Here is a 57,671-nt window from a genome sequence, read left to right as displayed (position 1 = left end):
TGTAACGGATTTCCTGCATCAGCGGTTCTTCTATCTCTTCCACTCTGACCCCGCAAATCACACCTTTAACTTCTTTTCTCGCCGGATTCATTGCCGGTGCCTGCTCAAAGAATTCTTCAAAGTTTACTTCTTTGTTAATTTGTTTTTTTAGCTCTTCCTCAGAATAACCAGTCAGCCAAAGAATAATTTCATCAACTTCTTCTTTCGTTCTCTCTTTACGTTCTGCCTTGGTAATATAGTGAGGATACACACTGCTGAAGCTCATTTTATAAATTTTATGTTCTGCCATAGTTCTCCACCTCTTTAAAATAGTAATTAACTGACATAGTTCATTGATTCATTTATAATAATATACGAACATACGTTTGTACAGGGTGTGATATATATGAAATTAGATGCTGTTGAAGTGCTTTTTTTACATTATGTGAATGGTAAAACTGAAGAGGAAGCTCTCCAGTATGAATTCTGGCTAAATGAATACAACCGCGAGCCACAGCACCTTTTAAATCAGCTGATTAATACAGGCGCTGTTTATCAATCATACGATTTATCCGTCACACTGACTAAGTTTACAGTTCCTATTATAAAGGACTTGCTTAAAAACTCAGGCATTAAAGTCTCGGGGACCAAAAAAGATTTAATCGCTCGTGTAAAAGAGCATCGGGAATTTATCGATATAACAGCGCTCGATATCAACGGCGTATACGTCGTCGATGATTCACTTTCCACGTTTTTGCACGACACTGTTTTTATCAATTATATTAGTCTGCATGGGCCAATCAGTATTCACGAAGCGTATTCTTACTACACTGATCACCCTGACCTGAATGTGTCTGAAATTATTATTGCACTGCATGAACGTAAAATTACTGATAGCATTAACAAACCAAATAAATACGAGGCAGTGAAATGTCATCATCTGCTGTCGGAATACTACAGTACTGAATTGAATGATATCCATAAAAGCCTGTACCACCTAAATCAATTCACCATGCTGATTATTCTGCAGTCTATCCGCAGATATATACAGGAAGAAGCAGCTGTGCAATATGATTTGTTCTTTAATATCGATAACTACACTGTCGAGAAATACCGCAATTTGTTACTCATGAAACAATTCACGATTAATGAGCTGTATGATCAGCTGCTCGAACATTCAAAAGATCTGCCTTACAGTGAGGAACATATTACTCTGGCAGCACAATTCATCATCCGGTATATTATCGGCAGCGAACATTCTTCAGTAAAATTGGTAAAGGCTCTGAATGACGGTTAGTTAAAATTGGAACCTTTTTACTGTCTTAACATGTGCGTTATATGTTTTTTAAATAGAAGAGAAAACAATTTAAGGACTGTTTTATTTATGGCAAAACGTTTTAAAGACAAAGTAATCCTTATGACAGGTGCCGCTTCCGGCCTCGGGTAAGATGCAGCAGTAAAAGTCGCCTCTGAAGGTGCTAAATTAGTGCTTGCAGATTTAAATGAAGAGGCTCTGAAAGAAACAGCAGAGTTAATTAAAACAGAAAACAGCAATGCTGAAGTTCTGTCGATTAAAGCAGGTATCGAAGGCAAATAGAATCTGACAGAAGATTACGGTTCAGATGAGTTCCAAAAAGCTGTGAACATTAACCTGAACGGTGTGTTCTTCGGTATGAAACACGTGCTTAAAGTGATGAAAGAACAAGGCTGCGGTTCAATCGTTAACACAACATCAGTCGGCGGCATCCGCAGTGTTGGCAACCAGTCCGGTTACTCGGCAACAAAACACGGTGTAGTTGGTCTGACACGCAACTCTGCTGTCGAATACGGTCAGTTCGGTGTAACGATTAACGCAATTGCACCTGGTGCGATTATGACGGCAATGGTTGAAGGTTCGTTGAAACAAATGGATCCGGACAACTGGGAAGAAGCGGGTAAACAATTCGTTTCAGTTAACCCGTTGAAACGTTTCGGTAAACCTGAAGAAGTATCGGGTCTTGTTGCATTCCTGTGATCAGAAGCAGGATTCATCAACGGTGCAGTAATTAACGTTGACGGCGGACAATCTTACAAATACTAAAGTTATATTTAGACATTTATTTAGACGAAAGCAGTTCTCTGCTTCCGTCTTTTTTTATGCATTTTATTCAATTTATAATAATTTTAGATTATTTTGACTTGTTAAATAATTAAGCATATAATTTGTCATTATCCAATATTTATATAAAACAAAGGGGATGGGAAAATGGATAGTTTATTTAAGACGTTAGACAGTTTGAATGAGGAAATTATATCGATCCGAAGACATTTACACAAGTATCCGGAATTATCGTTTGAAGAAGTAGAAACACCGGCATACATTGCTGAATTTCATGAGAAATTAGGACATACAGTTAAAACTGGAGTTGGCGGCAATGGTGTTCTTGCATATTTAAAAGGATCTCACGATGGACCGACTGTGGCACTTCGTGCAGACTTCGATGCTCTGCCGATACATGAAGAAACAGATTTGGAATTCCAGTCTGTAAATGATGGCGTCATGCACGCATGCGGACATGATGGACATACAGCAACACTGCTTGGTGTTGCCAAAGCTTTAAATAAACATAAAGAAGAACTTCATGGAAATGTTGTGTTTATACATCAACATGCTGAAGAATTGCCGCCGGGCGGAGCCAAACCGATGATTGAAGACGGCGCACTTGAAGGCGTCGATGTAATCTTCGGTACCCACCTGCAAGCCCAGATGCCTTTATACGAAATTAATTACAGAACCGATGAACTCCAAGCTTCTTCAGATTCTTTTGAAGTAACGATTCTTGGTAAAGGCGGGCATGGTGCGATGCCTCAAGATACAAAAGACAGTATTTTAATTGCATCACAGCTTGTCGATAACTTTCAGCAGATTGTCAGTAGACGTGTAAATCCGCTTCAATCAGCTGTTTTATCGGTATGTTCATTTGAGGCAATTGGTCCTTACAACGTTATTGCCAACACGGCAAAAATTAAAGGGACTGTAAGAACCCTGAATGAACAGACTAGAGAATTGATGGAAAAAGAAATGAAACGCGTCATTGAAGGTACATGTCATCTAAGCGGCGCTGATTTTGAATTTAAATATGAGCGCGGTTACCCTGTTCTCATTAATCATAAAGAAGAAACTGAATTTGTTATGAATGTTGCAGAAACTGTGCCGGAAGTTAAAGAAATTAAAGAAACTGAACCGATTATGGGTGGAGAAGATTATTCTTATTACCTGCAAGAAGTAAAAGGGACTTATTTCTTTACCGGAGCACAGCCTGAAGGCGTTGAAGATCCATATCCTCATCATCATCCAAAGTTTGATATTGATGAAAAGTCATTAGTTGTTGCATCTAAAATACTAGCAAAATCAACAATGGAATATATGTCAAAAAATAAGTAACCACAAGGGAGCAGCTTATGGACAATACTACGACACATTTATGGAAAGACTGGCGTTTGCATCTGGTAGTAGTCGGTATAGTTATCATTACAGAACTCATCGGTACTCATGAAATACCTGTTGGGCCAGGGGCGATACTGCTGTTGCCTATGCTCTATGCAGTTATTATCGGTCTTGCAACATTCTTTACACCTCTCATAAATAAAAAACAATCGAAGAAAGCTGAAAGCCTGGTATTTATGTCAGTGACATTGCTAATTGCAAAATTCGGCGTTCAGGCGGGACCAGCTCTGCCAGAATTAATTCAGGCAGGACCAGCATTAATATTGCAAGAATTTGGGAATCTGGCAACAATTTTAGTAGCACTCCCTCTTGCAGTCATGCTGGGCTTAAAGCGTGAAACTATAGGTATGACTCACTCTATCGGCAGAGAGGCGAATCTTGCATTAATCTCAGAGAAATACGGGATCTCTTCTCCTGAAGGACGCGGTGTTGTATCGATGTATATATTCGGTACAATATTCGGGGCGATATTTCTTGGCCTAACCTCCGGGTTATTTGCATCCATTCTGCCAATCAGCCCATTATCCTTCGCCATGGCAACAGGAATTGGCAGCGGAAGTATGACTGCCGCCTCTCTAGGTCCTCTGGTAGCAATGTACCCTGAACAAAGTGAATTAATTACGGCTTATTCAGGGGCTAGTAATCTTCTTACTTCGGTGACCGGATTGTATATGAGTATATTTATCGGTTTACCGCTGGCAGAAAAATATTACAGCTTAGTAACTAAATTAAAATCGAAGAGAAGAGGATGAGATAATGTTAGAGAAATTAACAGATTGGACCTTAACACTTTCCCTTGTGGCTGCAATGACACTGCTCGGCAACTTTATCGGCTATGAAGTGATGCCGCTGGCAGCTTTACCTGGTATTATCAGTTTAATGGTCATCGTTTTAATCGGCATGGTCATTCATGAAATTCTTCCTTTCAAGCTGCCCGCCATAGCGTATATCGGGATTCTCGCTTTTGTCCTAACTATTCCCGGAGTACCGGGTGCAGAAAAAATATCTGAATGGACATCCGAAGTTAACCTGCTGTCGCTGACCACACCAATTCTTGCATATGCTGGTATTTCAATAGGTAATTCCTGGGCCGACTTTGCAAAGATGGGCTGGAAAACTATTATTATCGGAATGCTGGTCTTATTAGGAACGTATCTGGGTTCAGCGGTTATTGCAGAAATAATTTTAAGAATGCAAGGGATTGTATAAATTCTACATAGAAAAACGGAAGCAAAGAACTGCTTCCGTCTTTTTTTATTCAAAACTGTCTTGTGAGAATTCTTTATACCCTGTAACTTTTTGCTTTTCGTAAAATTCTTCAAAACGTTTTACAGTATCTTCATAACTCAATCCGTCGAGGTGGTAAATCTTGCCGAAGTTTTCTGTCTCCATTGCCGGCAGTGCTTCGATAGTATAACCCTTTTCATCTTTAATACACTGCAGCGTGTCAACTTCCAACCCCCAGTTGTGGAACGACAGCGTCGCAAAACTGTCTTCCTCATCTATGATATCTTTTAGCGCACTTTCAACTTGTGACCATGTCGGATTTTGGTAGTCATCGAGACCGGTTGAAAGCTCGGAATAAGCCTCTTGCGTTTTCTGTTCTGCATCACCTTTATCGTCACTTTGTTTCAGAAAATCAAATATCCCCATATTATTACACTCCTCTGTATATTTCGGATAGTCTATTCGTCTTTCCAATATTTAAATAAAGGACCATCCGCACCAAATACCGGATCATTATCAGGTATAGGCACATTTCTTATATTTTTAAGTTTTTCTTCGCGTTCTTCTTTTTTACCATAGCAGAAGTCATATTCTTTGCCGTCAGGATATGCGCCGTACACTGCAAAGTCCGGACTGCTGTCAATATTCTTATGACCGAATCCTGCCGGGATAACCGCAACATCTCCTGCTTCGACTTTAACTTTTGTACCCTCTTCACCGCCGAGATGCAGCCTTGCTGTACCGCTGTCTACAACAATCACCTCATGCGTTATGCTGTGGTAGTGATGATAAGGCGCTACGCCGCCTTTCCATATACCGCGCCAATTGTTATCACTTAATATTTTTTCTGTATCATCGTTTTCTTCTATAACGTTTTTATAATGCAGCAAGGGATAAAATGGATGATTCGGTATCATCCCGTCATCAGGATGCTTCAGAGGTGTGATTTCAATTTCTGCTGCTTTTCTCAAAACTACGTCCTCCTAAAATTTCATATACATATATTTGCCCGTTTTCATCGAATTGTAATCATTAAAAAAAGGATGCCGGTGAGTCCGGCATCCTTTTTGAAGTTATTCTATTTATCTTCTTTCGTTTCCGCTTCAACTTCAGGCGGCTGTTCATCCGGAAGTGTTTCTTCAAACGCCTCGCGTTTTTCTTCCAGTTCTTTTTGTGTATCTTCTCTGTAACTTGATTCAAAAATCAGCTGCTGTTTCTCCAGCTGGATAATGCCATGCTCACTGCGCAATGCTTTGTATAGTGATATTGCCAGCATAATCACGATAAACGTGAATGGGAATGCCGCAATTAACATCGCCATCTGGAGAGCATTCAAACCACCGGAAGCAAGTAATACCATTGCTGTAGCAGCTAAGATACCGCCCCAGATTAATTTAACTTTAAGCGGCGGGTTCAATGAACCGCCAGTTGTCAGCATACTGAGAACGAACGTACCGCTGTCTGCTGAAGTGACGAAGAATGACGCAATCAGCAATATCGCAATACCCATAATGAGCGGTGCCGCCGGATAGTTTTCAAGGAATGCGAATAGTGCTACTTCGTTACCCTGCGTCTCTATCAGACTGTAAAGTCCGCCGCCAAGAATGTTATCTGTTTCAATACCTGCAACACCGAAAATTGCGAACCATAGTGCACTGAAGAGTACCGGAACACCCATTACACCAATGATGAATTCACGGATTGTTCTGCCTCGTGAAACACGTGCGATAAAGCTTCCGACGAATGCAGCCCAGCCAATCCACCAAGCCCAGTAGAATAATGTCCAGCTGTCGAGGAACCCTCTGTCACCAACAAATGAGTTCATGTTAAATGTCATACTCACTAAGTTCTGCAGATAGTTTCCGGTATTCGTCATAAATGATTCAATCATTAATACTGAGGAGCCAAATACAAATACGAAAATCATTAATGCAATTGCAATAACAACGTTACCCATACTTAAATAACGAATACCTTTGTTAAGCCCTGTCACTGCTGATGCGATAAAGGCAATTGTAATAATAATAACTACTATCATCTGTGTCAGCAGATTATTTTCTATCGCATCAAAGCTGTAGCTTAAGCCTGCTGTAATCTGAGTTGCCCCGAGACCAAGCGACGTTGCAATACCGAAAATTGTACCGAATACTGCTATAACGTCAACTGTTGTACCCATCCAGCCTTTTGATCTTTCACCAATTAAAGGTGACAGTGCTGAACTCATTAGCAGCGGTGCGTTGTGTCTGAAGTTGAAATATGCCAGTGCCAGTCCAACTACTGCATATACTGCCCATGGGTGAAGTCCCCAGTGAAATAATGTATATTGTAGTGCTTCCTGCTGAGCAAGTGCCGTGCCGCCTTCTGTAATCGGCGGGTTGTGGAAATGTGTCAGCGGTTCATTTACACCGTAAAATACAAGTCCGACACCCATACCTGCTGTGAACAGGAACGAGAACCATGTGAAATAGCTGTACTGAGGTTTTTCATCCTGTTTACCTAAACGAATCTTACCGTAAGGACTGATAACAAGATAAAGTGCAAAAATTACAAAGCCCGTCATTGCGAGCATATATACCCAGCCGAGTTCATTAGAAATAAAATTGTTAATATAACCTAAAATAGTTTCCAGATTCGCCGGGAAAAACGCGCCCCATAAAATAAATACAAATGCGACAGCAAGTGAAATATAGAATACAGGGGTTACTGTTGATTTTCTGTTTCTCATGAAATATCCTCCTTATTAAATTATGATGTCTCATATAAAGACATACTAAAAAAGAGAGGTCTCTATATAAGATAATCAGTGATTCTGTATCACTTTACTTTTTTTGAGAAAAAAGATGGAAAATGCATGTGCACTCCAGAAAAAATGAAATAAAAGCGGTGACGTTAAATAATGTCTGAGTAATACTTCAAGACAATAATGCATTGCGAATAGAATCGCACGACAAAGGGATGCATAGTTAAATATGCTCTAAACAACTAATAATGATAACATGGATAATGGTAAAATTAAACATCTCCAGGACATGAATGCGTTTTAACTCCTTCATTAGTGTATTTTTACATAAATAATTCCCTGTTTTTGTCTACTATAAACTTATATTGCCAACATGACTGAAATACAGCATTCAAATCCCGCGCTGATAAAAAATATTTCAGATAAAAATAATCAGGCTCAGACTTTTTTAAAAAGTCTGAGCCTGATTTCATTTTATATTGCAGCGCGGTGATATTTTATCCAGCCGCCATTTATCAAATAATAATTGTTCATAACGTCCGTAAACTGCTTCACCGTATAACTTTTCATCACCGTAAACGAAGAAAGGCGGAATTTGCTCAGGATTAAACTTAGACTTGTGCGCCTCAACAATCTCACTGAGTGCAGACAAATCCTTCCTGAATTCAATTGAGCGCTTCCCTCCACGCCGTTGATGCTCCTCATCCAGCTCTCTAAGCAAAGCATGTGCATCAAGTATATAAGGGTATCCTTCATTATAAATAGACTTCACAATCGGATGAGTAAGATAACGGGTATTCGTTTCAATAATTTTCATTTCTCCAAGACAGACCCGGATAATTTGATACATTTCCAGCACCTGTTTAGACAGCCGTCGATTATCTAAAAATTGCGCACTTATCTTATGATTTTCGTGCACTCTGAAGATTTGCATACTCCACCCCGTTTTCTACTTAAAATCCTCTAGTAAATGATGCTGGTGTTTCAGATTCAAAGCGCATGACTTTACCACTAGTCGGATGAGTAAATTTAATTACATTCGCATGAAGCCCAAGTCTGTTAATCGCATTAATCTCAGAACCGTATTTTTTATCGCCGACAATTGGATGTCCGAGCTCCTGCATGTGTACACGAATCTGATTTTTACGCCCTGTTTCCAAGTTCACTTTCAATAATGAGAATCTGCGATTCGTTTTCAGCACTTTATAATGTGTAATCGCTTTTTGACCATGATTTGGTTTCGGACTTGAGTGCATCATAAATGTCTTGTCCTCTGTAAGCCATGATGTAATTGTTCCATCTTTTTTTACGATACCTTCTACAAGTGCTACATATGAACGTTCCTGCACAGTTTCAGTCCATGCCTTTTGCAGGCGCTGCTGAACCATTTTACTGCGCGCAAATATCATTACACCGGAAGTGTCACGGTCCAGACGATGCACGATAAATACCCGGTTATTCGCGTGAATGCTCTGTACATATTCCATCAGCTGTTTGTAAGCAGTCATTTGACGCTCCTGCTTTGAGCCCATAGATAAAATGCCGCTTTCCTTATCAATGACAATCAAATCATCATCTTCGTGGAGTATACTCACACCTTTTAATTTCGCACTTGTTGAAGCCACACGTGCGCGTATTTGAACATGATCCCTCGGTTTTAATACTTGGTCGAACTGCGTTGTCGGTTTGTCATTGACTACGATCTGCCCGCGTTTCAAAATACCTTTAACAGCATTACGGCTTTTTGACGGCATTACTTTGAATAAAAATTCAAGTACCTCTGTATGTTCTTTTACTGTCCACTCTTCGTGACGCGGTGCATTTTGGTTAGCTTTTGGTTTTGCTTTTGCTTTGGCATTTGGTCTAGCTTTTGGTCTCTTTTTCATTCTGAAATCCCTCTACTCTTTCTTATTTCTAAGCTTTTCACGATACTAAGCGATTACTCTATTGTACTTTGTATATTCCTTAATTACAGTAAAATATTCATATAAAAAGCTGCCTGTCGAAATTCGACAGGCAGCTTGCACTTTTTAGAAATACATAAGATTAATTTTCTCTGGTTACTGCTTCTTCCAGTTTCTTCATTTCTTTGTTCATCACTGATTTAACGACAGGTTTTGCTGTCATTGCAAACACCCTGACGCCCATGCTGCTTTCTATCGTAGACTTCACAGTTAGTTCTGAGTAATCACCAGCCGGTTCAACATTAAATAACGTTGTTATAACGCCCTGTTTAAGCTTAGTTTTCATAACAATTCTGTTGTTTTCAACGTATTCAGTGATTTCATTTCTGAAACGGTATGTTTTATTTCTAACGCCCAGCGTTATTCTGAATTTCGTCCCTTTTGAACGTTTGCCTTTTGTATTATATTCTATATCTTTCAGAATACTAAAGATCTTTTTTAATTGTTCATCATCATTTATCACCGAAAAAATCTCTCTAGGTGATGCTGCCAGTTTGTCGTTATGATAGTTGTATATTTCCATATGTAATAACTCCCCTTTGTGTTTATACTACATTATAACTAGTTTGATGGAGGTAATTTCTCTCCTAAAATGGCCCAAGATTAATGAGCACTGCGACTGTTAAAAGAACAAACGCTATGCCTGTCCATATTAAAAACAGCGGGAAAAACCACTTAGCCCATTTAATCCATGACACACCTGCGACCGCAAGACTTGCCATCAACGGACCCGAAGTTGGAAACAGTACGTTAGAAAAACCGTCACCGAACTGAAATGCCAGTACGCTGACCTGTCTCGTAATACCAATCATATCCGCAAGCGGTGTCTGTATCGGCATCATAATTGCTGCCTGCCCGCTCCCTGAAGGTACAAAGAAATTAAATACAGAGTTCATTACAAACATACCGATTGCTGTTGCCACAGGCGGTAAAGCAGATAATGGCTGTGACAGCGCATTAACAAGTGTATCCAGAATCTGACCGTTTTCCATAATCACAAGCACCGCTCTCGCAAGTCCGATAATTAATGCACCGTATACGAGATTCTTACACCCTTCCAAGAATGTAATTGCGATTGTATTGTAGTTCATTCCTGCTATTAATCCCGCAACTAAACCAATAATAACAAAAAATGCTGCCATATGATCTGTGGTCCATTGAAATTTAACTACTGCAAAAACGAAGAATATTAATGCCGCTGCCGTCCACAGTAAAATAATTTTATGACGACTTGTAAATGTCTCATCAAAATTCAGTTTGTCTTCACCACCTGCTTCGATACCAATCAGGCTTCTTGAAGGGTCATTTAATATTTTTCTGCAGTAGCGCCATGTATACCAAATCGTCACTCCGACAAGCAGAACGAATGCAATCAGTCTGAACGTCATACCGGAAAATAACGGAAGTTCTGAGATGTTATGTGCAACTCCTACTGTGTATGGATTAAGAAACCCTGCAGAAAAACCGATAAATGCTGCATTGAACGTAATTGCCACTGCGACAATCGCATCGAGTTTTAAAGCTTTTACAAGGAGTACCCCTATTGCGACGAACGGAATTACTGAGTTCGCAAGTGCACCGACAGCTCCGCCGAGAGCAAACAGTATAATTATTGTTGCAATCAGCAGGAATTCTTTCCCTCTCATTCTATCAATTGCCGAATAAATCCCTGTATGTATCGCACCTGATTTATTAATAATCTCAAACATCCCGCCGGCAAATAATACTAAGAAGATTAATCCCGCACTTTCAACCATTCCCGTTTGAACTGACATAAATATATCCATAAAACCAGCTGGTGCAGATTCCACATTTTCATATGTACCTGAAACGATAGTTGTAATTCCATCGTTTTCGATTCTGTCAAAAGTTCCGGCAGGCACTATGTATGTTGCTGCTACTGCCAGCAGAAGCACCGCAAAAACGATGACATAAGTATCCGGGAATTCCCACTTTTTCTTTTTTAAATCTTTATTCATAAATCTACGCCCCCTTATTTTATCCGAATATTCTAAAATTAGAAAAAGATATTACTATACTATCATATATAAATGATTAAAATTATTTAAAATTTTATTAACCGAATTGTAGAAGGGTATTTATAATATGTATTTTATTTCAGGAGGGGATCTTTAATGTCTAGAAAGAAAGACGAGCTGAATCAGCGTGATACGATCGATAACACGAAAAATGCACCGCTTACGACGAATCAGGGACTGCCTGTCAGTGAAGACGAATTTTCATTAAAAGCTGGTGAACGCGGTCCAACTTTAATGGAAGACTTCCATTTCCGCGAAAAAATGACCCATTTTGACCATGAAAGAATTCCGGAACGTGTTGTTCACGCCCGCGGTTTTGGTGTTCATGGTGAATTCGAAGTTTACGAATCATTGGAAAAATATACAAAAGCTAAATTCCTAACAGAACCCGGTAAGAAAACTCCTGTTTTTACAAGATTTTCTACAGTTGCCGGAAGCCGCGGTTCAATGGATATTCCGCGTGATGTACGCGGTTTTGCGACTAAATTTTATACAGATGAAGGGAACTTTGACTTGGTAGGTAATAACATGCCGGTCTTCTTTATGCAGGATGCAATTAAATTCCCGGACTTTGTCCACGCAGTTAAACCAGAACCGCATAATGAAATGCCTCAGGCTGCTTCTGCACATAATACTTTCTGGGATTATGTCTCGATGAATACAGAAAGTGCGCATATGGTAATGTGGCTGATGAGTGACCGTGCGATTCCTAAGAGCCTCAGCATGATGGAAGGTTTCGGTGTGCATACATTCAGACTCGTTAATGCTGAAGGTAAAAGCCACTTTGTTAAATTCCACTGGAAACCAAAAGACGGCATGCATTCAGTGTTATGGGATGAAGCTCAGATGATTAATGGTAAAAACATTGATTTCAACCGTCAGACTTTATGGGAGAATATTGAAAAAGGAATTCCTGCAGAATTTGAGCTCGGCCTGCAGATCATCGATGAAGAAGATGAATTCAAAATGGACTTTGATATTCTGGATCCGACTAAATTATGTCCGGAAGAAGATGTGCCTGTACAAATCGTCGGCAAGATGTCGCTGAACCAGAACGTGGACAACTACTTTGCAGAAACTGAGCAGGTTGCATTTCACCCGGGCAGCGTTGTACCCGGCATTGATTTTTCAAATGACCCTCTCTTGCAGGGACGTCTATTCTCGTACACAGACACCCAGTTAATTCGCCTTGGCGGACCAAACTTCCACCAGCTGCCGATTAACCGTCCGATGTGTCCATTTGCTAATAATCAGCGTGACGGCTATGGACAGATGTCGATTCACAAAGGGCAGACTGCACATCATATTAACCATATGAATAATAATCAGCCTGAACCTTTAAGTCCTGAAGAAGGCGGCTATGAACATTACCAGGAAAAAGTGGAAGGACGTAAAGTTCAGGCAAGAAGCGACAGCTTTAAAGATCACTTCAGCCAGGCAAAAATGTTCTTAAACTCACTATCAAAACATGAGAAACAGCATTTATACGATGCAGTAAGTTTTGAACTTGGAAAATGTGATATGGAAATCAGAGAACTTGCCCTTACGAAGCTCTTTAACAATATCGACCGTGATTTAACGGAATACGTTGCAGATCAGGTTGGTGCTGCGGTACCTGCTGAAAATAATGAATCAACTTACGACAAAAGTTCACCTGCTTTAAGTATGATGAATACAAACTTCTCACTTAATACACGTACAGTTGGTGTAATTATTATGCCTGATGTTGCAGAGAAAACTCTGAAAGAAACGAAAGAGAAACTTGAAAAACAGGGGCTTCAGCCTATGTTTATTTCGGATAAAATATATCATATCGGAGATATGACATTAGATGCGACATTCGATACAGTACATGCCGTGCTGTTTGACTCACTAATTGTAATCAGCGGAGAACAACCGCTCCCTGCACCGGCAATTGAAAACCTTGAAATTGCTTATAAGCACAAAAAAGCAATTGGTTTCGGCACCGACTCAGTAAATATATTCGACTCGTTGTCATTCACTAAAGATGACGCAGGTGTTACTGATATCGAACAGGACTTCGATGGCTTCCTAAATGATGTTAAAGCCCACAGAGTGTGGGCAAGATAAATTATATTAAACTGCCCGCAGCTCATTGAGCTGCAGGCAGTTTTTTCGTTATTGAACAATTATCCTGTTAAAATTAAGTAACTAATAGGAATGAAAGAGGAAACTTTATGAGTGAACAGGTAAAAATCTTTACATCAGCAACATGTCCGGTATGCGGTATGGCAAAAGATTTGCTGGATTCTATGGATGTTTCATATAAAGAGGTTAACGTGGATATTAATCCGATTTCCATCGTTAAACTAATCGGCAGCACGAGAAAATTCACAGTGCCCCAGACAATTATTAATGGCCAGATTATTTCAGGTTTTAATCCTGATAAAGTTATCGCAGCAGTGCACGAGTAGCAAGCAGTTTTATCGTGCAATTCCTTCCTGCCTGTTAAAATTATAGACAGTTACAGTTCTACTTTACACGAAAGGAGTTTTAATTGTGAGTGTAAAAGAAAATGAAAATATTACTTCAAAAGAAGAACCTAAAGAAATTAAAGGGATTGAAACTTTAGATCTTGGTACTTCAGGTATGGTATGTGACTTCGAGACCGGTATTTGCGGTCCAATCAACGAAGAGAAAGAGGATAAAAAATAATGAAAATTACAATATGGTCAGATTTCGTCTGTCCGTTCTGCTTTATTGGACAGGCAAACTTAGACAACGCGCTTAAAACATTCGAACATAAAGACGAAGTTGAAATTGAGTACAAGAGTTTCCAGCTGATGCCGGATGCTGAATATACTCCAGGTGAAACGTATGCGGAAACTTTCGCTAAAATGAAAGGTATTCCAGAAGAACGTGCTAAAGGCATGTTTGGACAAGTAACAGAAACTGCTGAACAGGCAGGTGTGGAAATTAATTATGAGACTGCTAAATTAACAAACACACTGGACGCTCACCGCGTATTCCAGTATGCGAAAGAACAAGGTAAAGGCACAGAATTCTTTAAAGCACTATACGATGCACACTTTACAAACGGCGAAGTGCTGAACGATGAAGATACACTAGCACGTCTGTCAGAATCAGTTGGTTTAGACGGTGCTGCTGTACGTGAAATCGTAAATAGCGATCAGTACAACCAGGATGTTAATGTGGATATCTCACAAGCATCAAGCCTTGGTATTCAGGGAGTACCATTCTTCCTCGTTAATGATAAATATTCAATCTCAGGTGCACAGCCCGTTGAATTATTCCAGGAAGCATTGGAAAAGATTTACCACGAAGGACAGGAAACTGAATAATTTGAATCTATAGGGCTGGGATACACATGAAAGTCTTTCATACCAGTCCCGTGAGTTGTGGATACGCATGAAAACATCTCTTACCAATCCCACGAGTTGTGGATACACATGAAAGCATTTCATACCAGTCCCATCATTTTTTAACTAAATAACGGCCGGAAAATCCATCATTAGGATTCTCCGGCCGTTTTCATTTAAAATTACGAACTAATATTCAGCACCCGCATTATCTGTTCAACAGTTTTTTCAATATTCTTTTGTGTCCGTTCACTTTCCATCGCCTGTTCAACAGACACTGGTTCATTCTGAATTGAAAATACCGCATTTATTCCATGATGATTAAGATTGTAAGCATCTTCAGTCAGGCTCCCGCCGACAGCAATAACAGGAATGTTAAACTTTCCAGCCATATTCGCCATGCCTGCAGGTACTTTCCCCATCGATGTCTGTGCATCAATTCTGCCTTCACCCGTAATGACCAAATCTGCGACTTCCATTTCTGATTCAACACCAAGAACATCCATAAACTCGTAGCCCATCGCCTGCAGCATACCGACACCGCCGTCATTCGTTGAACTGCCGCCTAGACCGATGATGAATTTTCTCGCACCATTCTTAAAAGCATGATTAATTAATTCACCGACACCGTAAGTTGTGGTTATAAGCGGATTCAGCTGATCTTTAGACAACAATGTTAACCCGCATGCTGATGCAACTTCTATAATTGCAAGATTTTCCTCTTTAATTAAACCGTATGAAGCTTGAACCGGTGTGCCGAGCGGACCTGTTACTGTTATCTCAACCGTACTGCCGTTCATACCGTCAACGAGTGTTTGGGCGGTACCTTCACCACCGTCAGCCATGGTAAATGATTTTACCAGCGCATCCGAAAACACCTGTTTTATACCATTTTCAACTGCCATATTTGCATCAGCAGAAGACAGGCTCCCTTTAAATGAATCCATACCCACGATCATTTTCATGTAAATCTCCCCTTAATTAACCTCAAATATTAAAGAAACTGTAAAAGCAGACAGCAGTCACCTTTACAGTTTCTTATATTACATCATCCAGGGTCTTGGGTTTCTGTTTTGCTGTTTCATATTACTTTGGGGCAGATTATTTTTAGTTACTACTTTAGGTGTCATACCTTGTTCAATATGACTTTTCAGCTTAGCATCCATTTTGCTTACCTGAAATCCATTGTACACACGTTTTGTTTCTTTGCTACAATCCGGACAGACATCATTAGTAACATCAGAGGACATTGATTTCCATGCATCATGCTCTCCGCATGCTTCACATAAAAAAGTATATCTCGGCATTTATTTCTCCAGCTCCGGAATGATATTTTCGTCAAAAATTTCTTTAGGAAGTGATAATGTACAGCATGCATTAGGTATATCCACTATCCCTGCAATATTCCCCTGTACAGGTGCTGATCCTAACAGCATATATGCCTGCTCTCCGGTGAAGCCGCGCGTTTTTAAGTATTCGATAGCGTTTAGACATGCGTTTCTGTATGCAGTATTTGCATCCAGATAAGTCTGATCACCCGAAAACTCATTAACTGAAATACCTTGGAAAACCAGATATTCATTGTAGTGAGGCATTACAGGTCCCGGCTGGAAAGCAGGATTATGTTCAATCTTATGCTTCTTCATACCGCCTTTAATTACATCTACTTTAAGCTCAATCCATCCCGGCATTTCTATTCCGCCGCAGAATGTAATTTCTCCGTCACCTTGCGAAAAGTGAAGGTCACCAGCAGATAATTTAGCACCTTCAACAAATACAGGGAAATAGATTCTCGATCCTTTGGATAAATTTTTAATATCACAGTTACCACCGTTTTCTCTAGGAGGAACAGTTCTTGCTCCTTCGCGTGCAACACGGTCAAAAGCTTCTCCTTTTAATGTTCCTAAGACAACAGAATCTTCATCTGGCAGTTCTGCTAATGCCGGTACACGCGCGGGATTAGTATCAACTAAAGCTTTCTCTCTTTTATTCCATTTATCCAGTAACTCCTGAGACGGTGCAACACCGATTAAACCAGGATGGATAATACCTGCAAATTTAACGTTAGGGACATGTCTGCTCGTTGCGTAAATCCCTTCAAAATCCCAAATTGATTTTGCAGCATTGGGATAATGATCTACCAGGAAACTACCGCCATTCTCTTTAGCAAAAATGCCATTAAAACCCCACTCATGTGCACTGAATGTGCCAATATCTAAAATATCAACAACGAGTAAGTCACCAGGTTCTACACCATTAATATGGACAGGCCCGCTCAATACGTGAACGCGTTTTAAGTTTACATCTGCAATATCTGAAGGATCGTCATTATTTGAAATCTGACCGTCTGTCCAGTCGAGGCACTCAAGTTTAAATGATTCGCCTGGATTTACGGAGAAGGCTGCGGGGATGTCAGGATGCCAGCGATTGTGACCGGGGTGCTTTTGCTCATGCATTTTCTTGGTTAAATCAATCTCAAAAATTTGTTTTGACATGTAATTCCTCCTAGAGAATAATGAATACAACTTGAGTATATTATTATTATCTGAATATTACAAGCAATTATATGAAAGCGGATACAAATAAAGTGTGATAAATAAGAAAGTACTCATAATCTTTATTTAACGATTATCTCCTCCTGCCCCAGGGAAGATATAAACAATAATAATTTTAGGAGGCTCATAATGAATTCTTTCAAAGCTTTAGTTGCTGATAAGACAGACGAAGGCACAGAGATGAGTATTAAAAATTTAAATGTAGATGATTTATCCGAAGGTGATGTGCTGATTGACGTTCACTATTCCAGTGTGAATTATAAAGATGGCATGGTCGCGGCGGAAGGTCAGATTGCTGAAGACTTCCCGATTATTCCGGGGATTGATCTTGCTGGAGTAGTAATTGAATCCACTGATGACAAGTTTAAAAAGGGTGATTCAGTCATCGCGACGAGTTATAAAATTGGGACAGGTATTTCAGGCGGCTTTTCTGAAGTCGCACGTATTCCTGCTGAATATGTCGTTTTGTTACCTGACGGACTGACATTAAAAGAGTCGATGGAACTTGGGACAGCCGGTTTTACTGCAGGTATTTCTATTTCAAAACTTGAACGGGCAGGCGTTACACCGGATAACGGTGAAGTGCTCGTTGCCGGTGCTTCTGGCGGTGCCGGGAGTTTATCGATTAGCATGCTCGCTGCTTTAGGTTACGACGTCGTTGCAAGTACAGGCAGCATGGATGAAGAAGATTATTTAACATCACTTGGTGCGAAGAAAATCATTCACCGTGATGATGTAGTTAATGATGATAAAAAGCCCGTTCATAAACCTCAGTATCAAGCGGCAATTGATCCAGTCGGCGGGAAAACGACAGAGTATATTATTAAAACGCTTAAACCCGAAGGTGCACTTGCTACATTCGGACTGGTTGGAGGTATTCAAGTCCATACGACTGTATTGCCGTTTATCGGACGCGGTATTCACTGGCTCGGTGTTGATTCTGTATTCTATCCCATGGAACAGCGTATAAAAGTTTGGGATAGACTGGCGAAGGATTTAAAACCTGAAATTCTCGACAAAGATGTCGTTAATGAAGTCACTCTCGAAGAGCTTCCGCAAGTTCTTCATGATATAATCGACGGCAAGGTCAGAGGCCGTACGATTGTTAATTTAAAAAATGAATAATTAAGCAATTTAAAAACTCCTTCAGCTATTTTGCTGAGGGAGTTTTTGTTTTCGGATACGGGTCATCCGGCAGTCTCAGTATATCGAAATCATTCGTCACCGCCTGGTAAAGCTGAACCAACTCAGCTGCGATGCCTGAAGATCCGTCAAGATAACCGATTTTCGCAGTCACATGTTCAGGATTCGTTCTGTCGAACGCATGATACCAGCATGCTCCAGTATTTTCTTCATAGACGCTTTCGCTCAGCAGCTGCTTGCCAACGCGTTTCGCATAATTTAAATACTTATCTTCACCGGTCTCTGCCCACAGACCAAGAAACACGCTGCTCATGCCTGCAGAACCGCAGCACTGTGATGCGACGTTCCAGTAGCCGTCTGAATGAAGTTCCGGTGCGCCTGTATTTAAAATTCCATTGACGATATTTTCTGTACACTCTTTATATTCCGTTTCACCAGTCACTTTATACAGTTTGTAAAACAAGCGGATAGTTCCTGCTGCACCGTGACACAGCCCAAGATAATGCACATCTTTTAAATAGGGAAAGCTGTGCGGAAATAAAATATTGTCTCCTTCAACAGTCGCAATCGCTTGAATATATTTTACACCTTTTTCAGCTGCTGCAAGATATCTTTCATCTTTATTTTCTTCATATAAAGATGCCATCGCATATGCAACGCCTGCTGTACCGTAAAAATAGTTCGGCATTACACTGTCTTCAGGAATTCCGAAATAAGCCGGATTGATTGTCGGCCATGTCATCTGACCTTCTTTTTCCTGTCCCTCATTCAGAATTTTCCCGCCTGCTTTTAAAGCAAGTTCATGCCAGTCTGTTCTCTTATATTTTTCTGCTGCTTTAATTAAAAATAATATAATACCGGAGTCAAAGAAAATCGCAGGTTCACCTGTCCAGACAATTCCTTTATCTGTCTGACGTGCCGCATCAGCCGTTTCTTCAATCAGCTGAATTGCAAATTCATCAAATTCAGCCATCCCTGAAACTTCTGCCAGCTCACCAAATACATACGCAATCCCTGTCACACCGTTCAGCACACCCCACTCTGAATGCTCGATATTACCGCCGTACTGCTGCATTCTCACTTCACAGTCCCAGTTGCTGATAATATACTTCCCAGCTTTAACAGCATCGTCTAAATAACTGTTATCATCAGCCGCTCGTGCCAGCTGAGTCAGAAAATAAATCACACCCGGTGAACCGCTGTATAAAGAAAACTGTCCCATAAATGTGTTTTCATGAGGTTCAGCCGGAGAAAATGGTTCTTCTTCCCAGTACATACCTTCCGGTGTTTCAATTGCAGTATTTTTAAGCATTTTTGCCGCTTCTTTTGCAGCATTTAAATAGTCTTCAGTTTCTGGTTCATGAAATAAAGGTCTTAATTGATTCGACATTCAAACACTCCTCATTAAAACAGCATTTTTGTTATATCAGTGTAATTTTTCCTTCTATCTTAATTTCTGCATCTGCTCTTTTAAGCAGATTGCCGATATGACAACCCATATCTGCAGTATTAAATGCACGTTCCACAAATTTAATCTCTTCTTCAGTTGCACTCTCAGGAAGACTGACTTCAGGATAGTGAACGATTTTTAATCCTTTATCTTTCGAATTCACTGCATCTGTTGTCATCGCGAGACCTATTACCGGCAATTTTCTCGCAGCGGTCAGTGCAATCAGTGTCATCGCATAACAGGATGCTGCCGATGCTGCGAGCAGATCTGTAGGGTTCGCACCGTCGCCGCTGCCTCCGGAAACGGTCGGAATCGCAATCTGAGTATCCATTTTATCTGCTGTAATTGTACCTGTTCCTTTCGTACTTCCGTTCCAAACTGTTTTTAAATGAGCCATAATTATCCCTGCCCTATAGTAAGATTTCAATCCATATTTTAATTGCTGTTGCTAAAATTAAAACCGCAAGCATCCACTGCAATATTTTTGTATTCATCTTCTGGCCAAGTTGTGCACCGAGAGGCGCTGCTATCAGACTAGCAATAATCATAATCAGCGCAGGACCGTACAGTACCTGATCTGTTAAAATTTTACCTGCCGTTGTCCCAATTGAAGATATAAATGTCACAGCAAGGCTCGTCGCAATTGTTACCCGTGTAGGTATTTTAAGAACGACTAGCATAATCGGCACTAAGATAAATGCACCCGCTGCACCAACAATACCGGAAGCTGTACCTGTAATAAAGGCCAGCCCCGCTGCAAGATATTTATTATAGTCCAGTGAATCTCCCGGCGAGTAGGGTACTTCTTTTTTAGGCATAAACATCATGACTACTGCAATAGTTGCAAGTACCGCGTAAACAATATTCACCTGAGGTTCCGAAAGATATCCGGAGCCGTATCCGCCAAGCAGACTTCCAAAAAGGATCGCTCCGCCCATATAGATAATCAGGCGAAGATTAAGATATCCACTGTTTCTGTACGCCCAGACACCTCCAATCGTTGCAAAAAACACCTGTACTGCACTGATGCCGGCAACTTCATGTGCTGTAAAAGAAGTGAATCCCAGCATAGCCGGAATATAAAGCAGCATCGGGTACTTTATAATCGAACCGCCTATTCCCACCATGCCGGAAATGTAAGAACCCAGAAAACCGATAAAGAATATAACCGTTATAAATGATATATCCATTAGTTCATCACTGCTTTAATGCCCATATACCCTCTTTCGACGTTGATTAAATCATCGAATCCGCGGGCTTTTAAAACACTCATTGCGATTGCTGAACGGACACCTGACTGACAGTGTACGTAAATTTTATCTTCTTTGCTGAATGGAATTTCTGCATTTTGCAGTTTACCAAAATGAATATGTGACGCACTTTCAATATTTCCGGCATTATATTCCGAACTTGAACGGACGTCCAAGATGTTTATGCCATCTATATTCTGAACAAGTATTTCCGGGGAAATATTTTCGTATGAGTCATTAAAATACTTATCTGCCTGGTCCGCAGGTACAATTAACTGCAGATTATCAAAGCCGATTGATGCCAAATCTTCCTGAATTGATTGACTATCTTCAGGATTGGCGATTACCGTCATCGGCTCAGTATAATTGATATACCAGCCTGCGAACTGAAGGAATTTCCCGTTATAAGGTAAGTTGATTGAACCTTTCATAAAGCCTTGTTTGAATATTTCTTTGCTTCTTAAGTCGAATACCTGCCCCGGGAGAGTTTCCGGCGTTGCGACTTCAACTTCTCTCACATTGAATTCCGGCAGTCCTTCTTTGTTCACTTTTTTCATATGTGCAAAGTAATTCGGAGGCTCCGGCTGATCACTTGTCAGCTCGGTAATGAATGCCTCTTTATCATCATATTTGAACACCCAGTTATTCTGGCGCTCGTAACCAAGCGTTGATAACGGCACCGCACCAAGTGACTTGCCGCATGCACTTCCGGCACCGTGTCCCGGCCATACCTGCATGAAGTCCGGGTAATCCGCCATCTTCTGCAATGAACTGAACATAGAATTGGCACCTTCTTCTGTCGTGCCTTTCATATTTGCTGCTTCTTCAAGTAAATCCGGACGCCCGATATCACCGACAAACATAAAGTCACCTGTAAATATTCCCATTGGCTCAGTACTTCCACCACCAAGGTCTGTCAGTACGAATGATATACTCTCAGGGGTATGTCCCGGTGTATGAATGACTTTTAATTCAACATTGCCGACATTGATAACGTCGCCTTCTTTAAGGTATACCGTATCTTCCGGAACGTCCTGATACTTCCAGTGTTCGTCGCCTTCATCCGACACGAACAGTTTCGCTCCAAATTTACGTGCTGTATCACGAAGACCTGAAGCGAAGTCAGCATGAATATGCGTTTCTGTCGCTTGTGTTATTTTAAAACCTTCAGCATTTGCTGTTTCTGCGTATTCATCCAGTACACGTTTCGGGTCGATAATAATAGCTTCTTTTGTCTTCTGACACGCTACCATATAAGAAGTTTGCGAAAGTTTCTGATCATAAAATTGTTTGAAATACATTTAATACACTCTCCAGTTTTTTATAATTTAGTCTATATAAATAAGTTAAGATTCCCGTTTTCTGCATCTCCGAGATATGTGCCGACCCCACCGAACTGAACATTCGATAGAAGTTCCTCTTTATCGACTGCCATAATATCCATACTCATCGTACAGGCAATCATTTTAACGCCGAGTTTGTCGGCTTTTTCAATCATTTCCGATAATGCATCCACTTTCTTTTTCTTCATCACATGCTGAATCATTTTAGAACCCATGCCGAGCATATTCATTTTTGAAATCGGCAGTTTTGAAGCTGACTTCGGCATCATCATGCTGAACATTTTATCGAGACCTTTTTTATTTTTTTTCGGTGCATTCGGGTCTTTAATAATATTCAGGCCCCAGAAAGTAAAGAACATCGTTACTTCTTTGCCCATACTCTTTGCACCGGATGCAATAATGAATGAAGCAAGCGCCTTGTCCATATCACCGCTGAAGACAACAATCGTCGCGCCGTCTTTCGTTTCAACCATCTTGTGTCCTTCAGCTGCTGCCGGTGCTTTCTTTTCAAGCACAACAGTCACATTTTCACCGGATACTTCATTTTTAAGTACGACATGTCCATGCTTTTTAGCCCATGCTTCAACATCTGTACAAAAGCCGTGATCCGTTACAGTGATTTCCATCTGTTTGCCTGTGTCGAGACCGCTCATCACTTCATTTACTTTTAACAGAGGTCCCGGACACTGCAGACCGTGTGCTGCGATTTTAATACGATCTTCGGCAATATTTGAATGCGTCTCCACCGGAGCAATAACTTCTTCAGTATCAGTACTGCTGAACTTTCCTGTATAAGATGAAAACCCGCCTTCCAGGCTGATTGCATCAAAACCTTTGGCACTCAATAAATCTGCGGCTGTTTGACTGCGCCTGCCACTCTTGCAGTATGTGTATATTTTTTTATCTTTCGGCAGTTCAGTCGCACGCTGCTCCAGTTCTGTTAAAGAAATGTGTTTCGCTGTTTTAACGTGGCCAAGTTCATATTCAAATGTTTCTCTGACGTCAAGCAGATACTCTCCTCTGTTAAGCAACTCATCTGCATCATTCATGTGATAATTATTTCTATTCATTTTAAAAACTCCTTTTCTTTTTAATACCTGTAGGGGTATATTAACAAGTATAATTCTATCTGTCAAATACCTATGGGGGTATAATTTAAAATAAAAAAAGAACAGATAACTTATCTGCTCTTGTTTAATAATTCCACGGCTTCTTTAATTAAATCATCTGCATTCTGCTCTGGATGAATCATTGCTTCCTTAACACATTCGACCAGGTTTTCACTAATAATTACGTTCATTGTACGGTTAAGTGCGCTCTTCGCGGCACTCAGCTGTGTGACTACATCACGGCAGTTTTCTCCTTCTTCAATCATCTTTTTAGCACCGTTAATCTGTCCCTGCAGTCTGTTTATACGGTTGATAATTGCTTTGTCGTATACATACGTTTGATCTTCAACAGTCATATACATTCCTCTTTCCACTGTTCTTAAGTACGTATATTATAGTGTAAAATATGTCATTAGTCAAATACCCTGCCAGGTATATTAAAAGAATTCAGCTATCAATTTTCGTAGCACTGCCGGCATCATTTCAAATGCATTTTTCTTATGCAGCCGTTCGGTCATTTTATGTGCATCTTTGCCGTACGGTCCAATGTTTATCACCGGCGCACTCAACTGCTGCATTTCTTCAAAGGGTATTGTATATGTTTCTCCCCATAACGGCGCATTGTTTTTAAACGACTGCCAGCCGTCATCTGTCGGGTTATAGTTCACATAACTTAAATCCGATATACCGTTGAAATAATGCTTATTTGTCACGTCGTAATTATATTTTTTATGCATCTCACTTTTAGTCGCTTCAATCAGCTTTCTCACCAGTTCATCATCAGACGAATTCACGGCCGGCATATACGGCGGTGCAAACATCAGCACTGTCGCCGGCGCCAATTCCTGACAGTATTCCATCAACTTGTCGGCAATCAGCAACGTCATCTTCCGCTCGTCTGTCCCATTTTGTTCAATAACTGCCCTGATTAATTCATCTGCTTCTTCTTTACTGTATTTATCGATAAAGTACTCAAGCACCTCGTGGTACTCCATCACCCTGATGCAGTTCAGTGCTGGTATTTGATGGGCTTTACAAATTTCTTCATAATCCGTCCGGCATTCGTGCATTGCGTCTTCGGCAATTTCCTTAAATGTTATCATGACGTCTTTTGCTGTCTGCGACAAAGTGAACACATTGTACAATGCATAGCTGTGATGTGAAGTCTGCACGTCATAATTGTCTTTTAAGTCGTTCGCCTGCAGGCAAACGGGTAGCGGTGTCGTTTCCCCATCGTAAGTTTCTAAAAAGCGGTCTGTGTATTCCATTTTTTTAGTTAAATACGAGCCGATAAAATGAGATGTAATCCCGCTCAGCGGTTCTCCTGCATGAGTCGGCACACCGTAAAACAATGCCGCCGGCAGTATTTTACCGATTGAGCCTGAATATATGTAGTGATTCTCGTCCAGCGGCTGCTGTGTAAATGACGGTTCCCCATTTAAGAACAGTTTTATATTTAAGTTATTTGTTTTAGAAATTTCGAGAATTCCCGGTACTGCAGCAAGCATGCCCCGAGAACTGACTTCTTCGTCAGGCACTGTCACCAGCAGTAAATTTACCGGCCATTCTTCACGCACTGCCTGTTCAATTAAATGCATATGCAGTGCGACCCCCATTTTCATATCCATCGTGCCCCGCCCAAATATATACTGATCTGTATATAAATCTGCTTTTGCAGCCGGCGTTAAGAAATCCGGGTTGTCCCGAAATGCCTGTGTCAGCTTTTCCGGATTAAAGGCTAAGTCCTGCAGCTGGCCGTATTCCTCTGTCCCAACCGTATCAAAATGACTAATCAATACGACTGTGTCCGAGCTTTTATCAGTTTTATATAATGCTGTAAATGCATTCCTGTTTTTTCCTGCGTCAAATAATTTAATTCTATCCGGATTAGATTTAAAGTAATCCAGCTCTTTAAATTTCACTATCAGTTTATGCGGGAAATCAATTTCCCCCTGTGTTCCCGATAAACTATTCCAGCCGACTAATTCTGCAAGTAAATCTTCCAGCTGTTTTGACGATTCCCATAAATACCCCTGTTGTTCCATCTGCAAAACTCCCCTTATTTACATTAAAATATTAAATTATCTGCGTTATTTCCCGGGAAACATTGTTCTTTAATTATACTTTATATTAAAAGTCTTAATATTAAAAATATATTAGTATTTATAATGATACTATAGAAACAAACAAGGAGGCATTTATGTACACTGATAAAGATCTCGGCATTCGTCCGATTAAAGATGAAGATTTATTCAAGTTGTGGGAATTAATATATAAAGATGAAAATCCGGAATGGAAACAGTGGGATGCACCTTACTTCCGACACCATACAGTTCCTTATGAAAAGTTTTTGGAGAAAGGCGATTTATTCATTAACTCCGAGAGCCTGTGGGTAATCACTGTAAATAATGAGATATGCGGCGTTGTAACATTTTATTTTGAAGATGACATGAAGAAATGGCTGGAAATCGGCATTGTTATTCATGAATGTCAGAACTGGGGCAAAGGCCTTGGTACACGGGCTTTAAAACTATGGATTAGTCATGTCTTCAATACAGTACCGACAGTAAGAGTCGGGCTCACAACATGGTCCGGCAATAAACGGATGTTATGTGTCGGAGAAAAACTCGGCATGCAACTTGAAGGCAGAATACGAAAAGTCCGTTATTACGAAGGCGAATATTACGACTCAATTCGTATGGGTATTTTAAAAGAAGAATGGGAAACTAAAAAAGCAGGAACAGAATCAAATTAAGATTCTGTTCCTGCTTTTATTATTTAAAGTTCATTTAATATGACGGACTTCATCGATGTCGTACCACTTCACTTCATAGCCTGCACCTTTTTTAAAGTAAATGGAGTTTGGTGTGTTGTCGAGGTCTCTCTCCGGATTATAATCCGCCTGTTCAATCACTTCTTTTGGATTATGACACGGACGATAACCTGCCGACTGCAGCGAGACAGTTCCTTCACCTTTAGTATAGGATGCGAGTTCAATCGGATAATCTACAAATGTCGCAACCGGCACTTCGCCTTTTAATGATACTTTATTATCCCCGAGTTGCTCCATATCACCTGATACACCGTGAAGTCTCTGAACATCTGCCATTGCACGTCCTGCCAAATCTGCAGGCAGCGTAATTTCAAATGAATACCAGGGTTCCAAAAGTACTGATGTGGCTTTCATTAATCCCTGCCTGACCGCGCGGTACGTTGCCTGTCGCAAATCGCCGCCCTGAGTTTCTCTTAACGCTGTTCTCGCCGCCATTAAAGTAATCGTGACATCAGTCAGCGGTGCGCCGGTAAGTACGCCCAAGTGTTCTTTTTCTTTAATATGACCCGTAATCAATTTTTGAAATTGTATTTTTAAATCATCAGTATTCGCTTCGTTTTTTGAGAGAATACCTTGTCCCGATGGTCCTGGTTCAAGACGCAGCTGTACTTCAGCGTAATGGCCAAGCGGTTCAAAGTGACCGTATCCAACGATACTTTCTTCAATCGTTTCCCTGTATAAAATTACCGGCGGACCGAATGCAATATCCATTCCGTATTTGTCACGGATAGATTCTGTCAGCACTTCGATATGAATGGTCCCCATCACACGCATATGGATATCGCCTGTCGTTTCAGAAGTTCTGAGACCAATTTCCGGCTCTTCCGCTTCAAGCTGTCTGAGTGTCTTCATCGCTGTAAATACATCAATATCTTGTGGGAGCACGAGTGATGCTTCCATTACCGGCTGCAGTTCGGGCATCTTTGAGACAGGAAACAGTTCAATATTTTCAGAGTCAGCCGTAATAATATCGCCGATTTCTGCCTTATGAATGCCGATTGCCGTGCAGACATCACCCGCCCAGGCTTCACTGACTGCTTCAAATTTCCCGCCGTTCAGCCGCATTAGCTGATTGATTTTTTCTCCATCTGAACCGTTGTAATAGACCATGTCTTTAACCTTCAAAGTGCCGCCTAATACTTTAAATAATGTCAGTCTCTGTCCTTTGCTGTCGTGCATAATTTTATATACCCGTGCACCGGCAGCTTCTATATATACTTTTGGTTCTGTTAAATTTTCCATTATATTGATGACTTCACCGATACCATCACCGTTTAGTGCTGAACCCCAGACACATGGAAATACAGATCTGTTCATCACTGCTTTTTTTGCAGTATTTAACCAGAATGGCTGATCTTCTTTACCTTCCATAAACGTATTCAGCAGCTCTTCGTCCAGCATTGCCAGCTGTTCGATAAATGATTCGCTTAACTCTGAATCCGCAGCTGAAAATAATGCACAGCGTTCATCCAGCTCCTGCAGGCTATCCATAGTTTTATCTTTATCGACATTGGCCCGATCATTTTTATTAATGTAAATAATCGCCGGCACACCGTATTTTTCCAGCAGCTGAAATATGGTTGCCGTGTGCGACTGCACCCCGTCGACCGCACTGACCACTATAATTGCCAGATCCAAGATCTGCAGTGACCGTTCCATTTCTGCAGACAAATCAGCATGTCCCGGTGTATCGATTAAAGTAAATTTACGGTCGCCGATTTCAAAGTCTGCCTGTTTCGAAGACACTGTAATTCCACGAGTTCTTTCAATAGACTCAAAATCAAAATATGTATCGCCGTGATCAACCCGGCCCCGTTTTGAAATCGCTCCTGCATGATAAAGCAGTGCTTCGGTCAATGTTGTTTTCCCTGCATCTACGTGGGCTAAAATTCCAATCGTCGTACGTTCCCCTGTAATCATCGATGCACCTCCTTAACTTGAATAACTACTCTTATATTAAGAATACAGTATTTAAAATCTTACCGCTATTGAGTAAAGACTGGGAATGTTCTACAATGAGAATAATTCATACGGGGCCATAGCTCAGCTGGGAGAGCGTTGCGCTGGCAGTGCAAAGGTCAGGGGTTCGAGCCCCCTTGGCTCCATTCAATTAAAAAATCCGACTCATATAATTATGAGACGGATTTTTCTGTTCAATTTAATTAGTGAGGCAGGCTGAGTTAATTTTATTTTTCGTCACTTCTTCCGGGAAATCGACAGGTACTTTCATCCAGCTTTTACCGCGGTCGACTGAATGATAGACACCTTTGTTGTTCACACCGTAAAATACACTCGGTTCATCTGATGATGTTAGCAGATGAGTCACAATCGTACCTTTGCCGTCAGGCAGTCCTTCTGTGACTTCCTGCCACGGCTCATCACCCTGTTTGCGGAATACTTTCATTTCTGTCTTCTCTCTTTCAGGCATATACGCTGATGCCGGCCCCCGTGCCCCGGAAACAAGGACTGTGTCTTTATCACCCGGATCCACTGCGACATGAACTAAATACGTAAAGTCGCCAAGACCTTCGTTATCAATCTGCCACGACTCACCTTTGTCATCACTCCATGCATAGCCACCCCCGCCTGCTTCATAAAGCAGATTATCATCGTCAGGGTGAACAATCACATTATGAACATCAAACTGGGAGCCGTCTTTACGATCCTCAAATGATTCACCATTATCAATGGAACGCATAATACCGCCGAGCTCAATACCCGCAAGGACAAATGATTCATCCTGAGTGCCGCTCGCTATATCTTTAACATGATGTGTATCAGGACGCGGCGGGAAACTCCACTCTGATTTCGACGGCAAATCCTGCAGCGCAGTCATTTCTGTCCACGTTTCACCTTCATCATCTGAATAATGGAGTTCACTCGGTTCTGTTCCAACATATAAACGTTTAGACACAGGACTGATGTGAAGCGACATGATTCTTTTCGGCAACACATCTGCGCCAACCGCTTCAAAACTCTCACCATTATCACGGCTTATGAACAGCCCGTCATCAAAAGTACCGACGTAAATTGTTTCTGACAGTTCATCAGCTGCCACTGCACGCACATCATCATAACCCGTCTCTATTTCTTTAGTTGACCAGTCCTGTTCCATCCCTGAAACACTGAAAATTTTAGATCCTGAAGTAAAATAAATTGAAGTCATTAATAGTCCTCCTTATTTAATCTCACATAAAACCTATTTACGCTTAACTGATTTGTTTAGCAGCACAACGCCTGTAACAGCCATCCACAGCCAGATTGAAGCATAAAGTGCCCTCTGAATTAAGCCCCCCGGCAGCTCGGGAAACACAGGCTGTAAAAATATAAACAGCAGACTCAGTAAATTAAGCGACAGGCAGAAATAAGTCCATTTTGATAATTTCGGCATGGTACTTTTAATTGCCCGTCCAATAATAATTAAAGCAGGTATTTGGACAAACATTCCCGGCAATGAAGCAAATGTGTGTACTAAAAAGTTTATATCAGCCGGGAATATTCCTGAAATACTGTAGCTGAGTCCGAAAATAACGAGCAGCACAGTCGCTGTTTTGGTTTTCTTGTTATCCGGCCAAAATTTATGAAGAAAAATTGCACCGGTAAAAACTGCTATTCCGGTTAGAGTAAACGTCCAGTTCATTGCCAGATGAGCTGGTGAACAAATTTCATAAGCAGCGAGCTCATATGTATCTATTCCACATATAGTCACACCTAAATCACTCATCGGCTGTTTTAAGAAATTATACGATGCAGTACTTGCTTTGATGACCAAAAATTCAACGATAAAATACAAACTTAATGCAATCCAGGACAGTGCACCAATAATTTTTGTGATTTCATATTTATCTTTTAATACTGATACCGTAATTAACAGCGTTACAGTCAATATCCCCATTAATATATAAGACATAACTTCCCCCCTGCACCTGCTGCAAGTTCTATTTAATCATCCTTCACTACCAGTCCCATCAATGCTGCCATCTGAATTGCCTGCGCACTGGAAACAATACAGCCTTCCAAATCTTCACGCTTAATGCTTAAAGACTCAAAATGCGATGAGCTGATATCAATGCCTTTAAGCGGTGTATCGACAAATCTGGCTTCCGTCAGATCACAATTTTCGAAGCCGATATTCTTAAATTTATTATTAAAGAAATCCGCTGTCACCATTCTTGTATTTTCAAACAGCACATTCTCGAGCTTCGATTCACTTATTCCCGATAAATTTAACAGTGACTCAAAAAACTTAACATTTTTAATTCTGGATTCATCAAAACTGACACCAATCATTTTGCAGTTAACAAATTCAACATTATGCACGGATGCACCCAAAAACACTGTATTTGAAAAGTCGCAGTTAACAAATCGTGTGTCTGTTAAATCTGCATTATCAAATTCATTATTCGATAAATTACTGTTCTTAATTACAGAGTTATATGAGATTAATCTTCTAAGGTCAGTATCAAGAAACTCAGCGTCGTTAATTTCAATGCCATCAAATATCTGATCTTCATCATCAACAATTGATTCATATGAAACAACTTCTAATCCGGCTGGTATTTTCAACGGTTTTAACTTCATTTTTCTTCCTCGCTATTCATATATTCATTTATACCCTCATAATAAAAGACCATAACACATTAAGCGCTATGGTCCTCTTAAAATCATGCTGATTGTATTAAGTTCCGTCTGTTCTTTTCTTATAATTAAACTGAGAAAGCAACGGTAAGACGATAATTAAAATCCAGAACTCAAGCTTTCTGATATTAAATACATTACCTTCCGGCTCTCCAACGAAGATATTCATCGCTATAATTACGAGCCAGGTAAAAACAATGAGAGCAAGCCAGTACTTTTTGTGTTTCTTCCTCTCATCAGCAGTTTTTACTTCCTTCGGTTCAGCTTCTTTTTTCTCAAAGATAGCCAAAAGAAATAAAATTATTACGGTCAGTATCATCGGACCTATCTGGATATACCAGTCAATTCCTGGAAAAAAGTCCGCAATAATAAAAATTAAGAGTGAGAAAATAAATAAAAATAATAGAAATTTACTCTTCGACACGATAACAACACCCTATTTTATATTTAAAGGGCAAGCCCCCTGTTGTGAATGAAAGTAACACTATGTTTTTTCGCGGTTCTCTATAATCTTAATATGGATTTTGTTCAGAGTCGGTATAGCAACAAGAAACACCCAAAAGCTTAAATCATATATATTAAATGCATCTGTTCGTGGTTTTCCAACAAAGATATTCATAGCTGCAATCAAAAGCCAAATGAATAATATAAGAGATAAACGGAAAAGAGAACCCAATTTCGTCCCTTTACCAGTTTCTTTTTGCTCTTTGTCGTCTTCGTCATCATCCATTTCCAATATAGCCACAATTACGGCAATACCACCAAATAGAATGATTGGACCATATTGGACATACCAGGGAATTCCAGTAAAGAAATCAGTAATAATCCATATAATAAATGAGATATACACTGAACCCATTAAAAATATGTTTTTAAGCACAATAACAACACCTTAATGAAGTAATATTGTTAATTCTGAATGTACTCCGAGACCAATTCAAACGTGTTTTCCAGAGCATCGATATGCGTGCGTTCCATACCATGGCTGCTTGAGACTCCTGGTCCGATAAGCGCTGCTCTAATGTTCGCACCGCCGCTCATTGCTGCTGATGCGTCACTGCCGTACATCGGATAAATGTCCACTGCGTAGTTCAGTGCTTTGTCTTTCGCAAAGTTCATCAGTCTTGTCGTCATATCGTAGTCATACGGTCCTGACGAGTCTTTGGCACAGATCGATACATCGTATTCTGTACAGTCAAGATCAAGCCCGATACATCCCATATCGACAGCTAAGAGTTCTGTAATATCTTCCGGAATCCAGGCTGCACCGTGACCGACTTCTTCATACGTTGAGAAGATAAATTTCAGATTCGTTGCTGGTGTCACATCTTCCTGTTTCATCATTTTTAAAATGCTGACAAGGACAGCGACTGAGGCTTTATCGTCTAAGAATCTTGATTTTATAAAGCCTGAGTCTGTAATGACTACTTTCGGATCATACGCGACAATATCACCGTTCTGAATGCCGATATTCTCCACGTCTTCTTTACTTTCCACACGTTCATCGAGTTTTACAATCAGGTTATCGATGTCGCGTTCTTTTGTCGATGCGTCTTTGAATACGTGAATCGATGGTGATTTAGACAAAATAGTCCCCGTATATACTTTGTCATCTCGCGTAATAATATCACAGTATTCTCCATCAAGCGTCGGTGTTAAAGGACCGCCGAGTTTAGTCAGTGATAATGTACCGTCCGAGTTAATTGAACGGACCATCAGGCCTAAAGTATCCACGTGGGCACTTAGTCCTCTCGTGACTGCAGCATTTTCACCGTCTACCTGAACAATCAGGTTCCCCTTCGGTGTCGTCATCGTTTCATAACCGATATCTTCAATTGTTTCCCGTAAAAAACTCACCGCATTATTCGTGTAGCCTGTCGGACTGTTAATTGATAACAACTTTGTTAAAAACGAAATCGTGCCGTCTCTCTTAAACATTACTTCAGCTCCCCTTTTGTTTTAACTTAAGTCTTTGTGTAAACTATACACTAAATCTTTTCTTTATACTCGCCATTTAAATAATAGTAAATACATGCCACGAAAAATCCGCCGCCGATAATATTACCGATCGTTACCGGAATTAAATTGTAGATAAAACCGCCGACTGTCACTGTGTCCACACTGCTGTGCAAGAGAGCGATTGCCATAATTGCCATGTTGGCAATACTGTGTTCAAAGCCGACTGCCACGAATGCAAATATCAGGACGAAAATCAGTGCAAGTTTTGCCATTTCATTCTCTGCATGCGTTGATGTCCAGACTGCCAGACACACCAGCCAGTTACACATAATCCCCTGGAAAAGAAGCGGGATAAAACCGTCACTCATTTTCCCGGCAGCCGTATAAACCGTGTAGCTGTCGATATTTATTTCCGGGAAAATCCCGCTTAAATAGACGAAATATGAAAATGCCAGAGCACCGACTAAGTTTCCGATATAGCACCATATAAGTAAAATCGTTGTTTGTTTCCATGTGATTGTTTTGGTCAGTGCACCGAACGCAAATGTCATGACGTTGCCTGTAAATAAATCCGATCCGGCCCAAATGACAATTGCCAGTGCGACACCGAACGTAATACCTGTAATCAAGTTAACAAATGGAGAATCCACCGCAAATAACGGCCCGCCCATAAAAAATAATACGATACAGCCTACGCCGATATACGCCCCTGCAAGCATCGACGAGACAAAAAATTTCATGTGTGAATCCTCGTAAAAATTCAACTTATTCCGTGCACTGGTACTCATTGTTTTGATTGTCTCTCTATATATCATTAACTCTCCTATTATTAATTACTAATACAATATTATAATCATTCTGATCTATTTTAAAAATACTACTAAAAAGTCAGTATCAGTTACCGCCTCAACACTGTGCAGCTCCTCTGCTTCCATAAACAGAATATCGCTGTTTTGAAGAGTATATTCCTCATCAGAACATATAAACTTAACGGTCCCGCTTCTGACGATTATAAAAATCGGATCTTTAGAATCATGCTCAGGAATCCCTTCACCTGTTTTAAGCTGAATATTAACGATATTCGACCGCTCACTGCCAAATATCTTCTTAATTGATTTTTCTTTTTTAATAAGTTCATTGTCAGTATGAATCAGCTTTGCCATATTATATCCGCTCCTTTTAGTTGTATTATACAATAAAAAAACTCTCTGAACGACGGTCAGAGAGTTTGAATCATTTATTGCGACTGCTGAGCAATATAATCTTCACAGATTTTAAATACTTCATCCGCCCCCGGACGGTTTTCCGCAGCCGGATCGAGACAACGATCAATCATAACAGCAAGCTGATTGTATCCTTCAGTCTGTCTGAGACTGGATACCGGTACTGCGTTCCGTTCCAGCTGTTCATAACGATCATCAAAGCTTTTGAAAGGCCGTTCACCGGTCATCATAAAAAATAGCACTACTCCGATGCCCCATACATCTGCTGCAGAAGTTAACGGTTCTCCCAAAGCCTGTTCAGGAGACATGTAAGGTCTCGTCCCCGTACCTTTTTTGACACTTCCAGGTGTCGCTGCAAGATTGAGATCAAATAATTTGGCCAAAGGCGGCTGTGAAATAATATTCGACGGCTTAATATCCAGATGAAGTATGTTATTTCGGTGCAGATAATTTACGACCGATGCGATTTGCTTACCGAAGTGCGCAATTTGTATTAACGGCAGTTCTTCTTCTTTTTTATATACCTGCCGTACCAGATGGGATATAGTTTCACCGGTCAGAGTTTCCTGAATAATAACAGGTTCAGGTTCCAAAAGAAGTTCATACCCTCTGATTAAATTAGGATGAGATAAGCTTGTAATCAGTTCACCTTCACGAATCAGTCTATCCACAGCTTTTTCTTTAGATAAGACATTTGGCTGCACAGTTTTCCCAATGGTACTGCACATTCTCTCCTCACTCCACAAATGGTACAAATCACAATCTTTTCCACGTCTCATATGAGTTACAACTTTATAATCTGCAACAAGAGTCTCGCCTTTTTTCAGCGGCTCTATTAATGTTTCTTCTTCAGTCTTCATTATTTTACCCCCTGTATTATTTAACAGCCAGCCTCGGTATCATTACATCCTCATGACTGTCTTCACCCTGCTGATCGTTATATAATTTTTTATAATTTCCATTTAAAGCCATCAGCTCGTCGTGCGTACCGATTTCATTGATTTCTCCTTCATAAATATAAAGAATTTTATCTGCTTCACGCGCTGTTTTTAAATTATGAGTAATAATCAGCGTCGCTGTATCTCTCATCAAATCTTTCATCACGCGCTTTTCAGTAGAACCATCCAGACCGTCTGCCGGTTCATCCAGAATCAATACCGATGTATCCTTTATAATTGCTCTCGCAATCGCAAGTCTCTGCTGCTGGCCTCCTGAAAGATTCCGGCCCTTCTGACCAACGTTCGTATCGTAACCCTCAGACATTTTCTCGATAAATTCATGTGCCTCTGCTTTTTTCGCTGCATTTATAATTTCTTCATCTGTTGCATCCGGTTTACCATAGGAAATATTTTCCCGGACAGAACCGTCAAATATCAGCGCTTCCTGAAATACGACTGAAATTCTTTCACGCAGTGACTGCAGATCTACTTCATCAACCGCGTAATTATTAAGGTAAATTTTACCTTCGGTCGGTTCATAAAATCGCAGAAGCATTTTAAGAATTGTTGATTTCCCCACTCCACTCGCGCCTACCAGTGCGACTGTCTCTCCAGAATCTACAATGAAAGAGATATTCGATAACACATTGTTTTTTTTATGCGGATACGCAAATGACACATTCTCAAATATAATTCCTGGTTCATCTTTCTCGATTTTAATACTGGAATCAGAACTGACTGCCGGTTTTTGTTCCATAAATTCAATTACACGTTCAGCACTTGCCGACGCCGAATAAATTGTGTTCAGGAGACGGCTGAGACCGCGCACCGGGCTGTACAGTCTTCTAAGCAGTGTTAAGAATGCTACGAGAATACCAATCGTTACCTCTCCCTGCATAAGAAGAAAGGCACCGAATATCATAACAATAAGAGTTCCCATTGTTTCAATTAAAGACACTGCGGGAGTAAATGTTGATTTTAACCGTACTTTATACATTTTTGCGGTAAATGCAGCCAGGTTCTGGTTATGAAATTTTTTCGATTCATTTTCTTCCTGATTAAATGCCTGCATCAGCGAAATATTTGAAAAACTCTCTTCTGTCAGAGAATTTATCGCGCCCATACGCCTTGAACGTTCACGGGAAGCCATTTTCATACGGACTGAAAAATATCTCGTAATAATGTAAAACAATGGGACTACAATCATCGATGTCAGTGCGAGCTTCCATTCCATAAAAAATAACATGCCAATAAAAACGAGAAGCTGGAATACATATGACAAAGCAGAAGTTGCTCCTGTGACAATCAGTCTTTCAATCGAAGCAATGTCACTTGTCAGTCTCGCAATAATATCTCCGAGTTTGCGCCCTTCAAAAAAGTGAAGTGATAAACTCTGTAAGTGTTCATATAAATGTTTTCTAAGAGCGAGAATGAATTTTTGACCTGCCCAGTTTGTCGTGAATGTTCCGCTGAATGAAAATATTCCAGCGGCAAGACTGAATCCAAAATACAGAAGTACAATCCAGTACAGCGGACTTAGATTTCTCGCATCGAGTACGTTGTCTATAAATATTTGAAGCAGCCATACTGTACCTGCCAAAGCCATAGGCTGTAAGGCTATAAAGATCAGCCCGACAAATATCCATTTGCGGTAGTTTTTAGTATATGGCCAAAATCGGCTGAAAATTTCTTTCACCGGAACTGGAGGTGCTTTACCGATAATGTTCCCTTTAGTCTCCTCCATAGTGAAAAACCGGTTTATCTTTTTAATTAATGACTCTTTCTTTTTATACCTGCTTGTCCTTTGCACTTGTTATTCACCCTTTCAAAACGCAGGCAGGCGGTCCATGTCGAGCACGGGCCGCCTGTTTCAAATTTTTATTGAAATGTCTTCCCGCGTATACTATGAATCTTAGTCAGATGAAACGCTGCTTGCAGATTCGCTTGATGTACTTGAATGTGAATCTGTTGAGAAATCATTTGATACTGCCGGTTCAATTTCTTCGAAATAGTTCATGATTTTTCTCCCCCCTTTCGCTTTTAACATCTTTCAGAATACTTGATTGTATTCCTCTCGTTAGTCAGATGAAACGCTGCTTGCAGATTCACTTGATGCACTTGAATGTGAATCCGATGAGAAATCATTTGATACTGCCGGTTCAATTTCTTCGAAATAGTTCATGATTTTTCTCCCCCTTCGTTTGTGTTACCCCTATCATGCCCTCGGATAGTTAAGTGTTAGTTATCAGAAAATTAAAACTTGATTAAAATTAAAACGCTTCTCTAATAATATGCAAAAAAATACCTCCCCCGGTTAAATACGGAAGAGGATTTATATTATTTTATGCTTTCATTGTTTTACTTATCGCTGTTGCGAGCTGACCGCCTTCATCGAGGAATCGTTCAACACCTTCAGCTGCTCTGTAGGCAAGTGCACCGATTGTCGGTGTCGGGTGGTGGCTGCCGAACTGCGGGAATGCAGATCCGCCGACAACGAACAAGTTATCGACATCCCACATCTGCATGTAGTTGTTGACTGCTGATGTTTCTGGATCGTCTCCCATCACTACACCGCCTGTGTAATGTCCGCCGGAAAATACATGGTTAAATTCTTCGGCCACTTCATCATCTTCAATAATGTCTGCGCCCATTTCTTCCATGATTTCATGACATCTGTCGATCCCGAATTGAGCTATCGGCTTTTCATTTGCACCGAATTTATACGTAATGCGGAGTAATGGATCGCCGTACTCATCTTTGTACGTCGGATCCAGATCCACATAGTTATGCCAGTATGACATCGCAATGCTCGAATACCAGATGCGGAGTGCGCTGTACGCGTATTTCAGCGATTCAGCTTTATAGTCCGCACCCCAGTTTGATACTTCTCTCGTATAGTTGCTGCTGCTTGAAATCGCTCCGAACCCGTACTGTCTCAGTTCAATCGCGCCCCCGCCGATAAAGTCCAGATCTGTATGATCGAAGTTATCTGCAGCATAATCGTTTACTGCAGCACCAAGTGCGCCGGCTCCCATGTACAGATTGAATTTCTCATTTTCAAAAAATCCTCTGACACCGTGGAATGCTGAGTTGTACTGACCGTTAAAGTTACGCCCAATCAGTCCCTCTCTCGTTTCAGGGTCATACTGTTCCCCGATATCCGACAGCATTAACAGTCTGTTATTAGTAAATGCGAAGGCAGCAAGTACGACCACATCAGCTGGCTGCTCGTACTCTTCACCTGTTGTTTCATCCACGTACATTACACCTGTCGCTTCATTGCTGTCTTCATCGTAAAGGACACGGCGGACGTTTGCACGTGTACGGAGTTCGAAGTTATCGTGTCTCATTGCTGTCGGAATTACTGTTGCCAGCGGATCTGATTTAGCATCAAAGTCACACCCTGCTCTCGTACAGAACGAACAGTACATACATGCATTCAGCTTTTCCCCATCCGGGTTTTCGTAGTTCTGCGACATGTTTCCTGCTGCAATTTGGAATGGATGCAAGCCTAAGTTCGTCGCTGCGTCTTTAAACATTTTTAATGATGGCGTTTCGTTTAACGGCGGGTTCGGCCAAGGTTTATTACGCTCAGGTGCCAGTGGATCCTGCTCTCCTGAAATACCCGCTGTGTCTTCCCACTTCTCATAATAAGGTTCCAGTTCCTCATATGTAATCCCCCAGTCTTGAAGGCTCATATCATCCGGAATCTTGTCTTCTCCGTATTTTTCAATCGTCTGACTGCGGATTTCAAATTCATACGGCCAGTATCTGTAAGATGCTCCTGCCCAGTGGACACTCGCACCGCCAAGATCTGTCCCCATCTGGTTATCCGCCATCGTTCTAACCGGCAATGCTGTATCTTCAATTTCGTTTCTCGAAGTTACAGTATCTCCTTTTAAACTCTGCATAATTTCGTAGCGATTATCAAAACGGAGCTCATCTTTTACTCCGATATAGTCACTTCTCGTCGCGTGACCACCTTTTTCAAGACCCACAACGTTTTTACCTGCTTTGGCAAGCTCTGCACTGACGATACCGCCAGCCCAGCCCATACCGACAACAACAGCATCAACTTTCTCGAGTACTTCAGCCATTACATTCCGCCCCCTTGGTATGCTCTCAGACTTTCTGGTTCCATCTCAACGAATTCTTCGGAAGTAATTTCATTCATCCAGCCCATACGCGGTCCCGGATATTGAATCATCTTCCAGCCTTCCATGTTTTTATTGCCGCCGTAAACCGGGTCGGCATAAACACCTTCGATTGTCGTATTGCGAAGCAGTGAGAAGAATGCTTCTGCGCGCATGCCCGGTACATCCACATCTCCGGATTCAAATGCTTTCAACACTTCATCCTGAGTATCTCCATCCAGTTTTACAAACTCTTCATCATGTTCCTCAAGAGCGTACTCTCTTAAACGGCGGATACCGAGAATGAACATTGCACCGCGATCTAATTTCTCCTGACGCCCGTGCGTATCCGAAGCCATAGGCTGGAAAGGGCCCATGCGGTAATCTGTACCATTTGTACCCCAGGTACCGTAAAGCTGTTTATCGATAAAATACGGCACACCGAGTTCAATTGCACCTGGTCCATTATCGTCTTCAGGATAAATTCTTTCTGTCGCTGCTGCGAGTGCTGCGAAATCTTCCTGTCTGCTGAAGAAAGTGCGTGCTGCAAACTCAGGAGTTTCAGCGCCGGCTTCACCACCTGCAGTTTCTCCTCCCGTGTCTGTTTCAGCTGACTCCGGATTCTGATCTGAACCGAACTGGAAACCTGTTAAACCGCCGAGCAGCGCACCGCCGGCAATTCCTCCTGCTGCAACACCGGTCGTTTTGAGGAAATCACGACGCGAAAACACTTTTTCTTTGCTGGTATTGTTACCTGATTCTTCTTTAACCATACAAGCCATCCCCCTCTTTACTGTGATTAAATAATATAATCGTGCTTACACCGAGTTTAATACTCATTCACAAAGTTGTCAAAATTATTACGAAAGTGAAAATCTATAATGTAAATATATTTATCAGTAATATTTAAGAAATATATGTAACATAATTTCAATAGTTCATTAATAGTGTTAATTTGACCATAAGAAATAAAGTTAGATATTCAGGAAGGGGATTTTCATGAAGAAAGTAACTTTATTGAGTTCATTATTAGTCGCAGGAGCAGTAGCGTTTACAGGAGTAAATGGCACAGCACAAGCGGACGAAATTGAAATAGATGGTGCGAAAACGGTATCCGCAGAAGTAGTTGAGCAACACTTTGACATTGACGGAGACGGATGGGCAGACGGCGGATACTCTTACGATTGGATGCCTCAGGAACAGCAGGACAGAATTATAGAACAACACGATAAACAGCAAGCTGGAGAAATAACTCAAGCGGAAGCTAATGAAATAATCGCACAAGTTTTTGATGAAGAGTACGCACTTCTTAACGGATCTGGCAATAACTACGATCGGTTAAAAACGGATGAAGACAGCCTTATAACATTGGCACAACACGCTCCGAAAACATTAAATTATACACCGCTTAAAAACGAACCTTACGATTATCACTTTGTCCGTGACAGCCATGAGTTCAACTTCACTTATGACGGCAACGCATGGACATGGGGATATGACGAAATAGAAAATGATTATACTGACAAAGAATTAATTGATTTAGTGCATAACAACCCTGAAGTTTTAGACGAAAAACCGGTTAAAGACGGCGCTTATGACTTTAAGATTTCAGATGACAAATATGTTTATCACTTCGCTTCAAATGGCGAAATGTGGGAATGGTCATATGTAGAAAAATAACTTCAGATAATTTAAGAATGAAACATACCGTGGGCTATGCCTGCGGTATGTTTTTTTCTGTAAAACCAGTATAATTAACAAATAGATTATATGAACGAGAGGATGAATATTTTTGGCAAAAAGTCTTGTACTTGCTGAAAAACCTTCAGTTGCACGTGATATTGCACGTGTGCTGGATTGCAGTAAAAAAGGTAATGGTTATTTAGAAGGAAATAAATATATTGTAACGTGGGCACTTGGACATTTAGTCACACTTCAGGATCCTGAGAAATATGATACAAAATATCAAAAGTGGGATTTAAATGACCTTCCGATGATGCCGGCTCCATTAAAATTGACTCATATTCCAAAAACGACGAAGCAGTTCAAAGCTGTGCAGTCGCAGCTGAAGCGTCAGGATGTCGATGAGATTATTATCGCAACAGATGCCGGACGCGAGGGTGAACTCGTTGCCCGCTGGATTCTCGATTATGCGAAAGTAAATAAGCCGGTAAAACGTCTCTGGATATCTTCAGTCACTGATAAAGCGATTGCGAACGGCTTTAAAAATCTTCAGCCTGGAAATAAATACATCAACCTTTATCAGGCCGCCGCTGCAAGAAGTGAAGCTGACTGGTATGTCGGTTTAAATGCGACGCGTGCATTGACGACAAAGCACAATGCCCAGCTGAACTGCGGCCGTGTACAGACACCAACACTCTCAATTATCCAGGCACGTGAAGAAGTCATTAAAAACTTTAAACCGAAAACATTTTACGGTCTGGACGTCATTACTGACAAACTGACGTTCAAATGGACAGAGGGTAATAGCTACTCTACTTTTGATGAAGCTAAAATCGATAATATCAGCAAAAAACTAAACGCTGATTCATTAACGGTTAAAGACGTTCAGAAGAAGCAGAAGAAACAATTCTCTCCGGGTCTGTATGACTTAACTGAGCTGCAAAGAGACGCCAACAAAATTTTCGGTATGTCGGCAAAAGAAACACTGCAGACGATGCAGGTATTATATGAACGCCATAAAGTACTGACTTATCCGAGAACAGATTCTAAGTTTATCTCGGAAGATATTGTGGACACTCTAAAAGAAAGAGTCGAAGTGAGCGGTATCGGACAGTTCAGCAAAGTTGCAGCACGTATTTTAAAAGCACCAATTAAAACAAACAGCTCCTTTGTAAACGACAATAAAGTGAGCGATCACCATGCGATTATTCCGACGGAAAGCACAGTCTTCCTGGCTGATTTCACAGAACGTGAAAAACGTATCTATGAACTTGTTGTGCAGAGATTTATGAGCGTGCTGCTTCCGCCGTACGAATATGAAGTGACAACAGTTACTGCGGAAATTAACGACGAACAGCTTGATGCGAAATACAACAGAGTGTTAAATCAGGGCTTTAAAATCGTCTATAAAGAAGAATCATCTGATATTACGGCGGATGTGAATAAAGGCGATACACTGAATGTGAAAAATGTTAAGAAAACGACGGGAGAAACATCACCACCTGCACGTTTCACAGAAGCATCATTGCTGCAGGCCATGGAAAATCCGGCGAAATACTTCCAGATGGATCAGGAACATAAGAAAACACTGGTTGAATCCGGAGGACTCGGCACTGTCGCAACACGAGCAGATATTATCGATAAGCTGTTCAATACGTTTTACTTAGAAAAGAACGGACAGGCAATTAAACTCACTTCAAAAGGCAAACAGCTTTTAGATCTGGCGCCGGAGATTTTAAAATCCCCTGTCACTACTGCACTGTGGGAAAAACAGCTTGAGCAAATCGAAACAGGCAAGATGAACAGAAAGAAATTTATCGAAGATATGAAAGAACATACTAAAGACATTGTCGCAGAAATTAAAAACAGCGATAAGACATTTAAACACGATAATCTGACAGGCAGAGAATGCCCGGAATGCGGCAAGCCGCTGCTCGAAGTTAAAGGTAAAAAAGGGAAGATTCATGTCTGCCAGGACAGAGAATGCGGATATAAACGCAACGTTGAAAAAATCACGAACGCAAGATGTCCGAAATGTAAGAAGAAAATGACACTGAGCGGATCAGGCGACGGACAAATATTCAGATGTACATGCGGTCACCGCGAAAAAATGTCCAGCTTTGAAGCACGGAAGAAAAAAGAAAATAAAGGCCGTGTGGATAAAAAGACTGTTAACAAATACATTAATCAAAAAGAAGAACCGATTAATAATGCTTTGGCAGAACAACTGAAAAAATTAAATCTGGATAAATAAAAATAATCCTCTGGCAGTCACTTAAAGTGCATGCCGGAGGATTTTGTATTTAATATTCCAGTTTGGTGATAAGTATTGCATAAAATGATGACTTATCACCAAAAGAGCCACATCTGCAGTTATGTACTGTAGGTGTGGCTCTTTAATTTTATATATTAATTATCGAACATATATCCATTTAATTTCAACGGTTCAATATATTCTCCGTCTTTATATACACGCATGTTGCCGCCTGAAACTTCATCAATCAGGAGGACTTCTCCTGTTTTCTGATCACGTCCGAATTCCAGTTTGATGTCGTATAAGTCCAAGCCTTTTTGTGCCAGTTCATCTTTAATGACTTCACTGATTTTAACTGTTAAGTCCACGATTTCTTTGTACTCGTCTGCATTTAAAATATTCAGTGCTTCCAGTGCCGCTTCATTAATAAACGGATCCTGTCTTTCATCGTCTTTTAAAGTGACTTCAACATATGCCGGCAGTTCTGCGCCTTCTTCAATATAATCTCCGTAACGGCGAATAAAGCTGCCCACCGCTTTAAATCTGCAGATAACTTCCAGCCCTTGACCAAATATAGAAATTTTCTTAACACGCATTTCACGTTTCTCTACATCCGAATCAACAAAGTGTGTCGGAATGTTTGCTGCGTTTAACTTTTCAAAGAAAAAGCTCGTCATTTGAAGTCCTGCTTTACCAGATCCTTCTACTTTTAATCCAACCTGGTTTTCACCCGGATCAAATACACCGTCTTTACCTGTCATATCGTCTTTAAAATAAAGTACAGTCTGTCCGTTTTCATCCTGGTATACATCTTTAGTTTTGCCTTTGTAAACTAAATCCATCTGTAAAAACCTCACTTATTATTCTGAATGCAAATCTTGTAAACTGCTTTTCAAGCTTAATTAATATATCTCAGTTTAACAAACATTTAACAGATAGTAACTAGTATTACGCATAAAAATTTGAATATTCAACATACATTTTTAAAAGATAATAAAATGCGCTATAACTACTACGATTGGCAGCGTGATGATTGTTCTGATTAAAAAGAGTGCGAGCAGCTGCCAAAAGTTAATAGGAATTTTTGAGCGTATCAGCATAACGCCAATTTCAGATAAGTAGATAAGCTGTGTTAAAGATACTGCACCAACTACAAATCTCGTGAGTTCACTTTCAATTCCGCTTGCCAGGAGTGCCGGTAAAAACATATCTGCGAAACCAACGAGTAATGCCGGTGCCGCCTGAGCTGCTTCCGGAATTTGCATCCACTCTAATACCGGGATTAATGGATATGAAATAATATCAAAAAGCATTGTAAATTCAGCAATAACCATAGCAATCGTACCGATACTCATAATGACCGGCAGCATTCCGAGCCATATGTCTAATGCACTGTATACACTGCGGTTTACGAGCTGACCTACTGAGTCTGCTTTTTCTGATTTATTGACCGCTTTAGTATATGCCCACTGCAATGTTGTATAACCAGTTGGCACGTCTTCTTCGATTTTTTTATCGGCACCCTCGTAATAATCCTCGCTGATACGCGATAAAGGCGGAATTCTCGGACATATTAATGCCGCCGCTAACACACCCACTGTTACCGTCAAATAAAATGGTATAAACATATGAGCCAAATCGAGAATGGTTGCAATGATTAGTGCAAAAGCGATAGAAGTAATCGTAAAGCTCGTGACAATTACCGCCGATTCACGTTTTGAGTAATATCCATCTTCATATTGGTTTATCGTAATCAATATGCTGACCATGTTGTTCCCCATCCATGATGCAAGTCCATCGACTGCTGAACGTCCCGGCAGCTTAAATAGCGGTCTCATAATTTTTTGCGCCATTGTACCGAGCCACTCCATCAAACCGAAATCTACGAGCAGCGGCAGCAGCATGCCCATCACGAGCGTCCATATAGCGAGAATCGGTAAGAGTCCGTTTAGTACTTCCCCGCCGGAAGCGTCACTAATCAGCCAGCCGGGACCTACCTGAAAGTAGACCATCACTGCAAATATTCCGCCGAGAATTCTGACGATTAACCAGAACGGATGAACGACAACCAATTCTTTGAATCTTGGTTTTTCTGTAATCCAATCGGGTTTAGCGAGTGTTGCATATGTAGACAGAATTGCTGAAATTGCCAGCACGATTACCAGTAATTCAACTAAAAATGGTGCTGCTGTATTTTGAATAAATTCAGCCATTACGCCAATCCCTACAAGCCATTGATCACCGTATGGAAATGGTATTAAAAATAACAATACTCCAATTAAAGAAGGAATGATGAATTTCCATGGAATTCCCTTTGAATGAGGCGCTGAGTTTGCTTGTGAATTTACATCATCTTTATACATATCTGGCCCTCTCTCCTTTATCTTTATGCAATTTAGTTAATTTTTACTATACATAAATGAAAAGACTAAAGCCAATGAATTTTCAGATAATATTGTTTTGCGCTCATAAAACAATTTTAGAAAACGCTTTCTTTATGTATAATTGAAAATAATCTGCACTCTAAAAACTTATCCCGTTCACTTGAAGACGGTGGCACACTGACTTCCGTATTTGTTCCATGGAACACCTGCGGCGTCTTCATTTACGGTACACTCGGCGTGTCCGCCTTAGAATACGCACCATTTGCAATTCTGAACTTTACTGTACCTGTTATTGCATTGATATTAGCAGCGACAGGATTTGGTATTGCTAAACTAACATCAGCAGAACGCGATGCATACCTTGCAGAACACTATCCTGAAGAGCAGAAGAAACCTGTAACAACATAAAAACCTTGGGCTGATTGCCCAAGGTTTTATCATTTTTACTGAAATAATGAAGAATAGTTAAATAATGCCGGAGAACCTCCGGTATGCATAAATAAAACTTTTTCCCCTTTTTTAAAATAACCCTGCCGAATTAAATCAATTAACCCCGCCATAGTTTTACCTGTGTATACAGGGTCCAATAAAATACCTTCTCTTTGAGATAAGAGCTTAACGGCCTCTATCATACCATCGGTAGATAAGGAGTACCCGGGACCGATGTAATCATCAAAAATTTTAACCGAACTTTTCTCAATTCTATTTTTTATATTTAAATAGTCAGATGTTTTTTCAACTAACCTATACACATTTTCTTCCTGGACACTCTTTTCATTATTCACACTGATACCTACAATCGGGATGTTGTGACTACTTTCTGCCATTCCCGTGAGCAGACCTGCATGTGTCCCAGCGCTGCCGGTCGGCGTTATAATGTAATCAATATCTATAGAACTTTCGCGCAGCTGTGAATTTATTTCTTCTGCGCAGGCCACGTATCCAATTGCCCCTATTTCATTTGAACCGCCCATTGGAATAATATAAGGTTTTTTCCCTTCTGCTTCTACTTTTTTTGCCAGCTTCTCCATTTCTCTAACCATATCGGAACCACCTGGAACTACAGTTTTACTAGCTGCATTCAGTAGGTTATACAGAAAATTATTACCGTTAGCTTTTGGATTGTAACTATTAGGCACTCTTTCTTCCAGCACGAGATGACAGTCTAATTGTTCTTTCTTCGCTGCTGATAAAGTTAATCTGCAATGATTGGACTGTACCGCTCCACAAGTTATCAAAGTGTCGGCATTATTCTTTAATGCATCAGCAACTAAAAATTCCAATTTCCTCGTTTTATTACCGCCACCGGCCAGCCCGAGATGATCATCCCTTTTTATAAAAATATCAGGACCATTTAAAAGTTTAGAAAGGTTTTTTAAATATTCAATCGGTGTCGCACCATAAGTATATTTCCTTCTGGGTATACTTGTTAAATCCATTCTGACGACCTCCAATATTTTTTATTAACTTGCGCGTCATCTTTATGTTTGATAGTAATATACCCTGTTAACTATTAAATGAAATAAATAGAGCCAAAAACCTTGTATCAAGGCTTTTAGCTCTCGTAAAATTATTCCCACTCAATTGTCGCTGGTGGCTTGCTCGTCACATCATATACTACACGGTTGATGTGTTTCGTTTCATTGACAAGGCGTTTAGAGATTTTCTCCATAACATCCCAGTCAATTCTTGCGAAGTTACTGGTCATTCCGTCCACACTTGTTACAGCTCTGATACCGATTGTATAATCATACGTTCTGTAATCGCCTGTAACTCCGACTGAGCGAATATTAGGCAGTACTGTGAAGTATTGCCAGATATCTCTTTCAAGTCCGGCTTTCGCGATTTCATCTCTTAAAATCCAATCGCTTTCTCTAACAATTTCTAATTTCTCTTCAGTAATTTCACCTAGTACACGGATACCAAGTCCCGGACCCGGGAACGGCTGTCTCCATACAAGGTGTTCAGGAATACCCAGTTCAACACCAAGTTCACGGACCTCATCTTTGAACAGTGTATTCAGCGGTTCAATCAGTTCAAACTGCATATCTTCTGGCAGTCCGCCCACGTTGTGGTGAGATTTAATTGTCGTTGCTGTTTCCGTACCTGATTCAATAATGTCAGTATACAGCGTACCTTGTGCAAGGTAATCCACGTCTGTCAGTTTAGATGCTTCGTCATCGAATACGTAAATAAATTCGTTACCGATGATTTTACGTTTTTGTTCCGGATCCGATACACCTTTAAGTTTGGACATAAAACGATCTTTCGCATCTACTTTAATGATATTCATATTGAAGCCTTCACCAAACTGCTCCATCACCATATCGCCTTCTCCCTTACGAAGGAGACCGTGATCTACAAAAATACAAGTCAGCTGATCGCCGATTGCCTTATGCAGAAGTACAGCTGTTACAGATGAGTCTACCCCGCCGCTCATCGCACATAATACTTTTTTATCGCCGACTTGTTCACGGATTTTATCGATTTCTATGTCGATAAAGTTCTCCATCGTCCATTCGCCGGTACAGTCGCAAATATCTCTAATAAATGTCTTTAGGAATTGTCTGCCGTTTGCAGTGTCTCTTGATTCCGGATGGAACTGTACACCGTAAAATGGTTTTTCATCGTGTTTAACTGCTGCATTTGAGCATAATGCTGTTTCAGCAATTACTGAGAATCCTTCACCCAGTTTCGTAACTTTGTCACCGTGGCTCATTAGTACTGATTCAATCTTATTCCAGCCGGCAAAAATATCGACTTCATTGTTAAGATTCATTTCAGTCACACCGGATTCTTTTTGATCCGAGTTTACCACTTCTCCGCCGTTCAGCTGCATCATCAGCTGCATGCCGTAGCAGATACCAAGTACAGGAACACCGAGGTCAAATACAGCAGGGTCTACTGTAAATGCATCGTCTGCATATACAGAACGCGGTCCGCCTGACAGAATAATTCCTTTTGGTTCGAGTTCTTTAATTTCTTCAATCGTGATACTCGGATTATGCAGCTCACTGTAAACGCCAAGTTCACGAATACGGCGTGTAATTAACTGGTTATACTGACTGCCGTAATCAATTACTAAAATAAGTTCCTGCTCTTTAGCCATTTCCATGAAAGAATTACTCCTTATATACTGTAGTTTGGTGCTTCTTTTGTAACTTGAACGTTGTGCGGGTGACTTTCAATCAGACCTGCACCTGTAATTTTAACGAACTGTGCATCTTCTCTTAATGCTTTAAGGTCCTGGCTTCCTGTATAACCCATACCTGAACGCAGTCCGCCTAAGAGCTGGTAAATTGTTTCTGATAAAGGTCCTTTATATTCCGTACGTCCTTCAATACCTTCCGGAACGAATTTCTTCGCTTCAGTGTCTTCCTGGAAGTAACGGTCTTTAGAGCCCTGCTCCATTGCACCAAGTGAACCCATACCGCGATATGTTTTGTAGCGGCGTCCCTGGAACATTTCAGTTTCTCCCGGAGATTCTTCAGTACCTGCTAACAGACTGCCGAGCATTACAGCATGTCCGCCTGCAGCTAATGCTTTCACGATATCTCCTGACAGTTTAATTCCGCCGTCTGCGATAATCGATTTGCCGTGTTTGCGCGCTTCCGTTGCTGCATCATATACTGCCGTAACCTGCGGCACACCAACACCTGTAACCACACGTGTTGTACAGATTGAACCTGGACCGATACCGACTTTAACGACATCGACGCCCGCTTCAATCAGTGCGCGTGTACCTTCAGCTGTAGCCACGTTACCTGCGATTAAAGTCGTATCCGGGAACTTGCTGCGGATATCTTTAATTGCATCGAGGACTCCTTGTGAGTGACCGTGTGCAGTATCGATAACCAGCGCATCTGCACCGCCTGCGATTAATTCTTCTGCACGTTTTTCTGTTTCTTTCGCAATACCAATTGCCGCTGCAACAAGAAGTCTTCCTTGATCATCTTTTGCAGCATTTGGGAATTCGATAACTTTTTCAATATCTTTAATCGTAATTAACCCTTGAAGCACGTTATTATCATCAACTAACGGCAGTTTTTCAATGCGGTGCTTTTGTAAAATACGTCCAGCATCTTCTAATTTTGTACCGACAGGTGCAGTAATCAGATTATCTTTTGTCATAACCTCGTCGATTGTCATTGAGAAGTTTTCGATAAAGCGCATATCTCTGTTTGTAATAATACCGATTAATTTTTTTTCTTCCGGATTATTAACGATAGGTACGCCGGAAATTCTGTATTTGCTCATCAGATGTTCTGCTGCAAATACCTGCTCTTCTTTTGTCAGGAAGAATGGGTCTTTAATAACACCATTTTCCGAACGTTTAACTTTCTCTACTTCATCACGCTGACGTTCGATAGACATGTTCTTATGAATAACTCCAAGGCCGCCCTGACGTGCTACTGCAATCGCCATTTGTGATTCAGTTACTGTATCCATTCCCGCACTGATTAAAGGAACGTTTAATTTCAGATTCGGTGCCAGTTCGACACTTAAATCAACCTCTTTAGGTAATACTGCTGAATGAGCCGGCAGAAGTAATACATCATCAAATGTAAGTCCTTCTTTTTTAAACTTATCTTCCCACATAAAAAACTGCCTCCTGATTATAATAATTTGTCGTATACTGCATCTGGTATAAAATATTAATTTCCCTATTATAACAAAATACGAACTGTCAAACAATAAAGCGAACTTAATAAATATGTCTTATTATAAAACACTATCGAAAGATATGAAAGGCGCTCTTAATGTTCGGAATTTTATGAATTCAATGCGGCTGCGAAAGTTTGAGAAATTATCCCGGAGGGAATAGATAAATAACAAATATTTATTTAGAGGTGAACGTAATGCAATACATTGAAAAGTATACTTCATTGGATGAAATTTTAGAAAGAATTGACTTATTAAAACAGGAAGAAAACTACTATGAAGAAGATTTTAATATTTTAGGTCTTGCAGATCTTGAACCCGACTGGATCGACTACATGGGCTGTACGTATAATCCTCATTCAAACAGCATGTCTTTTAAAGATTTTTTCACACAGAATGTAAAAGCGGAAGATTTCCTGCATGGTTCAGGTCTCAACCCTGACCTTGTCAGAACACATTTGAAGACGCTGGAGGATGGAATGTTTCTGCTGGCTTTTGACGATACATCATTAAACCGTGAAGTGAACCGCAACAGTGTTGAATCCGAAATAGAAAAAGGACCGGGCGATAATTTCTAATTATCCCCGGTTTTTTCTTATAATAAAAATTTAATCTGCTGCTCGCGACGGATACAAATATCCCTTATCATATCTTTCGTCAAATATAAATTTCTTTTATACCGCTCGTACGTCAGCATCATTTCACGATAATGACTTAAAGTTAAGGGCAGCCCCTCTTTAAAAATCGGTACACGGTATTTATTTGTTCTTACCAAAAATATGTAATAAGACAAATGCGCAGATAATGATGCCTCAAAACCGCAAAACTTCGTGTAGTATTCCAAAGCTGCAGCATTTGCCTCAGCTTCCGGCAATACCGACAGTGAAATAGAAATATGATCGAACATTTCCATTAAAAACAAGACTTCAATCGAAACCTCAGCCGGCACCGTCTCGCCCGTTACTCCGATAAAATCCAGCACTTCATAATAATTCAGCTCAATCCCCTGTCTTACAATATCCAAACAGTAATGGCAGTAATCGATGTAATCATTATCCGTACTTCTTTGCTGCATACTTTCCAATGAACTGATCAGCTGAATTTTCCCTGCTGTACTGATAAAATCCAGGCTGTCAGATGGCATGATGCTGCTCATTTAAAATACAACTAATAGACAGTCGTGTTTATTATGCTGAGGAAAACCTTCAGCATCGGCTGCCGTATTTGAAAAAAATAAAAGCGCGATTAAACCGAGAGACATGAGGAACTTTTTAAATATACTTTTCATGTGTCATAACCTACTTTTTATAATTTTCTCTGTGTTAATTTTTATGTATCAGAGTATTTTAATTATAATAAATCTACTTGTTAGATAACTAACTAAATCATCGTCATTTCCCATATATGATAAATTGTTTGTTCTTTTCAAACAACTTTAATTTATTTTAGTTCATCACGTGCTCTTTTTTCTATACGTTCAATTTTTTCGAGCAGAAATGTCGATTCATTCCGTCTCAACAAACATTTTGCTCTTTCTGCGTAAGGAAGTATTTTACTGTACTCTTTTGTACTGGCATACCCTCTCATAAGATTAATGTAGAGCTTCACAGCTGTCCGATAATACACTTTATCAGTATTTTTGCTGTAAATCTGTACAGCTTTAATATAATAATTCAGACCGCCGCTCCCATCACCGTAAAGTACATTGCCTTTTGCCATATACAAGCCTGCTTTTAAATATTCCAATGAACTTTTATCTTCAATACGCTTAATCGCTTTGTCGAGAGACTTAAGCGCCTCATCAAAATTATTCTGCTGCTTAAATAAAATCGCCCGGTGCCAGTCGTAATACACAGACAGTTTATTGTTGCTCCGCCATTCATGCACTGTTAATTTATTCAGCACACCTTCTATTAACTCCAATTTGGAATGTTCTCTGATTAAATCGAGCTCTTCCGTTATTTTCATATCCACTGCCGGAGTCAGTCTGATCACTACATCTTCAAGTGTTAAATCCAGCACTGTCATTACTTTTACAACATAAATAAAACGAACATTCTCCCCTTTTTCCAATCGGCTGATTGTCGACACCGAAACCCCTGTTTTCAGTGACAATGATTTTTGAGACACCCCGTATTCCTTACGGCGAGATATAATTGCTGAGTTGTTTATCTGCATAGCTTTCCCCCTTATTTACAATATATAGGAAATTAGAAATATCTGTCAATAAGGAACATTATTTAGAGTTTCACAAAAATCATTTAGGGTATAATTCTAATAAAAGAACGTGATGGAGGATTGAGTATGACAACAATTGAAATTTATTCAAATACCAGTGAACTCAGTGATAAAATTTACGAACTGCGTGCAGAAGGCGTGAAAGATTCCAATATGACAGTCGTTGCCAAAGACCGTTTTAAAGCGACGTTTTTAAGATACACACGCGTCCCTTTTAAAAAAGCGGACGGTACGATGTGGGATAAAGTTGCTGCGAAGTTTTTAGATGAAAACAGGGAAGAACGCGTTGCTTCCCAATTAAATTTAACAGGTGAAGACCACGCGACGTTCAGAGAAGCAATCGACAGCGGGAATATTTTGCTGCTTGTACGTACTGAAGAAGAAAAAGTGAAACAGGACGAAGCTGCAGCAGGCGAGCCTGCAACACAGGAACAGGCATTGAAAGCATACGGACTGCAGTCGGAGCAGCCGCTTCAGATTGAAAAAGATACAGAGGAAACTAAAACGACAGCTAAGAAAAAACACGACAGCTATATGGATGCTGCAGAGATTATCCACGAAGACGGCAGCAGACGTACCGTTGAACTCGATGGTAAATCATTTACGATTGTGAATATGAAAGAAGAACTTTCGGATACAAAAGAGGGTAAATAAAATCGTAATATATCAATCTCCTATAAAATTTTTATAGGAGATTCTTTTGTCAGGGGGCATCAGCATGCAGAATCAGTACGATGAAGATACTTTCTTTAATATGTATAAAGAAATACGTCATTCACCGTTAAGCTACAATGAAATTGTTGAGTTTCCGGAAATTAAACGATACATGCCTGATTTGAATAGCAAACATGTACTGGATATCGGCTGTGGTTTCGGCCATCTTTTAAAGTATATGAAGATATTTGAACCCGCATCAATAACAGGCATCGATCAGTCAGAAAAAATGATTAGCCATTGTCGTGCCGATGCCGATTTAAGAGATGCCATGTTCATTCAAGAAGATATTTTGTCGTTATCATCATCTGATCAATATGATTTCATAATATCCTCGCTAGTATTTCATTACATTGAAGATTTTGATTTACTTTCGAAGAAGTTATACGAACTTTTGAGCGGCGGCGGACAGCTGCTGTTTACGATTGAACACCCAATCCAGACCGCAACAGTAGAAAAAGACCTTGTTATGAAAGATGAACAGGGTATTTATGCACGGGTCGACCATTATTTTAAAGAAAGTATTCGTGATTCTCACTGGAGTAACGGCATTATTATTAAAAAATATCATCATAGAATAGATACAATCTTAAACAGCCTTATTCAAAATGGTTTCCAGATAGAAGCAGTAAAAGATTTAGGTGATGCAGCTGAAGTATTTGATTACTATTCAGACGAAAGAATTCATAAGCTGCAGACCTTTCCTCCGTTTCTGTTAATTAAGTGCAGAAAGGTAAAATAACCTCCGAGTTGGAGGTTATTTTTTGTTATACGCTTCTTCAAGCTGCTCAATATCAAATTTTTTCATTTTAAGAAATGCCTGTGTTACACGTGCAAGCTGCTCAGATGTTCCATGTTCAAACATATCGTCCATCACTTTCGGGACAATCTGCCACGATACACCGAACTTATCTTTCAACCAGCCGCACTCTTCCGCCTCCGGCACTGCCGATAACTTTTCCCAGTACTTATCAATTTCTTTCTGATCGTCACACTTAACAAGCAGTGAAATACCTTCTGAGAAATTAAAATCATGCTTATGTCCGCTGTCTTTAAACGCAAAACGTTTCTTGCCGAGTCTCGCTTCAGCATGCATAATCATGTCATCAGTATCAGGTTCCATACCCGGCGGGAAGTTTAATGATGCAAGATGCTCACTCTTCTTAAATGTATCGACATAAAGCTTCATCGCTTCTTTCGCTTTGCCCTTGTTGCCATTCGCAAACATTAAAGACGGGACAATATTGTTTTTACCGCTGCGATGCTCACGCAGCCACAACTGCCACGATGTCCCGTACTTATCCTGCACCCAGGCATACTTGTCGTTGAACGGATACTTATCCAGCGGCATTAAAACCTGCCCGTCTTTCTTAAGTTCTTTGTACAGTTTATCTATCAGTTCTTCATTTTCTTTATCTACCTGCACGATAAAAGAGATTGACGGGTTCTTTACAGCATACGGTCCGGCACTGATTGCCATAAACTCATAGCCCATCAATTTGAATACCATCTGCGTCGCATCACCTGAGGGCGTATCCGCTAACGTATCTTTCGCAATAATTTCAGAATCCGGAAAGATTGAAGTGTACCATTGGACTGCTTCTTCTGCTTCTGTATCAAACCATAAATGCGGAACAACTTTTTGATATTTCACACTGCCATCTCCTTTGAATTGAATGCATTAATCATGCAAATTATAACTCAATTACAATGAAATCAATAATATTATGACAGAAGGGTTTCATCCGGTTTTGAAAAACGACTGAGCTTAAATGTAGAAATATCGTGCGTTGTTGTACCGTCAACTGATAAATCAGACAGAATCGAACCAATGGCACTGGCGAACTTAAATCCATGTCCTGAAAAACCGCCGGCCAAAATAATATTGGGGTTTTCAGGATGCACATCGATAATGAAATCATCATCCGGCGTCCGGGAGAACATACAGACTTTCCCATCGATCAGTTCGCCCGCAGCCTGCGGCATATAACGCTCAAGGAACGCTCGATCATCATTCTCATCCTGCTCGTATGCACCATATTCACGATTCAGTTCATCAGGTTCACAATTGATATCGTTGTCCATACTGCCTAGCTTCACACCGTAATCATCGAAATCGGGGAAACCGTAATAGAGACCATGATCTTTCGTATCGAATATGTAACACGGGAAATCATTGCCGTAAAGATTGTCTTCATGCGGTTTAAACCAGCTGATTGTTTTACGTACCGGCTGAATTTTTAAATCAAGTTCAGGCAGTAATTTCGGCAGCCAGGCTCCTGCAGTGACAATAACTTTTGCTCCGTGGTAAGTATCTTTATCAGTTTTAACAGTGATAAAATTCTCTTCCTGTTCAACAGACACAACCGCTTCATTCTCGTGAATCTCAGCACCGTACTTAAGCGCTTCATCCTTATAAGCCGTCAAGCAATCCTCACTGAATAAAAATCCGGCACTCGGGTCAAAACAGCCGATATAATCATCCGGAATATCTAGACCGCGCCATTTATCCGTCAATTCATCCGCAGTCATTACTTTGTATGGAATATTATTGGAAATCGCACTTTCAATGGCCATTTCAACAAACTCAGAATCCGGATATCCGATAGTAATCGCACCAGTCTTCCTGTACAGCTCTTTCCCCACAGAGGTCTCAAGTTCGGCCCATAACTTCAGAGACTCCAACGCAAGTGGCACGTAACTGCTGCCGTGCCCGTAACTCAATCTGAGCATCCTCGTCACACCATGATGACTCGCCATCTGATTCGGAATTTCATACTTATCCAGTACCAGTACGCTCGCACCCTGTTTCGCTCTGAAATAAGCAGCTGCAATACCCATCGAACCGCCACCAGCAACAATTACATCATACATACCAATACGCCCCTTTTTATATTTTTCGTAAAACTGTGAGGTAATGTTTCCCAGATAGTAGCATTTATTTATAAAAAATGAAAGAATATTCAGTCATTAAATTATTTACGGTGATATATAATTCTGAAAGTCTTAGTGATAGTGTATATAAATCAAATATCACAGAGGAGTTCTCAAAATGGCAATTAATGACCAGACCTACTCCCATTGCTTCATATTATTCTTAGCGTTCATTAAGGTATATTCAATTTTAGAAATAGAACAGAAGAAAACAGACCGTTAGATACTTTAGTAATGTTTGAAACAGTCTACAGTAACTAACCGGGTTAACAGAAGTTATGATTAAATTAAAACTTTAAAGGGTAAATTTGTATAAAGAGAGGGGAAATCATGCTTAAAAGAGATGATATTTTCGATTTCGTTAGTGAGAGATACGATATTAAACCAGATTATCCCTGGGAAAAATATAATGACTATGCGACTTTAAGACATCATGACAATGAAAAATGGTTTGCTTTAATAATGAACATTACAGGAGATAAAATCGGACTGGATAACGAAGACGAAATTGATGTCCTTAATTTAAAAGCACGGGAGGAATTTATCGGACCGCTTAGAAAACAAAAAGGTATATACGAAGCATATCATATGGATAAATCAAACTGGGTAACGATTAACCTGAATGAAATAACGAGTATTAATAAAATTAAAGATTTAATTGCAGAAAGCTTTGAGCTGACAGCATAATATTGAATAAAGAAAAACCCCCGATATCTAAGATATCAGGGGTTCAGTAATTTCTTACTGTTCTTCTTTAACGTATGGTAATAATGCCATGTGACGTGAACGTTTGATAGCACCAGTTAACTGACGCTGATACTTCGCTGAAGTACCTGTTACACGTCTAGGAAGAATTTTCCCACGTTCAGAAATGAACTTTTTAAGAAGTTCTACTTCTTTGTAGTCGATGTGCGTAATGCCGTTTGCTGTGAAATAACAAACTTTTTTACGACGACGACCGCCTCTTCTTGGACCTGCCATAGTAAGCCCTCCTCTACAGATTAGTATATTCGACTGTGTGGATCGAATATTGTAATCCATAACTTAGTTATTTACTAAACGTGTGTTTTATAATGTGTGTATGTGCACGATATATATTACAACTTTTATGGTAAAAAGTCAATTATTAATTTTTCGCTTCGGTCCACCGCTGTCAGACTTCACCATTCTCGTATTTATGTATTTTTCACTTATATTCGGAAAATCATGACCTTCCAATTTCTTTGTAATTTCATAAGCGTACGTCTCTTCTTGAGAAATGAGCCCCAATATCGCTCCGTCCAGCAAACCTTTCATAATCTGATCACTGACTGACATTGCCGGTCTCCTAATTTAACTATATTGTAATGACAGGTAGTTAGTTTTATATTCCGAGTTCCTTCACGTGAATCATGAAGGGATTCGGAGTCGCGCGGAACCCGTCACCAAATCCGTGAAGGCATCCAGACACG

The 57,671-nt window shown here is 40.3% G+C and carries 57 protein-coding genes, 1 tRNA gene and 3 pseudogenes (1 of these 61 running past the window's edge); 19 read left to right on the top strand and 42 right to left on the bottom strand.

Annotated features, from left to right (window positions below; all coding sequences use genetic code 11):
- Nucleotides 1-289 carry the 5' portion of a DUF2200 domain-containing protein gene (locus H625_RS0105335; protein ID WP_026858994.1) on the bottom strand. The gene continues 59 nt to the left of window position 1, outside the view, so only the first 289 of its 348 coding nucleotides appear in the window; the start codon lies at nt 287-289; its stop codon lies beyond the left edge, outside the window.
- A 96-nt stretch (nt 290-385) separates the two neighbouring features.
- Between H625_RS0105335 and H625_RS0105330 the strand changes: the two genes are divergently transcribed.
- The 5 genes and pseudogenes from H625_RS0105330 (at nt 386) to H625_RS0105310 (ending at nt 4,675) form a co-directional block, all read left to right on the top strand.
- A complete protein-coding gene (locus H625_RS0105330; protein WP_026858993.1) occupies nt 386-1,276 on the top strand; it encodes an SAP domain-containing protein in 891 nt (296 codons plus the stop codon).
- Nucleotides 1,277-1,363: 87 nt separating this feature from the next.
- A pseudogene (locus H625_RS14020) lies at nt 1,364-2,059 on the top strand (SDR family oxidoreductase).
- A 165-nt stretch (nt 2,060-2,224) separates the two neighbouring features.
- Entirely contained in the window at nt 2,225-3,403 is a 1,179-nt protein-coding gene (locus H625_RS0105320) for an amidohydrolase (protein ID WP_026858992.1), read from the top strand.
- Between the two features lie 17 nt (nt 3,404-3,420).
- Nucleotides 3,421-4,218 (top strand): DUF3100 domain-containing protein, encoded by a 798-nt coding sequence (locus H625_RS0105315; RefSeq protein ID WP_026858991.1) that lies wholly within the window; start codon nt 3,421-3,423, stop codon nt 4,216-4,218.
- Nucleotides 4,219-4,222: 4 nt separating this feature from the next.
- The gene (locus H625_RS0105310) at nt 4,223-4,675 is read left to right on the top strand and encodes a hypothetical protein (RefSeq protein WP_026858990.1); all 453 of its coding nucleotides are present in this window, start codon (nt 4,223-4,225) and stop codon (nt 4,673-4,675) included.
- A 45-nt stretch (nt 4,676-4,720) separates the two neighbouring features.
- Here the strand turns inward: H625_RS0105310 and H625_RS0105305 are convergent, their stop codons facing one another.
- The 7 genes from H625_RS0105305 to H625_RS0105275 all read right to left on the bottom strand — a co-directional run bounded on the left by H625_RS0105305 (nt 4,721) and on the right by H625_RS0105275 (nt 11,376).
- Nucleotides 4,721-5,119, bottom strand: coding sequence for a hypothetical protein (locus H625_RS0105305; RefSeq protein ID WP_026858989.1), 399 nt, complete (start codon nt 5,117-5,119; stop codon nt 4,721-4,723).
- 32 nt (nt 5,120-5,151) lie between these two features.
- The gene (locus H625_RS0105300; protein WP_084135755.1) at nt 5,152-5,664 is read right to left on the bottom strand and encodes a cupin domain-containing protein; all 513 of its coding nucleotides are present in this window, start codon (nt 5,662-5,664) and stop codon (nt 5,152-5,154) included.
- A 107-nt stretch (nt 5,665-5,771) separates the two neighbouring features.
- Nucleotides 5,772-7,418, bottom strand: coding sequence for a BCCT family transporter (locus H625_RS0105295; RefSeq protein ID WP_026858987.1), 1,647 nt, complete (start codon nt 7,416-7,418; stop codon nt 5,772-5,774).
- A 484-nt stretch (nt 7,419-7,902) separates the two neighbouring features.
- The gene (locus H625_RS0105290) at nt 7,903-8,367 is read right to left on the bottom strand and encodes a pyrimidine dimer DNA glycosylase/endonuclease V (protein ID WP_026858986.1); all 465 of its coding nucleotides are present in this window, start codon (nt 8,365-8,367) and stop codon (nt 7,903-7,905) included.
- Between the two features lie 19 nt (nt 8,368-8,386).
- The gene (locus H625_RS0105285) at nt 8,387-9,319 is read right to left on the bottom strand and encodes an RluA family pseudouridine synthase (RefSeq protein ID WP_026858985.1); all 933 of its coding nucleotides are present in this window, start codon (nt 9,317-9,319) and stop codon (nt 8,387-8,389) included.
- Nucleotides 9,320-9,479: 160 nt separating this feature from the next.
- Complete coding sequence (locus tag H625_RS0105280) at nt 9,480-9,920, bottom strand: SRPBCC family protein (protein ID WP_026858984.1); 441 nt, start codon at nt 9,918-9,920, stop codon at nt 9,480-9,482.
- Nucleotides 9,921-9,984: 64 nt separating this feature from the next.
- On the bottom strand, nt 9,985-11,376 hold the full coding sequence (locus tag H625_RS0105275) for a YfcC family protein (protein WP_026858983.1): 1,392 nt from the start codon (nt 11,374-11,376) through the stop codon (nt 9,985-9,987).
- Nucleotides 11,377-11,532: 156 nt separating this feature from the next.
- Here H625_RS0105275 and H625_RS0105270 point away from each other — a divergent pair, with 156 nt between their 5' ends.
- From H625_RS0105270 to H625_RS0105255, 4 genes are all read left to right on the top strand, one after another.
- Nucleotides 11,533-13,527 carry a catalase gene (locus H625_RS0105270; RefSeq protein WP_026858982.1) on the top strand — a complete coding sequence of 665 codons (1,995 nt, stop codon included), beginning with the start codon at nt 11,533-11,535 and terminating at the stop codon, nt 13,525-13,527.
- Nucleotides 13,528-13,634: 107 nt separating this feature from the next.
- The gene (locus tag H625_RS0105265) at nt 13,635-13,871 is read left to right on the top strand and encodes a glutaredoxin family protein (protein WP_026858981.1); all 237 of its coding nucleotides are present in this window, start codon (nt 13,635-13,637) and stop codon (nt 13,869-13,871) included.
- A gap of 85 nt (nt 13,872-13,956) precedes the next feature.
- Nucleotides 13,957-14,112 carry a hypothetical protein gene (locus H625_RS13575; protein WP_156897184.1) on the top strand — a complete coding sequence of 52 codons (156 nt, stop codon included), beginning with the start codon at nt 13,957-13,959 and terminating at the stop codon, nt 14,110-14,112.
- Complete coding sequence (locus tag H625_RS0105255; RefSeq protein WP_026858980.1) at nt 14,112-14,759, top strand: DsbA family oxidoreductase; 648 nt, start codon at nt 14,112-14,114, stop codon at nt 14,757-14,759. The genes H625_RS13575 and H625_RS0105255 overlap by 1 nt, the downstream gene beginning before the upstream one ends.
- Before the next feature lie 200 nt (nt 14,760-14,959).
- On the opposite strand, the gene H625_RS0105250 is transcribed toward H625_RS0105255, so the two are convergent.
- The 3 genes from H625_RS0105250 to fmdA all read right to left on the bottom strand — a co-directional run bounded on the left by H625_RS0105250 (nt 14,960) and on the right by fmdA (nt 17,272).
- The gene (locus H625_RS0105250) at nt 14,960-15,742 is read right to left on the bottom strand and encodes a glycerate kinase (protein WP_026858979.1); all 783 of its coding nucleotides are present in this window, start codon (nt 15,740-15,742) and stop codon (nt 14,960-14,962) included.
- 78 nt (nt 15,743-15,820) lie between these two features.
- Complete coding sequence (locus H625_RS0105245; RefSeq protein ID WP_026858978.1) at nt 15,821-16,084, bottom strand: FmdB family zinc ribbon protein; 264 nt, start codon at nt 16,082-16,084, stop codon at nt 15,821-15,823.
- Nucleotides 16,085-17,272 (bottom strand): formamidase, encoded by a 1,188-nt coding sequence (gene fmdA, locus H625_RS0105240; protein WP_026858977.1) that lies wholly within the window; start codon nt 17,270-17,272, stop codon nt 16,085-16,087.
- Between the two features lie 189 nt (nt 17,273-17,461).
- On the opposite strand from fmdA, the gene H625_RS0105235 reads away from it, so the two are divergent.
- The gene (locus tag H625_RS0105235) at nt 17,462-18,457 is read left to right on the top strand and encodes an acrylyl-CoA reductase family protein (RefSeq protein WP_026858976.1); all 996 of its coding nucleotides are present in this window, start codon (nt 17,462-17,464) and stop codon (nt 18,455-18,457) included.
- 25 nt (nt 18,458-18,482) lie between these two features.
- Here H625_RS0105235 and H625_RS0105230 read toward each other — a convergent pair whose 3' ends face one another.
- From H625_RS0105230 to H625_RS0105200, 7 genes are all read right to left on the bottom strand, one after another.
- Nucleotides 18,483-19,865, bottom strand: coding sequence for a lanthionine synthetase LanC family protein (locus H625_RS0105230; RefSeq protein WP_026858975.1), 1,383 nt, complete (start codon nt 19,863-19,865; stop codon nt 18,483-18,485).
- Nucleotides 19,866-19,896: 31 nt separating this feature from the next.
- A complete protein-coding gene (locus H625_RS0105225) occupies nt 19,897-20,322 on the bottom strand; it encodes an OsmC family protein (protein ID WP_026858974.1) in 426 nt (141 codons plus the stop codon).
- Nucleotides 20,323-20,335: 13 nt separating this feature from the next.
- Complete coding sequence (locus H625_RS0105220) at nt 20,336-21,115, bottom strand: sulfite exporter TauE/SafE family protein (RefSeq protein WP_026858973.1); 780 nt, start codon at nt 21,113-21,115, stop codon at nt 20,336-20,338.
- A complete protein-coding gene (locus H625_RS0105215) occupies nt 21,115-22,476 on the bottom strand; it encodes an MBL fold metallo-hydrolase (RefSeq protein ID WP_026858972.1) in 1,362 nt (453 codons plus the stop codon). The genes H625_RS0105220 and H625_RS0105215 overlap by 1 nt, the downstream gene beginning before the upstream one ends.
- A gap of 32 nt (nt 22,477-22,508) precedes the next feature.
- Entirely contained in the window at nt 22,509-23,588 is a 1,080-nt protein-coding gene (locus H625_RS0105210) for a DsrE/DsrF/DrsH-like family protein (RefSeq protein ID WP_026858971.1), read from the bottom strand.
- 110 nt (nt 23,589-23,698) lie between these two features.
- Nucleotides 23,699-23,983 (bottom strand): metal-sensing transcriptional repressor, encoded by a 285-nt coding sequence (locus H625_RS0105205; protein WP_026858970.1) that lies wholly within the window; start codon nt 23,981-23,983, stop codon nt 23,699-23,701.
- A gap of 81 nt (nt 23,984-24,064) precedes the next feature.
- Nucleotides 24,065-25,672: a M20/M25/M40 family metallo-hydrolase gene (locus tag H625_RS0105200; protein WP_051238988.1), complete on the bottom strand. Its 1,608-nt coding sequence runs from the start codon at nt 25,670-25,672 to the stop codon at nt 24,065-24,067.
- Nucleotides 25,673-25,827: 155 nt separating this feature from the next.
- Between H625_RS0105200 and H625_RS0105195 the strand changes: the two genes are divergently transcribed.
- Entirely contained in the window at nt 25,828-26,382 is a 555-nt protein-coding gene (locus tag H625_RS0105195) for a GNAT family N-acetyltransferase (RefSeq protein WP_026858968.1), read from the top strand.
- 30 nt (nt 26,383-26,412) lie between these two features.
- Here H625_RS0105195 and H625_RS12625 read toward each other — a convergent pair whose 3' ends face one another.
- A complete protein-coding gene (locus H625_RS12625) occupies nt 26,413-28,380 on the bottom strand; it encodes a GTP-binding protein (protein ID WP_035785231.1) in 1,968 nt (655 codons plus the stop codon).
- Between the two features lie 112 nt (nt 28,381-28,492).
- On the opposite strand from H625_RS12625, the gene H625_RS0105185 reads away from it, so the two are divergent.
- Nucleotides 28,493-28,565: transfer RNA gene (locus H625_RS0105185), tRNA-Ala, on the top strand.
- A 53-nt stretch (nt 28,566-28,618) separates the two neighbouring features.
- Here the strand turns inward: H625_RS0105185 and H625_RS0105180 are convergent.
- The 12 genes from H625_RS0105180 to H625_RS0105115 form a co-directional block, all read right to left on the bottom strand.
- Complete coding sequence (locus H625_RS0105180) at nt 28,619-29,626, bottom strand: beta propeller repeat protein (RefSeq protein WP_026858967.1); 1,008 nt, start codon at nt 29,624-29,626, stop codon at nt 28,619-28,621.
- A 33-nt stretch (nt 29,627-29,659) separates the two neighbouring features.
- Entirely contained in the window at nt 29,660-30,370 is a 711-nt protein-coding gene (locus H625_RS0105175) for a DUF998 domain-containing protein (protein ID WP_051238987.1), read from the bottom strand.
- Nucleotides 30,371-30,402: 32 nt separating this feature from the next.
- The gene (locus tag H625_RS0105170) at nt 30,403-31,041 is read right to left on the bottom strand and encodes a pentapeptide repeat-containing protein (protein WP_026858965.1); all 639 of its coding nucleotides are present in this window, start codon (nt 31,039-31,041) and stop codon (nt 30,403-30,405) included.
- Between the two features lie 97 nt (nt 31,042-31,138).
- Nucleotides 31,139-31,387 (bottom strand): hypothetical protein, encoded by a 249-nt coding sequence (locus tag H625_RS13730; protein WP_169516114.1) that lies wholly within the window; start codon nt 31,385-31,387, stop codon nt 31,139-31,141.
- Nucleotides 31,388-31,582: 195 nt separating this feature from the next.
- Nucleotides 31,583-31,978, bottom strand: coding sequence for a hypothetical protein (locus tag H625_RS0105160; protein ID WP_026858963.1), 396 nt, complete (start codon nt 31,976-31,978; stop codon nt 31,583-31,585).
- Between the two features lie 29 nt (nt 31,979-32,007).
- Entirely contained in the window at nt 32,008-33,036 is a 1,029-nt protein-coding gene (locus H625_RS0105155; protein WP_026858962.1) for a M42 family metallopeptidase, read from the bottom strand.
- A gap of 50 nt (nt 33,037-33,086) precedes the next feature.
- Complete coding sequence (locus H625_RS12620) at nt 33,087-33,872, bottom strand: formate/nitrite transporter family protein (RefSeq protein WP_051238986.1); 786 nt, start codon at nt 33,870-33,872, stop codon at nt 33,087-33,089.
- A 48-nt stretch (nt 33,873-33,920) separates the two neighbouring features.
- Nucleotides 33,921-34,220 (bottom strand): cupin domain-containing protein, encoded by a 300-nt coding sequence (locus tag H625_RS0105145; protein ID WP_026858961.1) that lies wholly within the window; start codon nt 34,218-34,220, stop codon nt 33,921-33,923.
- A 74-nt stretch (nt 34,221-34,294) separates the two neighbouring features.
- On the bottom strand, nt 34,295-35,140 hold the full coding sequence (locus H625_RS12615; protein WP_051238985.1) for a serine/threonine-protein kinase: 846 nt from the start codon (nt 35,138-35,140) through the stop codon (nt 34,295-34,297).
- Between the two features lie 16 nt (nt 35,141-35,156).
- Nucleotides 35,157-36,962: an ABC transporter ATP-binding protein gene (locus H625_RS12610; protein ID WP_051238984.1), complete on the bottom strand. Its 1,806-nt coding sequence runs from the start codon at nt 36,960-36,962 to the stop codon at nt 35,157-35,159.
- Between the two features lie 598 nt (nt 36,963-37,560).
- Nucleotides 37,561-39,315, bottom strand: coding sequence for a GMC family oxidoreductase (locus tag H625_RS0105120; RefSeq protein WP_026858960.1), 1,755 nt, complete (start codon nt 39,313-39,315; stop codon nt 37,561-37,563).
- Complete coding sequence (locus H625_RS0105115; protein ID WP_026858959.1) at nt 39,315-40,124, bottom strand: gluconate 2-dehydrogenase subunit 3 family protein; 810 nt, start codon at nt 40,122-40,124, stop codon at nt 39,315-39,317. Before H625_RS0105115 ends, H625_RS0105120 begins: the two co-directional genes overlap by 1 nt.
- 226 nt (nt 40,125-40,350) lie before the next feature.
- On the opposite strand from H625_RS0105115, the gene H625_RS13210 reads away from it, so the two are divergent.
- The gene (locus tag H625_RS13210; RefSeq protein WP_051238983.1) at nt 40,351-41,031 is read left to right on the top strand and encodes a hypothetical protein; all 681 of its coding nucleotides are present in this window, start codon (nt 40,351-40,353) and stop codon (nt 41,029-41,031) included.
- 112 nt (nt 41,032-41,143) lie between these two features.
- Nucleotides 41,144-43,288 (top strand): DNA topoisomerase III, encoded by a 2,145-nt coding sequence (locus H625_RS0105105; RefSeq protein ID WP_026858958.1) that lies wholly within the window; start codon nt 41,144-41,146, stop codon nt 43,286-43,288.
- 155 nt (nt 43,289-43,443) lie between these two features.
- Here the strand turns inward: H625_RS0105105 and H625_RS0105100 are convergent, their stop codons facing one another.
- Both H625_RS0105100 and H625_RS0105095 read right to left on the bottom strand, forming a co-directional pair.
- On the bottom strand, nt 43,444-44,130 hold the full coding sequence (locus H625_RS0105100; RefSeq protein WP_026858957.1) for a phosphoribosylaminoimidazolesuccinocarboxamide synthase: 687 nt from the start codon (nt 44,128-44,130) through the stop codon (nt 43,444-43,446).
- Nucleotides 44,131-44,271: 141 nt separating this feature from the next.
- Nucleotides 44,272-45,651 carry a YjiH family protein gene (locus H625_RS0105095; protein WP_026858956.1) on the bottom strand — a complete coding sequence of 460 codons (1,380 nt, stop codon included), beginning with the start codon at nt 45,649-45,651 and terminating at the stop codon, nt 44,272-44,274.
- 144 nt (nt 45,652-45,795) lie between these two features.
- On the opposite strand from H625_RS0105095, the pseudogene H625_RS13420 reads away from it, so the two are divergent.
- Nucleotides 45,796-46,080: pseudogene (locus tag H625_RS13420) on the top strand (Na+/H+ antiporter NhaC family protein); the annotation flags it as partial.
- A 35-nt stretch (nt 46,081-46,115) separates the two neighbouring features.
- On the opposite strand, the gene cuyA reads toward H625_RS13420, so the two are convergent.
- The 3 genes from cuyA to guaB all read right to left on the bottom strand — a co-directional run bounded on the left by cuyA (nt 46,116) and on the right by guaB (nt 50,271).
- Nucleotides 46,116-47,111, bottom strand: a complete 996-nt coding sequence (cuyA, locus tag H625_RS0105085) for a D-cysteate sulfo-lyase (protein WP_026858955.1) — start codon at nt 47,109-47,111, stop codon at nt 46,116-46,118.
- Between the two features lie 131 nt (nt 47,112-47,242).
- On the bottom strand, nt 47,243-48,787 hold the full coding sequence (gene guaA / locus H625_RS0105080; RefSeq protein WP_026858954.1) for a glutamine-hydrolyzing GMP synthase: 1,545 nt from the start codon (nt 48,785-48,787) through the stop codon (nt 47,243-47,245).
- A 14-nt stretch (nt 48,788-48,801) separates the two neighbouring features.
- Entirely contained in the window at nt 48,802-50,271 is a 1,470-nt protein-coding gene (gene guaB, locus H625_RS0105075) for an IMP dehydrogenase (protein ID WP_026858953.1), read from the bottom strand.
- A gap of 260 nt (nt 50,272-50,531) precedes the next feature.
- Between guaB and H625_RS0105070 the strand changes: the two genes are divergently transcribed.
- Nucleotides 50,532-50,912: a hypothetical protein gene (locus H625_RS0105070; RefSeq protein ID WP_026858952.1), complete on the top strand. Its 381-nt coding sequence runs from the start codon at nt 50,532-50,534 to the stop codon at nt 50,910-50,912.
- Nucleotides 50,913-50,929: 17 nt separating this feature from the next.
- Here H625_RS0105070 and H625_RS0105065 read toward each other — a convergent pair whose 3' ends face one another.
- Together H625_RS0105065 and H625_RS12600 are read right to left on the bottom strand one after the other, a co-directional pair.
- The gene (locus tag H625_RS0105065; protein ID WP_084135751.1) at nt 50,930-51,490 is read right to left on the bottom strand and encodes a YfbU family protein; all 561 of its coding nucleotides are present in this window, start codon (nt 51,488-51,490) and stop codon (nt 50,930-50,932) included.
- A gap of 284 nt (nt 51,491-51,774) precedes the next feature.
- Nucleotides 51,775-52,512 (bottom strand): helix-turn-helix domain-containing protein, encoded by a 738-nt coding sequence (locus H625_RS12600; RefSeq protein ID WP_035785228.1) that lies wholly within the window; start codon nt 52,510-52,512, stop codon nt 51,775-51,777.
- Between the two features lie 126 nt (nt 52,513-52,638).
- On the opposite strand from H625_RS12600, the gene H625_RS0105055 reads away from it, so the two are divergent.
- A complete protein-coding gene (locus tag H625_RS0105055; protein ID WP_026858950.1) occupies nt 52,639-53,226 on the top strand; it encodes a general stress protein in 588 nt (195 codons plus the stop codon).
- 64 nt (nt 53,227-53,290) lie between these two features.
- Nucleotides 53,291-54,028 carry a class I SAM-dependent methyltransferase gene (locus H625_RS0105050; RefSeq protein ID WP_026858949.1) on the top strand — a complete coding sequence of 246 codons (738 nt, stop codon included), beginning with the start codon at nt 53,291-53,293 and terminating at the stop codon, nt 54,026-54,028.
- A 15-nt stretch (nt 54,029-54,043) separates the two neighbouring features.
- Here H625_RS0105050 and H625_RS0105045 read toward each other — a convergent pair whose 3' ends face one another.
- Both H625_RS0105045 and solA read right to left on the bottom strand, forming a co-directional pair.
- Nucleotides 54,044-54,940, bottom strand: a complete 897-nt coding sequence (locus H625_RS0105045) for a VOC family protein (protein WP_026858948.1) — start codon at nt 54,938-54,940, stop codon at nt 54,044-54,046.
- 71 nt (nt 54,941-55,011) lie between these two features.
- Nucleotides 55,012-56,160, bottom strand: coding sequence for an N-methyl-L-tryptophan oxidase (gene solA / locus H625_RS0105040; RefSeq protein WP_035785226.1), 1,149 nt, complete (start codon nt 56,158-56,160; stop codon nt 55,012-55,014).
- 390 nt (nt 56,161-56,550) lie between these two features.
- Here solA and H625_RS0105030 point away from each other — a divergent pair, with 390 nt between their 5' ends.
- Nucleotides 56,551-56,907: an MmcQ/YjbR family DNA-binding protein gene (locus H625_RS0105030; protein WP_026858946.1), complete on the top strand. Its 357-nt coding sequence runs from the start codon at nt 56,551-56,553 to the stop codon at nt 56,905-56,907.
- A gap of 54 nt (nt 56,908-56,961) precedes the next feature.
- On the opposite strand, the gene rpsR is transcribed toward H625_RS0105030, so the two are convergent.
- Together rpsR and H625_RS12595 are read right to left on the bottom strand one after the other, a co-directional pair.
- On the bottom strand, nt 56,962-57,201 hold the full coding sequence (rpsR, locus tag H625_RS0105025) for a 30S ribosomal protein S18 (protein WP_026858945.1): 240 nt from the start codon (nt 57,199-57,201) through the stop codon (nt 56,962-56,964).
- Nucleotides 57,202-57,351: 150 nt separating this feature from the next.
- Nucleotides 57,352-57,537: pseudogene (locus H625_RS12595) on the bottom strand (PadR family transcriptional regulator); the annotation flags it as partial.
- Nucleotides 57,538-57,671 lie beyond the last annotated feature (134 nt).

Origin of the sequence: Jeotgalicoccus psychrophilus DSM 19085 (assembly GCF_000425845.1) — a bacterium.
Taxonomy (GTDB): domain Bacteria; phylum Bacillota; class Bacilli; order Staphylococcales; family Salinicoccaceae; genus Jeotgalicoccus; species Jeotgalicoccus psychrophilus.
This window is presented reverse-complemented; position numbering and strand designations above follow the sequence as displayed.

Bases quoted from the DNA above. Each gene is read 5' to 3' on its own strand.
- H625_RS12600 (WP_035785228.1), bottom strand. From the start codon at position 52,512: ATGCAGATAAACAACTCAGCAATTATATCTCGCCGTAAGGAATACGGG.
- H625_RS13210 (WP_051238983.1), top strand. From the start codon at position 40,351: ATGAAGAAAGTAACTTTATTGAGTTCATTATTAGTCGCAGGAGCAGTA.
- H625_RS0105280 (WP_026858984.1), bottom strand. From the start codon at position 9,920: ATGGAAATATACAACTATCATAACGACAAACTGGCAGCATCACCTAGA.
- cuyA (WP_026858955.1), bottom strand. From the start codon at position 47,111: ATGGATTTAACAAGTATACCCAGAAGGAAATATACTTATGGTGCGACA.
- H625_RS12625 (WP_035785231.1), bottom strand. From the start codon at position 28,380: ATGATTACAGGGGAACGTACGACGATTGGAATTTTAGCCCACGTAGAT.
- H625_RS0105050 (WP_026858949.1), top strand. From the start codon at position 53,291: ATGCAGAATCAGTACGATGAAGATACTTTCTTTAATATGTATAAAGAA.
- H625_RS0105070 (WP_026858952.1), top strand. From the start codon at position 50,532: ATGCAATACATTGAAAAGTATACTTCATTGGATGAAATTTTAGAAAGA.
- H625_RS12615 (WP_051238985.1), bottom strand. From the start codon at position 35,140: ATGAAGACTGAAGAAGAAACATTAATAGAGCCGCTGAAAAAAGGCGAG.
- H625_RS0105065 (WP_084135751.1), bottom strand. From the start codon at position 51,490: ATGAGCAGCATCATGCCATCTGACAGCCTGGATTTTATCAGTACAGCA.
- H625_RS0105285 (WP_026858985.1), bottom strand. From the start codon at position 9,319: ATGAAAAAGAGACCAAAAGCTAGACCAAATGCCAAAGCAAAAGCAAAA.
- H625_RS0105310 (WP_026858990.1), top strand. From the start codon at position 4,223: ATGTTAGAGAAATTAACAGATTGGACCTTAACACTTTCCCTTGTGGCT.
- H625_RS0105180 (WP_026858967.1), bottom strand. From the start codon at position 29,626: ATGACTTCAATTTATTTTACTTCAGGATCTAAAATTTTCAGTGTTTCA.
- H625_RS0105320 (WP_026858992.1), top strand. From the start codon at position 2,225: ATGGATAGTTTATTTAAGACGTTAGACAGTTTGAATGAGGAAATTATA.
- guaB (WP_026858953.1), bottom strand. From the start codon at position 50,271: ATGTGGGAAGATAAGTTTAAAAAAGAAGGACTTACATTTGATGATGTA.
- H625_RS0105030 (WP_026858946.1), top strand. From the start codon at position 56,551: ATGCTTAAAAGAGATGATATTTTCGATTTCGTTAGTGAGAGATACGAT.
- H625_RS0105290 (WP_026858986.1), bottom strand. From the start codon at position 8,367: ATGCAAATCTTCAGAGTGCACGAAAATCATAAGATAAGTGCGCAATTT.
- H625_RS0105095 (WP_026858956.1), bottom strand. From the start codon at position 45,651: ATGTATAAAGATGATGTAAATTCACAAGCAAACTCAGCGCCTCATTCA.
- H625_RS0105220 (WP_026858973.1), bottom strand. From the start codon at position 21,115: ATGGATATATCATTTATAACGGTTATATTCTTTATCGGTTTTCTGGGT.
- solA (WP_035785226.1), bottom strand. From the start codon at position 56,160: ATGTATGATGTAATTGTTGCTGGTGGCGGTTCGATGGGTATTGCAGCT.
- H625_RS12620 (WP_051238986.1), bottom strand. From the start codon at position 33,872: ATGATATATAGAGAGACAATCAAAACAATGAGTACCAGTGCACGGAAT.
- H625_RS0105270 (WP_026858982.1), top strand. From the start codon at position 11,533: ATGTCTAGAAAGAAAGACGAGCTGAATCAGCGTGATACGATCGATAAC.
- H625_RS0105120 (WP_026858960.1), bottom strand. From the start codon at position 39,315: ATGGCTGAAGTACTCGAGAAAGTTGATGCTGTTGTTGTCGGTATGGGC.
- H625_RS0105295 (WP_026858987.1), bottom strand. From the start codon at position 7,418: ATGAGAAACAGAAAATCAACAGTAACCCCTGTATTCTATATTTCACTT.
- H625_RS0105250 (WP_026858979.1), bottom strand. From the start codon at position 15,742: ATGAAAATGATCGTGGGTATGGATTCATTTAAAGGGAGCCTGTCTTCT.
- H625_RS0105170 (WP_026858965.1), bottom strand. From the start codon at position 31,041: ATGAAGTTAAAACCGTTGAAAATACCAGCCGGATTAGAAGTTGTTTCA.
- rpsR (WP_026858945.1), bottom strand. From the start codon at position 57,201: ATGGCAGGTCCAAGAAGAGGCGGTCGTCGTCGTAAAAAAGTTTGTTAT.
- H625_RS0105145 (WP_026858961.1), bottom strand. From the start codon at position 34,220: ATGGCAAAGCTGATTCATACTGACAATGAACTTATTAAAAAAGAAAAA.
- H625_RS0105205 (WP_026858970.1), bottom strand. From the start codon at position 23,983: ATGACTGTTGAAGATCAAACGTATGTATACGACAAAGCAATTATCAAC.
- H625_RS0105055 (WP_026858950.1), top strand. From the start codon at position 52,639: ATGACAACAATTGAAATTTATTCAAATACCAGTGAACTCAGTGATAAA.
- H625_RS0105305 (WP_026858989.1), bottom strand. From the start codon at position 5,119: ATGGGGATATTTGATTTTCTGAAACAAAGTGACGATAAAGGTGATGCA.
- H625_RS0105215 (WP_026858972.1), bottom strand. From the start codon at position 22,476: ATGTATTTCAAACAATTTTATGATCAGAAACTTTCGCAAACTTCTTAT.
- H625_RS0105275 (WP_026858983.1), bottom strand. From the start codon at position 11,376: ATGAATAAAGATTTAAAAAAGAAAAAGTGGGAATTCCCGGATACTTAT.
- H625_RS0105230 (WP_026858975.1), bottom strand. From the start codon at position 19,865: ATGTCGAATCAATTAAGACCTTTATTTCATGAACCAGAAACTGAAGAC.
- H625_RS0105195 (WP_026858968.1), top strand. From the start codon at position 25,828: ATGTACACTGATAAAGATCTCGGCATTCGTCCGATTAAAGATGAAGAT.
- H625_RS0105210 (WP_026858971.1), bottom strand. From the start codon at position 23,588: ATGAATAGAAATAATTATCACATGAATGATGCAGATGAGTTGCTTAAC.
- fmdA (WP_026858977.1), bottom strand. From the start codon at position 17,272: ATGTCAAAACAAATTTTTGAGATTGATTTAACCAAGAAAATGCATGAG.
- H625_RS0105235 (WP_026858976.1), top strand. From the start codon at position 17,462: ATGAATTCTTTCAAAGCTTTAGTTGCTGATAAGACAGACGAAGGCACA.
- H625_RS12610 (WP_051238984.1), bottom strand. From the start codon at position 36,962: ATGGAGGAGACTAAAGGGAACATTATCGGTAAAGCACCTCCAGTTCCG.
- H625_RS0105225 (WP_026858974.1), bottom strand. From the start codon at position 20,322: ATGGCTCATTTAAAAACAGTTTGGAACGGAAGTACGAAAGGAACAGGT.
- H625_RS0105175 (WP_051238987.1), bottom strand. From the start codon at position 30,370: ATGTCTTATATATTAATGGGGATATTGACTGTAACGCTGTTAATTACG.
- H625_RS0105330 (WP_026858993.1), top strand. From the start codon at position 386: ATGAAATTAGATGCTGTTGAAGTGCTTTTTTTACATTATGTGAATGGT.
- H625_RS0105155 (WP_026858962.1), bottom strand. From the start codon at position 33,036: ATGTTTAAGAGAGACGGCACGATTTCGTTTTTAACAAAGTTGTTATCA.
- H625_RS0105255 (WP_026858980.1), top strand. From the start codon at position 14,112: ATGAAAATTACAATATGGTCAGATTTCGTCTGTCCGTTCTGCTTTATT.
- H625_RS0105115 (WP_026858959.1), bottom strand. From the start codon at position 40,124: ATGGTTAAAGAAGAATCAGGTAACAATACCAGCAAAGAAAAAGTGTTT.
- H625_RS0105245 (WP_026858978.1), bottom strand. From the start codon at position 16,084: ATGCCGAGATATACTTTTTTATGTGAAGCATGCGGAGAGCATGATGCA.
- H625_RS0105315 (WP_026858991.1), top strand. From the start codon at position 3,421: ATGGACAATACTACGACACATTTATGGAAAGACTGGCGTTTGCATCTG.
- H625_RS0105100 (WP_026858957.1), bottom strand. From the start codon at position 44,130: ATGGATTTAGTTTACAAAGGCAAAACTAAAGATGTATACCAGGATGAA.
- H625_RS0105200 (WP_051238988.1), bottom strand. From the start codon at position 25,672: ATGGAACAACAGGGGTATTTATGGGAATCGTCAAAACAGCTGGAAGAT.
- guaA (WP_026858954.1), bottom strand. From the start codon at position 48,787: ATGGAAATGGCTAAAGAGCAGGAACTTATTTTAGTAATTGATTACGGC.
- H625_RS0105265 (WP_026858981.1), top strand. From the start codon at position 13,635: ATGAGTGAACAGGTAAAAATCTTTACATCAGCAACATGTCCGGTATGC.